44 protein-coding genes and 1 tRNA gene (2 of these 45 cut by a window edge) are annotated in these 57,671 nt (G+C 44.7%); 30 read left to right on the top strand and 15 right to left on the bottom strand.

Annotation, left to right across the window (positions count from 1 at the left end):
* Position 1: a 1-nt sliver of an OmpA family protein gene (locus L6475_RS08285; protein ID WP_237818944.1), read on the bottom strand. Its footprint begins 698 nt before the window's first position; only 1 of the gene's 699 nt is visible here; its start codon straddles the left edge of the window (only 1 of its three bases is visible, at position 1); its stop codon lies off the left edge, out of view.
* 139 nt (positions 2-140) lie between these two features.
* On the opposite strand from L6475_RS08285, the gene proS reads away from it, so the two are divergent.
* Complete coding sequence (gene proS / locus L6475_RS08290) at positions 141-1,622, top strand: proline--tRNA ligase (RefSeq protein ID WP_237818946.1); 1,482 nt, start codon at positions 141-143, stop codon at positions 1,620-1,622.
* 63 nt (positions 1,623-1,685) lie between these two features.
* Here proS and L6475_RS08295 read toward each other — a convergent pair whose 3' ends face one another.
* Positions 1,686-2,492, bottom strand: coding sequence for an MBL fold metallo-hydrolase (locus L6475_RS08295; RefSeq protein ID WP_237818948.1), 807 nt, complete (start codon positions 2,490-2,492; stop codon positions 1,686-1,688).
* A gap of 119 nt (positions 2,493-2,611) precedes the next feature.
* Entirely contained in the window at positions 2,612-4,840 is a 2,229-nt protein-coding gene (locus L6475_RS08300) for a BamA/TamA family outer membrane protein (RefSeq protein ID WP_237818950.1), read from the bottom strand.
* A gap of 101 nt (positions 4,841-4,941) precedes the next feature.
* Between L6475_RS08300 and L6475_RS08305 the strand changes: the two genes are divergently transcribed.
* Positions 4,942-5,697 carry an RNA methyltransferase gene (locus L6475_RS08305; RefSeq protein ID WP_237818951.1) on the top strand — a complete coding sequence of 252 codons (756 nt, stop codon included), beginning with the start codon at positions 4,942-4,944 and terminating at the stop codon, positions 5,695-5,697.
* Here the strand turns inward: L6475_RS08305 and L6475_RS08310 are convergent, their stop codons facing one another.
* A complete protein-coding gene (locus tag L6475_RS08310; protein WP_237818953.1) occupies positions 5,698-6,822 on the bottom strand; it encodes a transglycosylase SLT domain-containing protein in 1,125 nt (374 codons plus the stop codon).
* Between the two features lie 133 nt (positions 6,823-6,955).
* Here L6475_RS08310 and hisG point away from each other — a divergent pair, with 133 nt between their 5' ends.
* The 7 genes from hisG to L6475_RS08345 all read left to right on the top strand — a co-directional run bounded on the left by hisG (position 6,956) and on the right by L6475_RS08345 (position 13,637).
* The gene (hisG, locus tag L6475_RS08315; protein WP_237818955.1) at positions 6,956-7,807 is read left to right on the top strand and encodes an ATP phosphoribosyltransferase; all 852 of its coding nucleotides are present in this window, start codon (positions 6,956-6,958) and stop codon (positions 7,805-7,807) included.
* Positions 7,808-7,823: 16 nt separating this feature from the next.
* Positions 7,824-9,107 carry a histidinol dehydrogenase gene (hisD, locus tag L6475_RS08320; protein ID WP_237818956.1) on the top strand — a complete coding sequence of 428 codons (1,284 nt, stop codon included), beginning with the start codon at positions 7,824-7,826 and terminating at the stop codon, positions 9,105-9,107.
* Between the two features lie 36 nt (positions 9,108-9,143).
* A complete protein-coding gene (gene hisC, locus L6475_RS08325; protein ID WP_237818958.1) occupies positions 9,144-10,181 on the top strand; it encodes a histidinol-phosphate transaminase in 1,038 nt (345 codons plus the stop codon).
* A gap of 92 nt (positions 10,182-10,273) precedes the next feature.
* On the top strand, positions 10,274-11,029 hold the full coding sequence (locus tag L6475_RS08330; RefSeq protein WP_237818960.1) for a polyphosphate polymerase domain-containing protein: 756 nt from the start codon (positions 10,274-10,276) through the stop codon (positions 11,027-11,029).
* Positions 11,030-11,073: 44 nt separating this feature from the next.
* Positions 11,074-11,712: a DUF4956 domain-containing protein gene (locus tag L6475_RS08335; protein WP_237818961.1), complete on the top strand. Its 639-nt coding sequence runs from the start codon at positions 11,074-11,076 to the stop codon at positions 11,710-11,712.
* On the top strand, positions 11,697-12,443 hold the full coding sequence (locus L6475_RS08340; RefSeq protein ID WP_237818963.1) for a DUF2490 domain-containing protein: 747 nt from the start codon (positions 11,697-11,699) through the stop codon (positions 12,441-12,443). Before L6475_RS08335 ends, L6475_RS08340 begins: the two co-directional genes overlap by 16 nt.
* Before the next feature lie 33 nt (positions 12,444-12,476).
* On the top strand, positions 12,477-13,637 hold the full coding sequence (locus L6475_RS08345; protein ID WP_237818965.1) for a carbohydrate-binding domain-containing protein: 1,161 nt from the start codon (positions 12,477-12,479) through the stop codon (positions 13,635-13,637).
* Between the two features lie 19 nt (positions 13,638-13,656).
* Here L6475_RS08345 and L6475_RS08350 read toward each other — a convergent pair whose 3' ends face one another.
* Together L6475_RS08350 and L6475_RS08355 are read right to left on the bottom strand one after the other, a co-directional pair.
* Positions 13,657-14,541 carry a glycoside hydrolase family 25 protein gene (locus tag L6475_RS08350; RefSeq protein ID WP_237818968.1) on the bottom strand — a complete coding sequence of 295 codons (885 nt, stop codon included), beginning with the start codon at positions 14,539-14,541 and terminating at the stop codon, positions 13,657-13,659.
* A 59-nt stretch (positions 14,542-14,600) separates the two neighbouring features.
* On the bottom strand, positions 14,601-16,238 hold the full coding sequence (locus L6475_RS08355) for a diphosphate--fructose-6-phosphate 1-phosphotransferase (RefSeq protein ID WP_237818970.1): 1,638 nt from the start codon (positions 16,236-16,238) through the stop codon (positions 14,601-14,603).
* A 178-nt stretch (positions 16,239-16,416) separates the two neighbouring features.
* Here L6475_RS08355 and L6475_RS08360 point away from each other — a divergent pair, with 178 nt between their 5' ends.
* The 8 genes from L6475_RS08360 (at position 16,417) to L6475_RS08395 (ending at position 23,812) form a co-directional block, all read left to right on the top strand.
* Positions 16,417-16,686 carry a hypothetical protein gene (locus tag L6475_RS08360; protein WP_237818972.1) on the top strand — a complete coding sequence of 90 codons (270 nt, stop codon included), beginning with the start codon at positions 16,417-16,419 and terminating at the stop codon, positions 16,684-16,686.
* A 46-nt stretch (positions 16,687-16,732) separates the two neighbouring features.
* Positions 16,733-17,287 (top strand): 1-acyl-sn-glycerol-3-phosphate acyltransferase, encoded by a 555-nt coding sequence (locus L6475_RS08365; protein WP_237818974.1) that lies wholly within the window; start codon positions 16,733-16,735, stop codon positions 17,285-17,287.
* Between the two features lie 4 nt (positions 17,288-17,291).
* Positions 17,292-19,886, top strand: coding sequence for a xanthan lyase (locus L6475_RS08370; RefSeq protein ID WP_237818976.1), 2,595 nt, complete (start codon positions 17,292-17,294; stop codon positions 19,884-19,886).
* Between the two features lie 57 nt (positions 19,887-19,943).
* Positions 19,944-20,282, top strand: coding sequence for a hypothetical protein (locus L6475_RS08375; RefSeq protein WP_237818978.1), 339 nt, complete (start codon positions 19,944-19,946; stop codon positions 20,280-20,282).
* A gap of 6 nt (positions 20,283-20,288) precedes the next feature.
* Positions 20,289-22,301: a YgiQ family radical SAM protein gene (locus L6475_RS08380; RefSeq protein WP_237818980.1), complete on the top strand. Its 2,013-nt coding sequence runs from the start codon at positions 20,289-20,291 to the stop codon at positions 22,299-22,301.
* Positions 22,225-23,070 carry a hypothetical protein gene (locus L6475_RS08385; RefSeq protein ID WP_237818982.1) on the top strand — a complete coding sequence of 282 codons (846 nt, stop codon included), beginning with the start codon at positions 22,225-22,227 and terminating at the stop codon, positions 23,068-23,070. The genes L6475_RS08380 and L6475_RS08385 overlap by 77 nt, the downstream gene beginning before the upstream one ends.
* An 81-nt stretch (positions 23,071-23,151) precedes the next feature.
* Positions 23,152-23,225: transfer RNA gene (locus L6475_RS08390), tRNA-Arg, on the top strand.
* Positions 23,226-23,545: 320 nt separating this feature from the next.
* The gene (locus tag L6475_RS08395; RefSeq protein ID WP_237818984.1) at positions 23,546-23,812 is read left to right on the top strand and encodes a type II toxin-antitoxin system Phd/YefM family antitoxin; all 267 of its coding nucleotides are present in this window, start codon (positions 23,546-23,548) and stop codon (positions 23,810-23,812) included.
* Positions 23,813-24,511: 699 nt separating this feature from the next.
* Here L6475_RS08395 and L6475_RS08400 read toward each other — a convergent pair.
* The 3 genes from L6475_RS08400 to L6475_RS08410 all read right to left on the bottom strand — a co-directional run bounded on the left by L6475_RS08400 (position 24,512) and on the right by L6475_RS08410 (position 33,832).
* Positions 24,512-25,282 carry a hypothetical protein gene (locus L6475_RS08400; protein WP_237818985.1) on the bottom strand — a complete coding sequence of 257 codons (771 nt, stop codon included), beginning with the start codon at positions 25,280-25,282 and terminating at the stop codon, positions 24,512-24,514.
* A gap of 616 nt (positions 25,283-25,898) precedes the next feature.
* Positions 25,899-29,111, bottom strand: coding sequence for a DUF3427 domain-containing protein (locus L6475_RS08405; protein WP_237818987.1), 3,213 nt, complete (start codon positions 29,109-29,111; stop codon positions 25,899-25,901).
* 20 nt (positions 29,112-29,131) lie between these two features.
* Complete coding sequence (locus L6475_RS08410; protein ID WP_237818989.1) at positions 29,132-33,832, bottom strand: RecQ family ATP-dependent DNA helicase; 4,701 nt, start codon at positions 33,830-33,832, stop codon at positions 29,132-29,134.
* A gap of 326 nt (positions 33,833-34,158) precedes the next feature.
* On the opposite strand from L6475_RS08410, the gene L6475_RS08415 reads away from it, so the two are divergent.
* The 5 genes from L6475_RS08415 (at position 34,159) to L6475_RS08435 (ending at position 37,922) form a co-directional block, all read left to right on the top strand.
* Complete coding sequence (locus L6475_RS08415) at positions 34,159-34,380, top strand: hypothetical protein (protein WP_237818991.1); 222 nt, start codon at positions 34,159-34,161, stop codon at positions 34,378-34,380.
* 69 nt (positions 34,381-34,449) lie between these two features.
* Positions 34,450-34,713: a hypothetical protein gene (locus L6475_RS08420; protein ID WP_237818993.1), complete on the top strand. Its 264-nt coding sequence runs from the start codon at positions 34,450-34,452 to the stop codon at positions 34,711-34,713.
* 1,459 nt (positions 34,714-36,172) lie between these two features.
* A complete protein-coding gene (locus tag L6475_RS08425; RefSeq protein WP_237818995.1) occupies positions 36,173-36,505 on the top strand; it encodes a BRO family protein in 333 nt (110 codons plus the stop codon).
* Positions 36,506-36,603: 98 nt separating this feature from the next.
* Positions 36,604-37,398 (top strand): glycerophosphodiester phosphodiesterase family protein, encoded by a 795-nt coding sequence (locus tag L6475_RS08430; RefSeq protein ID WP_237818997.1) that lies wholly within the window; start codon positions 36,604-36,606, stop codon positions 37,396-37,398.
* Between the two features lie 371 nt (positions 37,399-37,769).
* Positions 37,770-37,922, top strand: coding sequence for a hypothetical protein (locus L6475_RS08435; protein ID WP_237818999.1), 153 nt, complete (start codon positions 37,770-37,772; stop codon positions 37,920-37,922).
* Positions 37,923-38,151: 229 nt separating this feature from the next.
* On the opposite strand, the gene L6475_RS14585 is transcribed toward L6475_RS08435, so the two are convergent.
* On the bottom strand, positions 38,152-38,889 hold the full coding sequence (locus L6475_RS14585) for an NUDIX domain-containing protein (RefSeq protein ID WP_370641588.1): 738 nt from the start codon (positions 38,887-38,889) through the stop codon (positions 38,152-38,154).
* 303 nt (positions 38,890-39,192) lie between these two features.
* A complete protein-coding gene (locus tag L6475_RS08450) occupies positions 39,193-40,740 on the bottom strand; it encodes a family 43 glycosylhydrolase (protein WP_237819001.1) in 1,548 nt (515 codons plus the stop codon).
* A gap of 256 nt (positions 40,741-40,996) precedes the next feature.
* Here L6475_RS08450 and L6475_RS08455 point away from each other — a divergent pair, with 256 nt between their 5' ends.
* Entirely contained in the window at positions 40,997-42,250 is a 1,254-nt protein-coding gene (locus tag L6475_RS08455) for an SO_0444 family Cu/Zn efflux transporter (RefSeq protein ID WP_237819003.1), read from the top strand.
* Here the strand turns inward: L6475_RS08455 and L6475_RS08460 are convergent.
* The gene (locus L6475_RS08460; RefSeq protein ID WP_370641589.1) at positions 42,231-44,420 is read right to left on the bottom strand and encodes a sodium-translocating pyrophosphatase; all 2,190 of its coding nucleotides are present in this window, start codon (positions 44,418-44,420) and stop codon (positions 42,231-42,233) included. The two genes, L6475_RS08455 and L6475_RS08460, sit on opposite strands and share 20 nt — an antisense overlap.
* A gap of 152 nt (positions 44,421-44,572) precedes the next feature.
* On the opposite strand from L6475_RS08460, the gene L6475_RS08465 reads away from it, so the two are divergent.
* The 5 genes from L6475_RS08465 to L6475_RS08485 all read left to right on the top strand — a co-directional run bounded on the left by L6475_RS08465 (position 44,573) and on the right by L6475_RS08485 (position 50,043).
* Positions 44,573-45,694 (top strand): hypothetical protein, encoded by a 1,122-nt coding sequence (locus L6475_RS08465; protein WP_237819005.1) that lies wholly within the window; start codon positions 44,573-44,575, stop codon positions 45,692-45,694.
* An 81-nt stretch (positions 45,695-45,775) separates the two neighbouring features.
* A complete protein-coding gene (locus L6475_RS08470) occupies positions 45,776-46,300 on the top strand; it encodes a Fur family transcriptional regulator (RefSeq protein ID WP_370641590.1) in 525 nt (174 codons plus the stop codon).
* Positions 46,297-47,568 (top strand): adenylosuccinate synthase, encoded by a 1,272-nt coding sequence (locus L6475_RS08475; RefSeq protein WP_237819007.1) that lies wholly within the window; start codon positions 46,297-46,299, stop codon positions 47,566-47,568. The genes L6475_RS08470 and L6475_RS08475 overlap by 4 nt, the downstream gene beginning before the upstream one ends.
* 165 nt (positions 47,569-47,733) lie before the next feature.
* Positions 47,734-49,101, top strand: coding sequence for a histidine--tRNA ligase (gene hisS, locus L6475_RS08480; protein WP_237819009.1), 1,368 nt, complete (start codon positions 47,734-47,736; stop codon positions 49,099-49,101).
* Between the two features lie 36 nt (positions 49,102-49,137).
* Complete coding sequence (locus tag L6475_RS08485) at positions 49,138-50,043, top strand: serine O-acetyltransferase (RefSeq protein ID WP_237819011.1); 906 nt, start codon at positions 49,138-49,140, stop codon at positions 50,041-50,043.
* A 179-nt stretch (positions 50,044-50,222) separates the two neighbouring features.
* Here L6475_RS08485 and L6475_RS08490 read toward each other — a convergent pair whose 3' ends face one another.
* The 3 genes from L6475_RS08490 to L6475_RS08500 all read right to left on the bottom strand — a co-directional run bounded on the left by L6475_RS08490 (position 50,223) and on the right by L6475_RS08500 (position 56,079).
* Positions 50,223-50,735 (bottom strand): hypothetical protein, encoded by a 513-nt coding sequence (locus L6475_RS08490; RefSeq protein ID WP_237819013.1) that lies wholly within the window; start codon positions 50,733-50,735, stop codon positions 50,223-50,225.
* A gap of 159 nt (positions 50,736-50,894) precedes the next feature.
* Positions 50,895-52,193, bottom strand: a complete 1,299-nt coding sequence (locus L6475_RS08495; protein WP_237819015.1) for an MFS transporter — start codon at positions 52,191-52,193, stop codon at positions 50,895-50,897.
* An 82-nt stretch (positions 52,194-52,275) separates the two neighbouring features.
* The gene (locus tag L6475_RS08500) at positions 52,276-56,079 is read right to left on the bottom strand and encodes a DUF4922 domain-containing protein (protein WP_237819017.1); all 3,804 of its coding nucleotides are present in this window, start codon (positions 56,077-56,079) and stop codon (positions 52,276-52,278) included.
* Positions 56,080-56,184: 105 nt separating this feature from the next.
* Here L6475_RS08500 and rlmN point away from each other — a divergent pair, with 105 nt between their 5' ends.
* Both rlmN and L6475_RS08510 read left to right on the top strand, forming a co-directional pair.
* The gene (rlmN, locus tag L6475_RS08505) at positions 56,185-57,246 is read left to right on the top strand and encodes a 23S rRNA (adenine(2503)-C(2))-methyltransferase RlmN (RefSeq protein WP_237819019.1); all 1,062 of its coding nucleotides are present in this window, start codon (positions 56,185-56,187) and stop codon (positions 57,244-57,246) included.
* Positions 57,247-57,258: 12 nt separating this feature from the next.
* Positions 57,259-57,671: the start of a PdxA family protein gene (locus tag L6475_RS08510; protein ID WP_237819021.1), read on the top strand. Its footprint extends 658 nt past the window's final position; the window shows 413 of its 1,071 coding nt (coding positions 1-413); it begins with the start codon at positions 57,259-57,261; its stop codon lies beyond the right edge, outside the window.

The raw sequence follows: 57,671 nt of genomic DNA on the forward strand, positions 1-57,671 counted from the left end.
TAATTGCAAAAATGTTTATTTTAAAATGTTAAACAATTAGTTTTCACGATGCAAAGATAATCTATTTCTTGAAATAAATATCTTTTTTCGAACTTTTTTTACTATTTTTGCACCCAAAATAAAAACATAACAACAAAATCATGGCAAAAGAATTAAAAGAATTGACAAAAAGAGCCGAAAACTACAGTCAATGGTACAATGATCTTGTGGTAAAGGCTGATTTGGCCGAGCAATCGGCAGTACGTGGATGTATGGTGATCAAGCCTTACGGATATGCCATCTGGGAAAAGATGCAACATGAACTTGACCGTATGTTTAAAGAGACTGGTGCCCAAAACGCCTACTTTCCTCTACTGATACCTAAATCATTCTTGAGTCGTGAGGCCGAGCACGTCGAAGGCTTTGCCAAAGAGTGTGCAGTAGTGACTCACTATCGTTTACGCGCCAAAGAAGACAAAAGTGGTGTTGAAGTTGATCCTGCAGCAAAACTTGAAGAAGAACTCATAGTACGTCCTACTTCGGAGACCATTATTTGGAATACATATAAAAACTGGATTCATTCTTGGCGTGATCTGCCCTTGATGTGCAACCAATGGTGTAACGTAATGCGCTGGGAAATGCGTACTCGTCCTTTCCTTCGTACTTCAGAGTTTCTTTGGCAGGAAGGCCATACTGCTCACGCAACACGTGAGGAGGCTGAAGAAGAAGCTAAGAAGATGCTGAAGGTATATGCTAAATTTGCTGAGGAATGGATGGCTGTACCTGTTGTTCAGGGTGTGAAGAGTGAAACAGAGCGTTTCGCCGGTGCTCTCGACACTTATACTATTGAGGCAATGATGCAGGACGGTAAGGCTCTTCAAAGCGGAACCTCACACTTCCTCGGTCAGAACTTTGCTAAAGCTTTTGAAGTTACATATCTTAATAAGGAAAACAAGCCCGAATATGTTTGGGCCACCTCATGGGGTGTGTCAACCCGTTTGATTGGAGCGCTCATCATGACTCATAGCGATGACAATGGTTTGGTACTTCCTCCGCGTTTGGCTCCTATCCAAGTAGTTATCATTCCTATTGCTACGAAACCTGAGCAAATGGAACTGGTAAACAAAGAGGTAACACCTATTATTGAGAAACTGCGCAAGAAGGGTATTACTGTTAAGTTTGACGATTCAGACAATAAGCGTCCTGGCTTCAAGTTTGCCGACTACGAATTAAAGGGTGTACCTGTACGTCTAGTATTGGGTGCCCGTGACTTGGAGAACGGAACTATCGAAGTGATGCGACGTGATACACTTGAGAAAGAGACCCGCTCTCTGGAAGGCATTGCTGAATACGTGGAGCAGTTGCTTGAGGATATTCAGAATAACATCTTCGAAAAAGCGCGCAAGTATCGTGACGATCGTATTTACGAATGCGACAATTACGAAGAGTTCAAAGAGCGTGTTAAAGATGGTGGTTTCTTCCTTTGCCACTGGGATGGTACTGCCGAAACTGAGGCAAAAATCAAAGAAGATACCCAGGCCACTATTCGTTGCGTACCTTTCGGTGTTGAACAAACACCTGGTGTTGACATGGTAAGTGGAAAACCAGCCAAGGCTCGTGTAATTATTGCAAGAAGCTATTAATTAAATTATATGCAAAATAAAAGGCCCGCCAAATGGTGGGCCTTTTATATTTGAGTCTATCTCTTATTCTGCCAAATCAAAAATTCCAGTAGGAACAGTGCGTTTTAACACTTCAAGCTGCAAATCCTTTCCTACGGCGATACCATACGAACGAAGTACAGACTCAATAGTCTTTCGCGCTAACTCTGGATGGTTGTTCTCTTCAGAAAGATGACAAAGCCACACATGTCGCAAATGTTCGTTCATATTTTGGGCAATTGCTTCAGCACATGCTTTGTTATTAAGGTGACCTGTTCCACTAACAATACGCACCTTCAGATGTTCAGGATAAGGACCTTGTTGAAGCATTTCAACATCATGATTAGCCTCAATAACTAAATAGTATGCCTTACTGATGTATTGAGCCATTTCTTCAGTAACAGTGCCTGCATCAGTAATCAGACAGAAATTTGTACCGGAAGCTTCAATAAAATAGCCTACGTTATCGCTACTGTCATGTGGAACTGTAAAAGGTGTAACTGTAAAATCGCCTAACTGAACAGTTTCTCCAGGGGTCAAAATATGACGATCTGCAATATTGACTTTACGTGTTACGCAATAGTTTCTGTCTATACCTTGATGTACAGTAGCCGTAGCATAGACTGGCAGATGAAAGTCATGATTAATACTACCTACCGACTTTATATGGTCAGCATGATCATGAGTTATGAGAACGCGATGAATTTGAGGTAATGTAAGACCGAAATCACGGAAGTGTTTTTTCAACGTACGAATACCGATTCCTACATCAATTAGCAAACCATCTTTTTCTGTATATAGAAAATAGCAGTTTCCACTACTACCACTGCCAAATGAAATGAATTTCAACATCTATTTTTCGTTTTAATTGCAAAGGTACAAAAGAGTTAGGAGTTAGATATGCAAATCAATGAAAATTAACCTTTTTACACAGCCTTAACAAGCATCTTTACACATCTATCAATATGATGTTAGAAAGGCAATCCTACTGCAAAATGAAAAGCCATATCACGTCCTAAACGTGGATGAAGGAAAGGATAGTGTTCATCACCATCTGTTTCATATGCAGGATTAATAGCTTTCATTCCAAGATCAAAACGTAAAACAAAATAATCGAAATTAAAACGGAAGCCTAAACCATATCCGACTGCAAGTTGAGAAATGAACTCATTAAGACGAAACTGGCCTCCCGGTTGTTCTTTATAATCACGAAGTGTCCATATATTTCCTGCATCTATAAAAAAAGCGCCTCCTAATTTCCAGAACAAATGAGTACGATACTCGGCGTTAAGATCAAGTTTCATATCACCTGTCTGATTTATAAAATTAATACGGCCATCATGTTCTTTGAACTTACCAGGTCCCAATGATCTTACACTCCATCCACGTACACTATTTGCGCCTCCTGAAAAATATCGTTTCTCAAATGGTAACACATCGCTATTTCCATACGGATATGCTATACCGAGGCCAAGGTGAAATACTAAATGGTTATGATTGTCCAATCTTAACGAATGGGTCAAATCCATATCACCCTTTATGTATTGAGCAAATGCTATGTTGAAAAGACGATATTGCCCACGATCATCTTTTTCTTTTCCCAATAATGCAGCCCCAACAGAAAGTACGTTTCCAGAAGTCTCTATATTCGTTTTTACTGCAAGATTATTGTGATTATAAGCATAACCGAACCCAATCTTTGTAATAAACAAATCCTCATAGTTGTAACGAAGAATCGCATTTCTTGAATTTTCACTTTCTAAGTACTCATGTCGGAAAGTATCTGAAATCCAAGGCATAAACACATAGTTCAAATCGAGCAAATCCAACTGATACCGATCATGCCTATGCATGAAATTCCATTTATATCGCCAACCAGCAGAGAGTACTCGGCGATGGAATTCAGGACGGTCCTGCATATCATACAAAAGAGATAATTCACTTGTGGCTAATGCTTTATGTCTTATACTATGATAAAACCAAGGCAGAACAAATCTTGGAAACGCTAAGCGAGTCTCAATAGAATACTCTGTAAAGTCTTGTTTGTTATATCCCTCTAACCCCTTAATTGCTTCATAAGCACCACGCAATTCAACACTAAACACTTCACTTCCTCTGAAGAGATTTCTATTTTGATAAGTGAGCGAGGCAGCTGCGCCGAAATCACCTGCAGTATTGGTTCCTTCCGGCTGAAAACTGATAGTTGATGGTTTGTTCGTCTGTAGCGTTATATTACAGTCCAGCAAATTTGTATCTGGATGTTGAACAATGGAGATATTGGTATATTTTACGGCCTGCAAACGCCCAAAATGATTATATGTATGCTGAAGGTTTGTACCAGAATATGTTTTTCCCTCTTCTAAATGCGTACATTCTTCCAGCACATGCCTACGCAAATGCAAGCGATTGTCATTTGGGTCTCCACTAACAAAGCTAATCTTATCTATAGTATATTTGGTATGCAAAGTATCGGCATAGTTGTTACGCTTATAAAGTCCAATATTCAGCGTAACATCTATCATTCGAGATCCTTCAACTGTATCGGCCTCATACGTGATATACTCTTTGTGGAAACGATAATAACCATTATCATTCATTAAAGAGGTAAGACGTTTTCGTTCGGCGTCCAAACGTGACACGTCAAATTTCATTCCTTCAGTCAGTAATCTACGTGTACTATCTGCAGTATGCTTTAACAATGTAGCCAATTCCGGATCATCCACCCGATATTTTACATTATTTATAAAATATGGCAATCCTGGTTTCAAATGATACATCACATCGGCCTTCTTTCGATGATAATCCACATCAAAAGAAACCTCAGCACGCATATAGCCTTCATTTCGCAATTCTTGTTTCAAATCCAAAGCCGTACGGACAGCGTGGATGCTATCGAAAACAACAGGAGGTTCACCAATAGAGCGTAACATTCTGTTAAGCCATTGAGTAGAATCCCGACCAGACAGAGAATAAGTAGCAAGTGGCATTTTAAAAAGCGAAAAGAATCTGGCATTAGGATTTTGCCTCACCAACCCTCGCAATTGACTGATACTCAGATTTACTTCTTCTTCTCCTTCAACATCGAGTCTCACATTATCGAGCAGATAGTTCCCCTCAGGCACATACCGCGTAATTGAGCATGACGAAAAAGAAATGGCCATGCTCAATAAAAACATTTGGACTAACTTATGTTTACGCATATATTTAATGCAAAGGTAAGGATAATTCACCTTTCATAATTCATTATTCATAATTATTTTCGTATCTTTGCGCCAAAATTAAAGTCTTTTTAGAAATTCATATGGTTAGCAAGAACGATATAAAACGTATAAAACAGTTAGAGCAGAAAAAGTACCGCCAGCGTGAGGGGCTCTTTGTAGCTGAGGGACCAAAAGTTGTTGGCGACCTTCTGAGGTGCGGATATCAACCTACAATTCTTTTTGCCACAAGCGAATGGAATGACAAAAGTGCTTTTTTTGATACCAAACATAGCGGAAACCAATTAAGAACAGAGATAATTACTAATGAGGAACTTCAGAAATTAAGTTTCTTGCAGCATCCGCAACAGGTACTTGCCGTTTTTCCTATACCCCAACAGTCGTTTCCAGAACCTAAAGGACTTTGCTTAGCTCTCGATGGAGTTCAGGACCCAGGAAATTTAGGTACCATTATACGCATTGCCGATTGGTTTGGAATCAAAAACATTTACTGTTCAACCGATAGCGCCGATGCATGGAACCCAAAGGTTATTCAAGCAACAATGGGCAGCATCGCTCGGGTTAATATATACTATTGCGATTTAAGCATCATACTTTGTCAAACCACCCTGCCCGTCTATGGTACATTACTTGATGGTAATGACCTTTACCAAGAGGAACTGTCAACAGAAGGTATTATCGTTATGGGCAACGAGGGCAACGGAATCTCACAACCTATTCGCAAGCTCATCAATAAAAAGTTGCTCATCCCTAGTTATAGCCATGACGACACAGCAGAGAGTCTAAACGTTGCTATAGCAACAGCAATCACTTGTGCAGAATTTAGAAGAAGAAAATAATCAGAGGCTATATTTACTACGATGTTTTGCATTTTGAGACTTTTGGGGTACTGAATTACCTGATGACACCGATCGTACGCCACAATAATGCTGATACCTCTGACGTATGCTTTGAACATAATCAACAGTTTCACTGCCTCGCATATAACCATATTTTACAATCGGATGCTGATAATAGCGAGGCTCACTTAGCTTAAGCACATATATAGAAACATCCTTCCATCTGTATGGATTGTGCCCTTCATTCTCTGCTAAAGCCATAGCATCACGCACATGATGAGCACCACCATTATACGCCGCTAAAACAAAATCCTGACGTTCACGTCGATTCTTGACATCAGAAAAAGATTGTTCCAATTCTTTCAAATAGCGAGCTGCTGCTGCGATATTTGGTTCTGGTTGATTGAGCTGTTCACGTGATAATCCCAAATGATCTGCCGTTGAAGGCATAATCTGCATGAGGCCTCTCGCACCTACCCATGACAAAGCATTTGGGTCGAAAGTTGACTCTTGGTAACATTGAGCTGCCATGAGTCGCCAATCCCATTTAATTGGTTGACAATGACGCTTAAACAAACCATCATATCGGGAAATTATGCCACCTTCGCTATTCAACATAGGTGCAAAGACTTTTCGCCTCACACCACCTCCAGACTTTAACAATCGCTGTTCCTCTTTTCTTGCTGCGACCATTCGTCCATTATTATACCATCCCTCCAACATCTCTTTTAACTGAGGTTTTCCGTCAGCCACCTTCCATCCTGGTGATGTTGAAGAAGATGGGAAAATTGGATAAACTATGATATCAGCATCTCCATTCCGCAGTTTAGACAACAATTCAACTGTGTCGCGGCACAGTTCTATACGCAGACGAACTCCCAATGAGTCGGCAAGTTGCTGACACAACATTGTATGAACCCCAAGATGAATGCCACGATAGTCATAATAAGTTTCAGGACCTGATATGGTTAAGGCAATCATTTCACCTGCTTGCTCAATATCATCGAGGTCAAAATCTTCATCCACAGTTTCTTCTCCCCACGGATTGACAACAGGTTCCTGTTGACGTTTCTTGCAGGCTGAAAGGAGCAGAAGAAAAAGAATAATTATTCCGTAATGTTTCAATCCTATGCATTTTTGACTGCAAAAGTACAGTTTTTATTGCACAATCAAGAATTTTTATTTAATTTTGCGACCTAAATCAATACAAAAAAGAATTGCGATCACAGGATTCGCAAAACAATTAATAATAAGAATCATGTTAAGAATTGCCGTACAATCAAAAGGGCGCCTGTTCGATGACACAATGAACTTGCTGAACGAAGCAGATATTAAGGTCGGTGCCTCAAAACGTACATTGCTAGTCAGTGCCCAAAATTTTCCATTAGAAGTTCTTTATTTGCGCGATGACGATATTCCTCAGAGTGTGGCTACTGGCGTGGCCGATTTAGGTGTCGTTGGTGAAAATGAATATGAGGAACGTGGTGCTGAGGCTGAAATTATTCAACGTCTTGGCTTCTCAAAATGCCGTTTATCTTTGGCCATTCCCAAAGAAATAGAATATCAAGGTCTTTCATGGTTTAACGGTAAAACTATTGCTACAAGCTATCCCGTCATTCTCCAGAAGTTTTTGAAAAAGAATGGCATTAACGCTGAGATTCATGTTATCACTGGTTCGGTTGAGATTAGCCCAGGTATTGGTTTGGCCGATGCCATTTTCGATATCGTGAGCAGTGGCTCAACACTTGTTAGCAATAACCTACGTGAGGTAGAAGTAGTAATGCAGAGCGAAGCTTTGCTCATTGGACACCCCGGCATGTCGCATGAAAAGCGTGAAGTATTGGAACAGATGTTATTCCGCTTTGAAGCTGTTCGCCAGGCAGAAGACAAGAAATATGTACGCATGAATGCCCCTAAGTCTCGTTTACAAGAAATCATCAGCGTTTTACCAGGCTTAAAGAGTCCTACAGTAATTCCTCTTGCCGATGATGAATGGTGCTCTGTTCACACAGTGCTCGACGAGAAACGTTTCTGGGAAATTATCGGAAAACTGAAAGAGATGGGTGCGCAAGGTATTTTGGTAACGCCTATTGAAAAAATGATTCTTTAAGAGCAGGAGTTTTTATATGAACATTATAAAAAACCCGTCAAGGAGTGATTGGGCAAAAATAATTGAACGCCCCCACTTGGATATATCTCAATTAAATTCGACTGTTTCTTCCGTATTGGCCGATGTCAAATCACGAGGCGACGAGGCTGTCAAAGAATACGAGGAGAAATTCGACCACGTAAATCTTTCTTCTATTGCCGTTACCGAGGAAGAGATGAAAGAAGCCGAGACACTTGTCAGCGAAGATTTGGAACAAGCCATTCGATTGGCTCACTTCAACATCAAGAAGTTTCATGAGTCTCAGCGTTTTAAAGGCGAGAAAGTTGAAACCGGACCAGGTATTACTTGCTGGCAGAAAAGTGTTGCCATCGAACGTGTAGGTCTTTATATTCCTGGTGGTACTGCCCCACTCTTTTCAACTGTTCTGATGTTAGCGACCCCTGCTAAAATTGCCGGTTGCAAGGAAATTGTACTATGCACCCCTCCCAATCGTGAAGGCAAAGTAAATCCTGCCATATTGGTAGCAGCCAAGACAGCAGGTGTTAGCAAAATATTCAAAGCAGGCGGTGTTCAAGCAATAGGTGCAATGGCCTATGGAACAGCTTCCGTGCCAAAAGTCTTTAAGATTTTTGGACCTGGCAACCAATATGTTATGGCAGCAAAGCAACAAGTTAGCCTACACGATGCTGCTATTGATATGCCTGCAGGCCCAAGCGAAGTATGTGTTATTGCTGACGAAACTGCTAATGCAGAGTTTGTTGCTGCCGATTTACTCTCACAAGCTGAGCACGGTATCGACTCACAAGTATTGCTTATCACCACTTCCGAGGACATGCTCTTTCAGGTAAAAGCCGAAGTAGAGCGTCAGCTTGAGCTTCTTCCACGCAAAGAAATTGCAGCCAGGACACTTGAGAACAGTCAATTGGTATTGGTAGAAAATGAAAATGAAGCAATCGAGCTGTCAAATTTCTATGCCCCTGAGCACCTAATTCTCCAAACGAAGAATTTTGAACAAATGGCTGAGCAAGTGGTCAATGCCGGTAGTGTATTCTTAGGCAAATATGCCTGTGAGAGTGCAGGTGATTACGCAAGCGGAACTAACCATACCTTACCCACTCATGGATATGCTACCGCCTATAGTGGTGTTAATTTGGATAGTTATTGCAGAAAAATCACCTTCCAACACCTCACAGAGGAAGGTGTTCACCATATTGGTCATGCTGTTGAATTGATGGCTGAAGCTGAACAACTTGACGCACATAAGAATGCGATGACTGTAAGAATCAAGTCATTGAAATAATTAGTTTCGTGTATATTCCTCTATAAACGCCAAATTATGAAGAGTTTACAAGATCTTACAAGGCCCAACATATGGTCTCTTGCCCCCTACAGTAGTGCACGAAATGAGTATGCAGGCAAGACCGCTCGAGTATTTCTTGATGCCAACGAGAATCCTTACAATGCTCCGCTCAACCGTTATCCAGATCCTTTACAAGAGGAACTGAAAGTAGCTTTAGCTGGCGTTAAGGGTGTTCCGGCTGAGAATATTTTCTTGGGCAATGGAAGCGATGAGGCCATCGACCTCCCCTATCGATGTTTCTGTGAGCCAGGCAAGGACAATGTCGTAGCCATCGAGCCTACATACGGCATGTATAAGGTATGCGCTGATATCAATAATGTTGAGTATCGTCCAGTCCTTCTCGATGAGCACTTTCAGTTTTCAGCACAACAATTATTAGACGCCTGCGATGAGCATACCAAACTTATTTGGCTTTGTTCTCCTAATAACCCCACAGGTAACAACCTGCAACGAGAAGAAATAGTTAAAGTCATCGAGCAGTTTGAAGGTATCGTCATTGTTGATGAAGCATATAGTGACTTCTCTCGTCAGAAATCTTTTCGTCATGAACTGGCTCAGCATCCCAACCTCATTGTACTGAACACAATGAGTAAAGCATGGGGATGTGCTGCTATTCGTTTAGGTATGGCCTTTGCATCAACTGAGATTATTGCACTTTTCAACAAAGTGAAATACCCTTACAACGTAAACCTTCTGACACAACAAAAAGCACTTGAAGTAGTGAAAGACAAATACGAAGTTGAAAAATGGGTAAGCACAATCCTTCAAGAGCGTAGCCGACTGATGGAAGCATTCCGAATGCTTCCTATTTGCAAAGAGGTCTATCCCAGCGATGCTAATTTCTTCTTGGCAAGAATGACGGATGCACAGGCTATTTATAATTACCTTGTTGACCTGGGAATCATCGTTCGTAACCGATCACGCATTCAACTATGCCAGAATTGTCTGCGCGTAACCATTGGCACTCGAACCGAGAACAATGAATTAGTTGGTGCTTTGCGCCAATACAAATAACTTTTTACAGAAAAGGAAGGGCTTTTCGCTGAAAAAAGTTTGAAGAGTCCTTCTTTCTTTTTACCTTTGCCTAAAACTATTAGCTGTAACGTATGCCAATTGATACTATCATACAAACTTTTGACCCTATCACTCTGGCTGAGATGAAGAGTGTGAAGTTAATGAACCGTACCGATACAAAGTTTGTCACTACTCTTCCAATGCTTGAGGAACTTCTGAAAATGGCACAAGGCGATTATTATGCCCAAGTCATTGATGGCGAGCGTAACATGCTTTACGACACCACATATTTTGACACTCACGATTATGGCATGTATCAAGAGCACCAAACAGGACATACCAACCGACAGAAAATACGTTTTCGCACCTACGTCAGCTCAAATCTTCAATTCATGGAAATCAAGACTAAAAACAACCACGGTCGAACCAAGAAAAAGCGAATTGAAGTAGCAGATATGGACCTTCATGATGAAACAAAACGACAGTTCATCGATGAACATCTCCATTTTAGTGCCGATGACCTGATTCCACACATGCACAATTATTTCCACCGTATCACATTAGTAAATCATGCCAAAACGGAACGTCTTACCATTGACACGGCATTGGAATTTAACAACATACAAACCAATACACATCGTGAAATGGGTAAATTGGTTATTATTGAGTTAAAACGTGATGGGCTCGTATTTTCACCTGTACTCGAAATGCTCCGAAAACTTAGGATTCATCCTCATGGATTTAGCAAATATTGCATGGGGGCGGCATTGACAAACAATCAGCTCCCCATCAATCGCTTTAAGCCGAAACTCCATGATGTAGAGAAATTATTAAATTTATACCTCTAAAAATAAAACATTCTGATAACAATAAAAAATAAAACTATACAATTATGGATACATTATTCTCAGCCGATTTCAGTAGCACATTAATCAGATTCCTTATCTGTATTGTTGTTAACTGGGGAATCATTCATTTTCTCTATTACCGTAAAAGTCACCGTAACGACTTCTATTTCACTTTCATGCTCATGACAGTAGCAATCTTCTTCCTTGTTTATTTCATGATGGGAATGGATAGAGGAAAAGCTACGATGGGCGTCGGCTTAGGCCTGTTTGGCATCTTCTCAATTATGCGTTATCGTACTGATGCAATGCCAGTACGTGAAATGACCTACCTGTTTCTCATTGTCTGTTTAGCCGTTGTTCATGCAATGGCTGAAGATTTTGGTGAGCTTGTCATTGTCGATATTCTTACTGTTGCTTCAATTATTGCTTGTGAAAGACGTTTCCATGTACATGCAACGAAACTTATTCAGTATGACCGTATCGAACTTATCAAACCAGAGAAAAGAGAGGAGCTTATCAATGATCTTGAGACACGTACAGGTTTGAAAATCATGAAAGTTGAAGTTGGTGGAATCGACTTTCTCAAAGATTCTGTAGTTCTGCGCGTCACCTACGATGCCGACATAAACAATACTGTTGATAACCAGTTTACTGTAAGAAAATCACAATGGAGAGAAGTCTGACACTTTTACTTTTCATTACACTCATAGGCATGCCCTATACCAAAGCTCAAACGAATGACTTTGGCGCATGGTATGAGCTTGGTGCAGAGAAAAAAATTTCTCGCAACTGGAATATTGGTGCCGAAACAGAATTGCGCACACGCAATAATTCTCGGACTTTAGACCGTTGGAGCATGGGTATTAATGCAGAATACAAGTTATTCAAAGGCTTAAAAGTTTCTGCAGGCTACAATTTCCTCTATGACAACAACGTAGAAGAATTTGATTTCAAGAAAGACGGTCTTCGTCCAAACAAGTGGACTCCCAGCTATTGGGGAGTTCGCCATCGTTTCAGTGTTGCATTGACTGGCAGTACAACTCTGGGGCGCCTCGGTATTTCCTTGCGTGAGCGTTGGCAGTACACCTATCGTCCAGAAGTCAATGGAAAGAAATACGACTTTGACAACGAGACCTGGACATCCATTAAAGGCAAAGGAAAAAATGTTCTTCGCAGCCGACTGAAGATAGGATACGATTTCCCTCACTGGAAGTTTGATCCAATTGCAGGATTTGAAATATTCAACGATAAGAATGGTATCCAGAAAACCCGTTATCAGATTGGTACAGAGTATAAATACCAAAAGCATCATGTTTTCTCTCTTGGCTACTATTTTCAAAATGTAAATGAAAACGATGATGACGGCGATTTGAACAGTCACATCATCAGTGTTGGCTACAAGTACAAATTCTGATTTCTCAATCACTGTTTTAAGATAATCAATGAAATGAAAAAAACATATCTATTCTTGACGATTGCATTTGGCATCATGTCATGCGTAAATGATGACAAATACGATTGGGATAATGATTTTGCCGATAAAACGACCACCGACACATTGAACATCGGCATCACATACAATGGCACCAGTGTCAGCGTATCTGGCGACGATGCTGGCTTCGTAAGTATCAACGGATCAGATGTTACGGTAAGATCCAACACAAACAAATTCTTGATGCTTACGTTGAGTGGCACCACGACGGATGGATCACTACTCATTTTCAGTTGGAAGAAAGTCGGAGTCCTTCTCAATGGTGTCAGCATTACAAATGCCGATGGTCCTGCCATTAACAACCAATGTGGAAAGTCATTTTATGTAATTACCAAAGAAGGAACCACCAACTCCCTTACTGACGGTATCAACTATGCTGATGCCCCTATTACGGACGAGGGAGATACTATAGACCAGAAAGCTACGCTATTTAGTGAAGGTCAGATTTATTTTGGTGGAGCAGGTACCCTGAACATTTATAGTAATTCAAGAAATGGTGTTGCCAGTGATGACTATATCATTTTTGAGAGTGGCACTGTCAATATTAATGTTTTATCAACCGGTTCGAATGGCATTAAAGTTAACGATGGCTTTACAATCACTGGTGGCACATTGAACATCGATGTAAAAGCCGATGGTGCCCGTGGTATCAAAAATGATTCTTTTACCACTATCAATGGAGGAATCACGACTATCAAAACTTCAGGAGACTGCAAGATAGAAAGCACTGATGGCATTACCGATACAACCTCATGTGCGGGAATCAAGTGTGACAGTCTTTTCACAATGACATCCGGTTCACTAAATCTTCTTAGTACTGGTGATGGAGGAAAAGGACTGAACTGTTCGCAAGATATTAAGATCAATGGTGGTATTTTTGTTGCTGAAACTACAGGCTCAAACAGAATCGGCAAGCCTAAAGCCGTAAAAAGCGATACAGGTATTATCCTTAGTGGAGGATCATTCGAGGCAAAAACTGATAAAAGCTGGGCCTGCGACAATGGTTATGAAAACGATGCTGAAAGTGAATCAGAAATAGCAAAAAAGCGAGTTACCATCATTGGTGAACCGACAACTAAAATACTTAATAAAAAAGAAGTAAAAGTAGTTTTTTAATCAACTTGTCCCCAAGACATCAATTTTTCTCTTTATACGCTTCTACGCCAATTGTCTCTCGGCTTCCGATGGTCAATTGGCGTAAGTCGTAATAGGAACCATTATAAATATTGAAATCAACATATCCCTTAATGCCTGGCAATTTACCTACATCTGTATGCTGCCAGAATTTCCAGTCACCTTGATATTCCACACTATCCACATAGTAATGTGCTATCCAATAAGGATATTGGTCAAATTCCCTATCCGAAAGATATTGCATCTTAAACTTATAATAGGTATAGATGATTGGTTTGACACCATAGTGCTTTTCAACAAGATTCAACCACTCCAGCACGCTATTTTTGAATTCGTCATCTGATTGTCCTTTCGGTTTATGCTCAACATCCAGTACCGGTGGCAAATCACCTTGTTGAAGATTCACGTTTTTAATAAAGAAATTAGCCTGATCTTTTGCTGGAGAGTGAACACTATAGAAATGGTATGCTCCTCTGGTAAAGCCATGTTCGAGCGACTGTTCAAAATTATTCTTAAACTTAGGATCAATACGACTAGCCCCTTCGGTAGCTTTTATCATGACGAATCTGATAGGACAACGGTCTATTTGCCCTTGACTACGCAACATCGCCCAATTAATATCTCCCTGATAATGTGATATATCTATGCCATGAATTTCATAGCCTTGAGGCAAAGATGTATCACCATAGAGAGCACGCCAACGAAAACCGAAAGGAGAAACGAAGAAATAATAAAACGCCCAAACATAGACAACCATTATGGCAACTACCCCCAGCCAAAAAGACCAACGAGGCATCCTATGAAATAGTCTCAATAATATCCCTGGTTGTTTATGCTTAGATGACTTAGCTCGTCTTCCTTTTGAAGTATTCCTATTTGCTGGCATAAAAAGAAAAAGACACGGACTTGACCAAATCCATCAAATCCGTGTCTGAAATATTCAATTTATTTTGCCTGCTCCAAAGCAAGGGTACGTGTGGGCTGATCGCACACTTCTGTGGGGCCCCAGTACTGGATTGGACCAGGATAAATATAAGCAGTCTCGCGAGCCCATTTCTCACGGTTGGCAGCAAAAGCCTTGAAGGGTTTACCATCAAGCTCTACGAGAGCCTTACGGATAACGGGCTTCATCTCACCGTTACGACGCTCCATGTTCATCATCATAGTGATGGGCACGCCACCGGCTTTCCACTCTGCAGCAGGAGCTGTAGTATTCTTCACGATAGCCATGTAACCAGTTTTGCCGGCTGCAATCAGCTGAGCAGCGCTGGCACCCAGAGCGTAGCAGTAGTCAGCATCGAAGTTAGAAGGAGCAGCGCAGCGTCCCTCATATCCGAAGAAGTGGTGCTGAGCAGAGAACTTGCCAACATATTTTCCTTCCTTCTTCATCTTCTCCAGCTTCTGAGCTACCATAGTAGACAACAGTTTTTCGGTTTCAATAAGTGACACCTGTACGTTTCCGTGAGGATCGCGGTCAAGAGCCAACTGACGGGCTACGCCAACAGGCAGGCTGTTGAACACTGCAAGATTCTCGTCAGAAAGATGACTCTTAGCGAAGTCAACCTGCTCGTCGCGGCTGATGTTCTTTGCCTCGGGTAAAGCCAGCACATCGTTGAGCTGAGCAATCAGTTTCTTGATAGCAGGGATGAACTCAATCAGACCTTCTGGGATAATAACAGTACCGAAGTTATTGCCATCCTTAGCGCGGGCAGCTACGGTCTCTGCGATATAGCTAACTACATCGTCCAGGCTCATCTGCTTGGCCTCTACCTCTTCAGAAACAAGGCAGATGTTTGGCTGAGTCTGCAGAGCGCACTCCAAAGCGATGTGAGAAGCAGAACGGCCCATCACCTTGATGAAGTGCCAGTATTTGCGTGCAGAGTTACAGTCACGCTCGATATTGCCAATCAACTCTGAATAAGTCTTACATGCGGTATCGAAGCCGAATGAAGTCTCAATCTGATCATTCTTCAAGTCGCCATCAATAGTCTTAGGACAACCAATCACCTGTACGCCATAGTTCTTGGCAGCATAGTATTCAGCCAAAACACAAGCGTTGGTATTTGAGTCGTCACCACCGATAATAACGATAGCCTTAATACCAAGTTCACGGATAATCTCAAGGCCTTTCTCAAACTGGTCAACTTTTTCCAATTTGGTACGACCAGAACCGATCATATCAAAACCGCCAGTATTACGATACTCGTCAATGATGTCGGCAGTGAGCTCCATATAGTTATGATCAACAAGACCGCCAGGACCCAGGATAAAACCGAACAGACGGTTTTCGGGGTTCAACTTCTTAACAGCATCAAAAAGGCCAGTGATTACGTTGTGACCGCCAGGAGCCTGACCACCACTGAGAATGATACCAACGTTCATCTTTTCGTGAGCAGTCTCTTGACCGGGAACGAATTCTACGAGTGGCATTCCGTAGGTGTTAGGGAAGAGAGCCTTGATTTCTTCCTGATTATCAACACTCTGTGTAGGAGCACCTTCCTGCACTTTCACTGCGCCCTGCAAGCCGAGAGGCAATTTGGGCTGATAGGCGGCTCTTGCCACCTGCAATGCACTTTTCTGCATATTTTTCGGATAAAATAATTATTATTAGAGAATAATCTTTTTGCGAGGCAAAGTTACTCATTATAATTGAAAAAAGCGTATAATTAAGTTTTTTTTTGAATAAAGCGCTTGCCATCTCAGAATTTTTACTTAACTTTGGCAAGCAAACAATTACACATATTAATTAATATTTTCACCTATGGCTAACAAAAGAACACTAAAGCGCGGCATCAATCTAATCTGCGAAGAACTGTTTTCTGAATGTATTGCCGCTTCACTCTACGGAGCTGATGGTCACAAGGATAACGCCGATGCTCTCTTATTTTCTATTGTTAAGATGCAGGCCGACTTTACTTGTCGCGTTTGCCATCCAGAGCCAGGCATGCTTCCCAAACAGTACTACAAGACATTGCGCCAAAAATTTACGGCCCAAGTAGGTGAGATTGTTGATCAGATCAACAATTTCTAATTCTATTTTCAATTATTTACTTTATTTGAACCGAGTTACTCTTATTATGTGGAAGAAATTCTGTAACTGGCTATTGTACAAGCGAATGGGATGGCGTGCCGAAGTTTCGGAGCCCCATCCCGATAAATATATTATCTGTCTGGCTCCTCACACTAGCAATTGGGATTTTCTTATTGGCCAACTTTATAATGGTGCGATGGGGTTGGGCTCCAATTTTTTAATGAAGAAAGAATGGTTTTTCTGGCCATTAGGTCCTATCTTCCGCAAGATGGGCGGTATTCCTGTATATCGTCAGAAACACATGCGTATGACCGATGCAATGGCTGAAACAGCACGAAAGGCAACCACTTTTCATCTATGTATTACACCAGAGGGAACTCGTTCTCGGGTAGAAGAATGGAAGAAAGGTTTTTATTTCATAGCCCAAGGTGCAGGCATTCCAATTCTTCTTTATGGTATTGACTACGAACGCAAACTGATCCAGTGCACCAAGACAATCATACCCACTGGTGATATTGAAGCCGACATGCGCGATATTAAACTCTATTTCAAGGACTTCAAAGGTAAAAACCCAGAGAATTTCACGATTGGAGAAATATAAGGAAATGAAGATCTTTACTAAACGATTCTTTTTTGTAGCAGGGGCATTATTTATGCCACTGCTTCCTTCTTTTCTATTGGATGCCCAACCAACAAGTTGGGAGAAAATTGAGCATATAGGAAAGCCATGGGTTAGCAATGTCTCACGTCCTTATGAAATCACTGAAGGAATGGAAGGGCGTCACTTGGCGCTATGGGCTTCACATGGTCGTTTTTACGATATAGGAAAAGAGCGTTGGCGATGGCAGCGTCCCCCACTCTACACTACTTGCGAGGACCTGTTTACCCAAACCATTGTGGTTCCCTACCTCATGCCCATGTTGGAAAATGCAGGAGCCATTGTTTTTTCCCCTCGCGAACGCGACTGGCAACGTCATGAAGTGATTGTTGACAATGACGGTTCCAATTCTTCCCTTTATTTTGAAACCCAAGAGCACAACCACTGGATGCGCTGCATGGACAAAGGGTTTGCCTTTCACAATGGCTATTATCATGATGGTGAGAATCCTTTCGAAGCAGGAACAGCACGTATGGTAGAAGCCACCAAGGATGCCAACAACCTGAGCACCGTGAACTACCAGCCTAATATTCCTGAAAGTGGGAAATATGCTGTGTACGTAAGCTACCAGACATTACCTTCAAGTGTTGACGATGCTCATTATATTGTTTGGCACCAAGGTCAGAAAACCGAATTCAGGGTAAACCAGCGAATGGGTGGTTCCACCTGGGTTTATTTAGGCACCTTCACTTTCGATAGCGGATGCAATGAGCAGAATCGTGTGGTACTAACCAATCAAAGCCAGCAAATAGGTATGGTCACGGCCGATGCGGTACGTTTTGGCGGTGGTATGGGCAACATTGAGCGCGGTGGTGATGTGAGTCATCTGCCCCGATGCCTTGAGGGTGCCCGATATTATGCCCAGTGGGCTGGTATGCCATATAATGTCTATTCATCCAAAAATGGTGAGAACGACTACGCCGATGACATTAATGCCCGTTCATTGATGCTCAACGAATTGTGCGGTGGTTCTGTCTATGCACCAGATTCCACAGGTCGCAAAGTACCCATTGAGCTATCGTTAGCCGTTCATAGTGATGCCGGTTATAATAAGCCCGATGGTGAAGGTATTTATGGTTCATTGACCATCTGTACTACAGGCTATGGCGATTCACTTTTGGCTGCAGGCTGTTCACGCCAGATGTCGAAAGAACTGGCTTCTGAGTTATTAGACAATACCACAGCCGACCTTCAGTATCGCTATCGCACATGGGAGCCTCGAGAAGTATATGATCGCAACTACTCTGAAACGCGTGTTCCCATAGTACCTTCTGCTATCCTTGAAACCCTGTCCCACCAGAGTTTCAATGATATGCGCTATGGCCTTGACCCCAACTTTCGTTTCACGTTGGCTCGTTCTATCTACAAGACACTGCTCAAATATACAGCACGCAAACACCACAAGGATTACGTTGTAACTCCTCTTACTCCTCATAATTTCAATATCGAATTTACTGAACAAGGCGATGGTCAGGTGATCATCAGTTGGACACCGACTCTCGATTCGCAGGAGCCGACATCCAAACCTACGGCTTACGTACTATATATCGCTGAAGGAGATGGAGATTTCGACAATGGTACTCTCATCAAGGGAACGGCTGTTACCACCCGACTTCGCCCGGGAGCCCTTGTTCATTTCCGAGTAGCAGCTGTCAACAATGGCGGCATCAGTTTCCCCTCACAAGTACTCACCGCTTCTTACCAGTCGGCAGAAAGCAAGAAGATCCTCATTATCGATGGCTTCCAGCGTCTTTCCTCTCCATCAGTGACAGCTCAGGGATTCGATTTAGACGATGATCCTGGCATAACCTTTGGCCGCACCTGTGGTATTCTTGGCCGTCAAAGAGGTTTCGATCCGGCCTTTATTGGCATTGAGGATTCTACCGGCTTGGGATACACCTCTTCAGAGATGGAAGGCCGCTTCATTGGTGGCCATGAATTCGATTATGTACGCTCCCACGCTAAGGCAATCTTTAATTCCGGCAAGTACAACATCATCAGTTGTTCTTCCGAAGCCATCGACCGTCAGCCATTGTACAAATACGATGCTGTCGATTTGCTACTGGGCCTGCAATGCGACGACGGGCATAGTCTTCTGACGTATAAGGCCTTCCCCGACAATCTTCGCAGTTCCATCAGCCAATATGCCGTTCAGGGAGGTCGTATCTTGACCAGCGGAGCCTATATTGGTCGTGACATGAAAAGTGACGATGACATTTTCTTCCTTTCCGAAGTCCTTAAATGTCAGCACTTCGGAACTTATCGCGACTCCATTGAGACCATCAAGGGACTGGGCACCACTTTCGATTTCTATCACCAGCTAAACGAGCAGCATTATGCCGCCACGTCGTGCGATGTTCTGATGCCTGTTTCTGAAGGAGCCTTCTGTGCCATGCTTTACGGCAATGGAACAAGTGCTGCCACAGCCTATCGCGGCCCTGGCTACAGAACCTTCACAATGGGCTTTCCCTTGGAATGCATCAAGGAAGACAGCAAGCGGACAGCCATCATGCGGGGAGTTCTGAATTTCCTTCTGCAATAATTGTCGGCCCTATCACCTCTTTATTAATAGAATATACAACTTAAATAATAAACTGTTATGAACAAAATACAAGCAAACGCTTCAGGAACACGAAGCATTGAAGTAAGTGAACAACATTTGGCCACTATCGACCAGTATCAACTGTTTCGTGATCTGATCGACTCCAATGGCATCGTTGACGAACAGGTACTCGACAAGCTGAAACTGAACGTCCGTTCACTGCTCGAGTCAGAAACCGGCAACGACAAGAACCTGCTCGACCTCTGTCTCGATGTCATCTATCATCAGAACATGAAAGCATTCGGTCTTCAGCAGTTAGTACTCCTCTATATTAATTGGAAGAACTCCCAAGAGACTAAAGCCCCCCAACAGGAAGCAAACGATCAGGAAGCCTAATAGCCAATGGAGTATAGACTGACCGACTTTCTTCCTACCACCAAAAAGGAACTTGAACTCAGGGGATGGGATGAGGTGGATATCATCCTCTTCTCTGCCGATGCCTATGTGGATCACCCCTCATTTGGCGCAGCCGTGATTGGCCGCACCCTTGAGGCAGCAGGCTATCGTGTGGCCATTATTCCCCAGCCCGACTGGCACGGCGACTACCGCGACTTCAAGAAGTTGGGGCGCCCACGCCTTTTCTTCGGCATTGCGCCGGGCTGCATGGATTCAATGGTCAACAAATACACCGCTGCCCGCCGACTGCGCTCGGAGGATGCCTATAGCCCTGACGGTCGTCACGACATGCGTCCGGAATATCCCACCATTGTCTATGCCAAGATTCTCAAGGAGCTCTATCCCGACGTCCCTGTGGTGCTGGGCGGCATCGAAGCCTCCTTGCGCCGCGTCACTCACTACGACTATTGGAGTGATGAGCTCAAGAAATGCCTGCTATGCTATTCACCTGCCGACATGATCACCTATGGCATGGGCGAGAAAGTGACCATACAGTTGGCCCATCGACTGGCTGCCGGCGAACATATCAAAGACATCAAGGACCTTCCCCAAACGGTATTCCTGGCCCGAAAGGAAGACATCCCCGGCGGTATCACCGATTGTGACATTGTGCTCCATTCTCATGAGGAGTGCTTGAAGAACAAGCGTGCACAGGCTGAAAACTTCCGTCAGGTTGAGGAACAGTCAAACATGATGCACGCCCAGCGATTGTTGCAAGGTGTTGACGGTCGATATGTAGTGGTGAATCCACCATTCCCGCCCATGACTACCGAAGAGCTCGATGCCTCGTTCGACCTGCCCTACACACGCCAGCCTCACCCCAAGTATAAGGGTAAGCGCATTCCAGCCTACGACATGATCAAGTTCTCGGTGAACATTCATCGTGGCTGCTTTGGCGGATGCGCCTTCTGCACCATCTCGGCCCATCAGGGCAAGTTCATCACCTGTCGGTCGAAGGAGAGCATTCTCCATGAGGTGAGACAGATTGTTGAGATGCCCGACTTCAAGGGCAACCTTTCCGACCTGGGTGGTCCATCGGCCAATATGTATGGCATGAGCGGCAAAAACAAGAATGCCTGCGAGAAATGTCGCCGGCCGTCGTGCATCCACCCTCAGATTTGCCCGAACCTGAATACCGACCATTCCAAGCTACTCGAAGTATATCGTGCTGTCGATGCCCTCCCTGGCATCAAGCATAGCTATATTGGTAGCGGTGTGCGTTATGACTTGCTCTTACATCGTAGTAAGGACGAAGCCAGCAACAAGGCAGCCATGGAATATACCCGTGAACTGATAACGCACCACGTTAGTGGACGCCTCAAGGTAGCCCCCGAGCACACCAGCGACCGGGTACTCTATTTGATGCGCAAGCCCTCTTTCCAGCAGTTCTACGAATTCAAGCGCATCTTCGACCGTATCAATCGCGAAGAAGGCTTACGCCAGCAAATCATCCCCTACTTCATCTCCAGTCACCCTGGTTGTCAGGAGGAAGATATGGCCGAGCTGGCTGTCATCACCAAGAACCTCGATTTCCATTTGGAACAGGTGCAGGACTTCACGCCCACGCCACTCACCAATGCCACCGAGACCTGGTACACAGGCTTCGACCCATACACCCTCGAACCCGTGTTCAGTGCCAAGACGCCGAAAGAGAAGCAGGCCCAGCGACAGTTCTTCTTCTGGTACAAACCTGAAGAGCGCCGTGGCATCGAACAGTCCCTACGCCGCATTGGCCGTCCCGACCTTATAGCAAAACTCTACAGCGGAATGCCTCCGCAAGGCGGTTATCGCCCGGCCTCCTATGGGCCTAAGCCTGCCGACAAGTCGTCGAACGGTAAACACACTGGCGGCAAGCCCAAATCATACAATCCGAATTTCACCAATGAAAATAATAGAGCAAAGCATCGTAGCGAAAAACCCCAGCAAGAAAAGCGAGGACGGAATCGTCACAACTTCTGATTTCATTGCTGTTATCGATGGCTCAACATCCAAGACCGACCGTCGCTACAGTTTCTTCAGTAGCAACGGTCGGTACACTATGAACATCATCAGCAAATTCCTGCGCCATGCCCCAAAAGACATGTCCTGCCATCAGTTCTGCCTGGGTGCATCCCGTGCCGTGGCCAAACACTATCGGCAGTCACAGCTACAGCACCTGAGTCTGCATCCCGAAGAACGCCTCACCGCCTCCTGCATCGTTTACAGCCGACTGAGGCGCGAAATCTGGATGATAGGCGACTGCCAGTGCCTGCTCATCCCTTCCGTTTCCTCCCCCAGTCAGGCACTACCGGCCTCTTCCGCCACTCCCCAGTATTTCGACAATCCCAAGCCCTACGAACAGGAGCTTGCCGAGCAGCGTGCCTCTATCATCCGCAACAGTCCGCTGCCCAAGGAGCATTTCCTTACCGACGATACTGCACGGGCAGCCATCATCCCTCACATGCTCGAGACGATGAAGAATCAGAACAAGACCTACGCCGTTATCGACGGCTTCCCTGTGGCCGAGCAGCATGTGCGCACCATCACCCTCGACTTCCAGCCGTGGGAGATTGTTCTTGCCTCCGACGGCTATCCTTTCCTCGAGCCCACCCTCCAGGCATCCGAAGCCAAGCTGGCCGAGCAGCGGCTCAACGACCCTTTAAACATCGGCACCTTCAAGGCCACCAAAGCCTTTGTTGAAGGCAATAACTCCTTTGACGATCGTGCCTACATCAGATTTAAGGTCTGAAATTTGGTAGATAGCAAAAAAAATCATACCTTTGCAGCCGCAAAATGGATTTTATCTAAAAGAAATCCTATTTATATGGTCGGTCTCGTAGCTCAGTTGGATAGAGCAACAGCCTTCTAAGCTGTGGGTCTTGGGTTCGAATCCCAACGGGATCACGAAAGATTAAAAGGTTCCAAAGAATAAAGCTTGCTTTAAATTCTTTGGAGCCTTTTAAGATTTTGTAGGATGGCTGGCGCCAGCCTACAGAGATCGACAAAGTCAATCCCAACAGAACCAGCCTACAGGGATAGACGCAGTCAATCCCAACGGGATCAGGGATCGACGCAATCTATTCCAACAGAACCACAAAGGATGGCTTCCTTTGCCGAAAATATCACGAAAAATATTGGAATCTCAAAAATCAGTGCACCAAAATGGTACACGATTCAAAATAAATATTTATCTTTGCACCAGGATTACTAATAAAGACATTATTATGGTAGTTGTAACAGGTAGAGATTTTAGGGCGAATACGGCAAAATATATTGACGTAGCTTTTCGAGGCGAGGACGTGGTAGTAAAATCACGTGCAGGCAGTTTTCGCGTTGTTCCCATTACAGAGGACGACATTGTAGTTAACAAGCGCGACTTGGCAGCAGAGCTTCGTGGAGCTTTGATTGAGGCCAAGGAATCTATTGACGGCAAACGTAAGCTGAATACCTTAGACCATTTAATCAATGAACTTCGAAATTCAAACGACTAGTTAGTGCAAAGTCAGGGCAGCCTGAAAGTACCAAAACACGATTCATAACAAGTCAATCCCAACGGAACCTTTTAAGATTTTGAAACAAGATTTTTCGGCAGATTTTAAGCGAAGCGACCTGGAATTAAGGGTCGTCGTTTCACTCCTCAAAATCAAACGGAAAATCTTATAAGAAAATCTTACAAATAATCTTTCTTTTCGACCACGGATTGAACGGATGGAACGGATTTTTAAACAAAAACCATAAAATACTCCCTTTCACAAAGGGGAAAACCTCGGACCTACGGTCCTGGAAAACCACCCTCACGGGCGCGCTGCATAGCGGTTTTTCAGGACCGTAGGTCCAGGTTTTTCATTTTGTGAAATAAAATGGGTTATTATGGTTTTCTTTTAAAAAACGCAGGACAATAAAAAATCCGTTCCATCCGTGCAATCCGTGTTCGTAAAAAAAGATTTTCCTTTTCAACCCTTTTTGTCTCCTGCTATAAGTAGGATGAGCCAAGTCAACAGAGGCGAAATGAAAAATGAAAGAAGTATCCATCCGAGCGGATCCCTGTGCCTTTTCCTGGCCATACTCCGCGTGATGCCAAAGTATAACCAATAGAAAAGAGCCAGAAGCCCTACAACATACAATATTCCCAGCGGTACCTGCCACACCGCAGGGTCAACCACTATTTTAGCAATAAGACTCATTCCACATTATTTTGTTTTATACGACTTCAACTCAAACTTCACCTTGTATTTGCGATCAGGTTCTAAGCTTTTAACGGTACTTTTATAATAAGCATAATCATCATTATGCCCATATCCTTTTAGTGAGAAGGTCTTCGCCATACCAGGCTCTATTACTATGGACTTCGTGAAATCCTGATAGTCCAGCATATTGCCACTCATATCATAATAAACCATCCGTCCTGTCACCTGAGTGATGGTACGCTCTGAATTGTTTTTCAGGGCCACAGCGGCATTCTCCTTCACCCAGTCGTGGTTGTAGTTGGCCAGCGTCACCGCGTTGGGGTCATGAGCCGCAGGGGCGCTCTCTGCTTTGGGCTGACGAGGGGCAGCCACACGTTCTGGAGCAGGCTGACGAGGGGCAGCCACAGGCTCAGGGGCTGACTGACGCGTTGCAGCCGGTTGGGTGCTTGCCGACGTGCGCTTTGCTGATTCCGCCTTCAACTGTTCCACCTCCTGTCGCAGCAGCCCTACCTCCTCTTTCAAGGCCGCCCATTCACTTGCCGACACCTTGAACTCCGCCTTCGGCGCTTCCTTCGCCTCCGCCTTTGGCTCATCCTTAGGCTCATCCTTCGGTGCCTCAACGGTGTTTTCAACTTTTATCTCTTGTTCTTCCGAAGAATCCTCCCAGCGAATCAATCCTGTGGCCCAAAGCACCACTATCACCAGTGCCGCAATCAGCAAAGTGAGAACCACTTTTTTTCTTCCACTATCACTATCGTCCATATATTCTCTCATAGCAGCTACTATTATTTTCTTAAAAAAATCTTTCACTCCAATGTCTTGGCCACAAAGTTAATAAAAAAAGGGATACCACACGAATTTTTTGCTTCTTTTTTCGACCACGGATGGAACGGATTGAACGGATATTTAAACAAAAACCATAAATTACCCCCTTTCACAAAGGGAAAAACCTCGGACCTACGGTCCTAGAAAACCACCCTCACGGGCGCGCTGCATAGCGGTTTTTCAGGACCGTAGGTCCGGGTTTTTCATTTTGTAGAAAAAATGGGTTATTATGGTTTTCTTTAAAAAAACGCAGGACAATAAAAAAATCCGTTCAATCCGTTGTCGAAAAAGAAAAGAGGTATTCTATGGTTTTTGTTTAAACATCCGTTCAATCCGTTCAATCCGTGGTCGAAAAAAAAAGATTATTTGTAAGATTTTTCGTTCGATTTTGAGGAGTGCAACGACGACCAAGAATGTGTGGGCGCTACGCTTAAAATCTGCCAGAAAATCTTGTTTCAAAATCTTTGCTGCTGCGCAGGGTGAAATCTCGCGGTTAAGGGATATACAGGGCGTTTCACAAAAAAAGCCCCTTTTTCAAGGGGCATACTTGTAACTTTAATTCATTCTATACTGCCATGGCATTTTCTAAGATGTTGCCTGGAATATTATATTTCATATTCCAGATAACATTCATGGGACATTCACCATGTGAAGATTCATATTCCATCTCACCAAGAAAATAATAGGCATTGGTAAAGCCGAACTCATCACGCTTGCGGTCTCTTACAAATAGTAGATATCTCCAGTCATTCTCATGCTGATGGATAATACGCTGGCCATCATTACTCTGTATTCGGACATCATGTTTAGACTGCCAATGGAATTGACGTTCACTGATGGCATAGTCTTGGTATAGAGTAGAGGGGGAGTAATCTTTGTCAGACTTGTTTGTCGACACAAATACGAGTGCAATCTTTTTGTCGTGTAGATACTGAGTGCCCAGGATGTTGCCACGACGTACATCGCCCTCGAACATTAAATGAATTTCATCGGCAGAATAACACCCATATAATTCCAACTCTACACCTCTAACTGATATCCATAGAGTTGTTTGATAAAGTTGGGAAAGGCGAATCTCTACGCAGGTTTGAAGTTCTTCTTTAAAATATGGAAAGTTATTTAATGCTTTAATAGCCTCATCTTCTGAACTGAAGTTTTTATCATACTTTTCATTGTATGCTTTTAGCTTGTCGAAGCAGATGGTATAATAGAACAAACGTTTAAACATCTCTTCTCGCTTATTGACAGCAGCAAGATTGAAGTTGTTATCGACTAGCCGTTGAACAAACATTAGGTAATCGGTAGAGTTGGTATGATATAATCGGGCAAGACCATTCTCCATATTAACGACCTCTTTAGTCCGTTCGTATCCTTTTACATTAATTCCTGCCTGATGCTTCAATTCTGTCCATGAACCAGGGGATTTATAAATTAGCCTCCAATCTAAGGAGAAGTTCTCAAGAAAATTCTTCAGCGTCAGTGCTTGACCTGTTTCATGCTCAAAATGCTCTACTTCACGGCGCAGACGGCGCAGGTTGAATATACATTCACTAATGTTGTTGAGGATATATTGCTGCGCCTGTAATTCCATGTTTATGCTGCAACCACGTGGAATTAGCGTAAAACCATTCGCAACTTGCTGCCTGACGGGAGTGTTTGACGGGCCTATCAGAGCACGGAAGCGACTCTCGTAATTATATTTCTTGCTTGCTTGTGCCACAAAGTCCAGAACAGTCAGTTCTGTTTTTCCATCAGCTAAACGGAGGCCACGTCCCAATTGCTGCAGAAAAATAGTGAGTGATTCTGTAGGACGCAGGAAAAGCACAGTATCAATTTCTGGAATATCAATACCTTCATTCAAGATATCTGCAACGCAGAGATAGTTTATCTTTCCTTGAGCCAATTGTTCTGAGTAGGCATCAAGTTCGCCACTGTTCTTTGATGTTACAGCTGCAGCCTTGTAGCCTGTGGAAATGAACATAGCTGCCATCCATTCGGCATGAGCTATTGAACAACAGAAGCATACAGCCTTACAATCTTGTGGGTCAGTGAGATAACGATTGATTGCATCCTGTATCTTTCCAAAGCGATCCATGTTACCAACATATTGCGCTTCGAGTTGTTTGACATCATATTTTCCATCGGCACTACAAACCAATCGACTCAGATCTACAGTATCATCAGTGACACAGAAGTAAGCGAAAGGCGAAAGTAATTGTTGATTAAGCGCTTCTTGCAATCTAATCTCTGCCGAGAACCTGTTGTTGAAGTCAGGAGTGATAGCCTTTCCGTCCATACGTTCTGGCGTTGCTGTCAGACCGATTAGTATCTTGGGGCGAAATACACTAAATAGTTTCCTGTAAGAATCTGCCTGACTATGATGTACCTCATCGAGCACAATATAGTCATAATAATCTGCGCCGAAAGAGCTCAACTCGTCTATATGGTTGTTTAATGTCTGAATGGTAATGAACAGGTGGTCAAGATTGCTGTTATATGAGGGTTTGATATTACCAGTCCATATTTCACCAAAGTTTCCGTCAACCATTACAGAACGATAAGTACTCCGGGCTTGTTTCAGGATTTTCTCTCGATGAACGATAAACAACAAACGAGCCTCACGTCCATTTTCTTTCTTGAATTGTTGGTTGAAATCTTTATAGTCGAAGGCGGATATTGCTGTCTTGCCAGTACCTGTTGCTGCTATAATTAGGTTCTTGAAGTTATTACGTTTTTTTCGCTCGTAATTTAATTTCTCCAACACCTTAACCTGATGAGTCTTGCGGACGAAACGAGTTACGATTTCTGTGCTTTCAATGTTCGATGTTTTATTTCGAGCTATATCAATAGCCTGAGCAAAACGTTTGAGGTGGTCGTCATTATCTATGGGTTCAAACGTAGCACTGTTCCAATAAGAGTCAAAAGTTGCCTGAGTAGAACGGATAATATGCGGATTCTCCACATTAGTGATACGCATATTCCACTCCAAGCCCTTTGTCAATGCTGTACGAGAGATGTTTGATGAACCAATGTAGGCAGTATCAAATCCGTTCTCACGTTTGAAAATATATGCTTTCGCATGTAAGCGTTCATCGTTCGTATTAAAAGATGCTCTTATTTCAACGTCACCCAGCTCCTTTAGTTTCATCAGCCATTCCACGGCCTTTACGTCTGTCGCGCCCATATAGGTCGTTGTAAGGATACGTAATTTTGCTCCCTTTTTCTTTAAAAAGCTCTTTAGTTCGTCGTAGATAACCCTCAGGCCAGAGAATTTGATAAACGAAACAACGAGGTCAATGCTATCGGCCGTCTGTATATCTTTCTTAATTTCCTCATCAATAGACAGACCGTTTGTTCCAGTAAAGAGATTGCTCACCCTGTAGCCAGATTCTGGGTGTAATTGAGCCTTGTGCTTTATTTGTTCCTCAGTATATCCGGTCTTGCTATAAATTGCTCTAAGGAAGTTTGTTTCATCCTCTTTGGTGAGCATATCGCCTTCAAGGGCATTCACCTGCCATTCGTTCTCAATGAAGTGAAGAATCTTGTTGATGCAATCCACCTGTTTACTGATGGTGATAGCCTCTTTTTTATCTCGAAAATATTCTTTGAGGACAACAGAAACGATATCTGCGAGATATTGGGCCAGCATCATGTGAGATTCTGCACTGTCTATCGCTTCCTTCTCTACATGAAAACTGCTTTCAGGAAAGTCATGCTGCAATTTCTCAGCAATGGCTGTGCTAATTAGTGATTCGTAAACACCTTCAACAAGTTTCATAATTATATTCCTGTTATTATTTATTCTGATGTTTTTTCTTGCTTAACTAAGTTCAGATTCGCCAAACAAACGGCGTATTCTATTTCAGAGTCTTGTGGTTTCCAAGCCAATGTGTAGCTCACTTTAGCGTTTGTTACTTCATAACCTCTATCTGTCCACACTTTCAATTTATCTTTACCTGATGCAGACAAAGCGGCAACATTGACTTCCTGCTCATTCTGCAAATATCCGTCTCTGTATAGTAAGCTGTCACCACTTCTTAAGCGAAGCACGATGTCCTTTCTTCCCTTGAAGAAATTAAGAATAACATCATGCATGTTCAATGCTATTGATATAGAAGAATACTCAGTGGGTGGATTGGTTATAAGATACAGGTTTCGCTTAGCCCGAGTGAGTCCCACGTAATAGGCATGCATATCATCTATACTTCTTCCATCTGGTATGACAGACATGAGATAGACATTATCGAATTCTCGTCCCTTTGCTTTGTGGATAGTGCTTACGAACACAGACTTATCATCAGCAGCAATGAAATCCTCAATATTTGACTCGAAGATGTATTCACGCAAGTCACTGCGATAATAGGATTGATGAGTTATCTCAAAGTCTGAAAAGAAATGCTTCATAACGTTGAGGCAAGTACTTGAGGCATACGTCTCAAGTGTACGCTTTTTGGCCACATCCCACTTTTCTTTCGGAATGGTAACTTCATCTATGTCTCCAAGTTGTTTTAGGAAATAGCGCACTTCTGCAAGATTACCGAAATGGAAGTCTCCCATCGACTGTGCCACGGTAGCATGTAAACCACGTTGTTCTAGCTCGTAGGCCACCTGCATAGTTTCCTCATTAGTACGTGTAAGTATTGCAGTACTTCCTTCTACTTTTATTTCAGTATCCAGAAATGACTTCAAAGTCATTACCTTGCCTTCTTCTCCTGTGGCAGACTGGATGGGAGTATGTTTCAGTCGACCAGGAATCCGCTGAACATAACGGTTAGCACAATCAACTATCGTTTTTGCTGAGCGGTAGTTGTCTGTCATCTCGTATAATTTTGCACCATTTTGTTCAACGAGTGACTGCATGTATTTTGATTCGGAACCACGGAAGCCGTAAATATTCTGGTCGTCATCACCCACAGCAATGACTCGCATTTCTTCATTCTGTCGCATCAGCGCTTGAACTAGCCTAAAGTCGTCCTGCCCCATATCCTGAGCCTCGTCAATAACAAGCACGCTCTTGGCTATCTTAGATGCTTCTACCTCGCCATTTTCTATCATCTCTGCAGCAATACGCACCACATCTTTAGCATCTTCCAGCCTTCCTTGTTTCCCTATAAGGTCAAAACTATATGAATGGAATGTCTTGATGTCTACATAATGAGCTGAATTTTCTACTAAGTCTATGAGTCGCTTCTTAAACTCTGTTGCTGCAGCTCTTGAGAACGTGAGCATCAACAATTGTTCATGCTTTACATCCTCAAGCAGAAGTAGTGAGGCCAGCTTGTGAACCAATACTCGAGTCTTTCCGCTTCCCGGTCCTGCTGCCACCACAATATACTTTGACTCCTTATCATCAATAATCTCACATTGACGGTTGGAAAGTTCACCAAAGAGTTTGTTGTATTTGGCAGGAGTGATATTCTGGTCAATCTGTGCCCTGCGTTCTTCTTTAAAATACTGATTGATGAACTTGCGGAAATCCATTGTAAAATAGTCATTGACGAAACGAAGTGCCGCATTGTAGTCACGAACCATCAGGTTGGCATATTCACCTACAATGTGAATCTGTCGGATTCGCTGCTTATAGAATTCGTCTAACAGACGATATTGTTCCTTACCATATCGTGTACGAGTAGCGACAAGGCGACCTATCTGCATGGTATTATATATAACAAGAAATCCGCCCTCTATTTTCATCAACTCAGTCTTGGTAAGATATAGCAATGATTCCTCAATATCAGCGATTGTGGGCTTTTCTTTGTCGGAAAACATCGCTTCTTTACGGCTGTCAATATATTGCTGAAGGAGTTCTACAACGGAAAAGTTAACAAGTGTCGTCTCTTTAGTATCATCCTTCTGAACGCTCAAACTTTCAACAATAAATCTGCTGATATCCATCCGACGTTCGAATCGGTTCTTTGTAGAATCCTTAGATGATTGTAGTCGTAAATTGACATAACCAGTTATACCATGTTCCTGTTTGTAGACATATCCTTTCAGAGTCATGAAGTGAAGCAGCATTCTTAGACGCTTGACATTCGAGTAATTTATTCCAGCCTTCTGAGCATCTTCATTCAATTCTTTATAGCTGAACCGACATGATTCTTCTGTAAAATGCTGTAACATAAACTGTTCAAGTCGCAGCATGGCATCGAGATTTTTCACAGTGGTACTCTTGGAAATCCATGCTTGCATGTCACGACTATCAGCCAGCAAGCCATCTTGACGCATCAGATTAATATTCCTGATGACGGTTGCCTTGTCCATTCCAAGAATATCAGCAAGATAGTCCACTCGACTCTCAGCTTCCGCTCCTCGGCCTTCAGCTGTGGCTCGAGCACTGATAAGCGATTTGACAATTCGCGCTGCTTCCTCACGAGATTGCTCATCAAACAAAGAAGAGACCATCAGTTTTCGACGAGCTTCATCCATGTTCTTCACAGCAATACCTGTGGCAAATACATGTGGCGCGTTACTGCCACGTTGAATGTATCCAGCATCCTCAAGTGCCGCTATTGCAGCCTTCACACGAGTCTCAATACCGTCTATCTCATCTCCCCATCCAGCTTGACGTGCTATATCCAATGGCGAACAACTCACCTTGACTCGTTTAGATGTAAGATCCTTAATGGCTTTCCATACTTGTTGAATCTCACTGATGCTAAGCTTTGTCTGATTAAGGAGAATGAAATGCTTGTCAAGATCGGTGTCAGCATACAACACAAAGCATTCAGCCTGCATCTCTGGGTCTCTACCTGCACGACCGGCTTCCTGTACATAGTTCTCTAACGAGTCACTAATATTGTAATGGACTACCAATCCAACATCTTTCTTGTCAACACCCATGCCAAAAGCAGAAGTAGCCACAATGACCTGGACTTCACCACTCATGAAAGCATTCTGGTTCTTCACTTTCTCGGCAGCTTCCATCTTTCCATTAAATGGTAAAGCTCGTATGCCATCATTGACTAAGTGTTTTACCAATTCGCATGTCCGTTTGGTACGCGACACATATACTATCGAGGGACAATTGTGCCCAAGTATCAGTGAGCGCAACAAATTGTATTTCTCATCTGCAGTATCGGCATGAAGTACAGAGTAACGCAGGTTCTTGCGCTCTGCATTAGCAGCAAAAACTTTCAGTTCCAAGCCCAACTTTACTCTGAAATAGTCACAGATATCGCTAACAACTTTTTGTTTGGCTGTCGCTGTAAAACAAGATACCGCTATTGGTTGTTTCAATTGTTTTTTCTCCTGTAGCTGTCGAATGAAATCTCCAATATATAGGTAGTCTACACGAAAGTCGTGTCCCCAAGCAGAGAAGCAGTGTGCTTCATCTATCACAAAACGAACAACATGGCGTCCCATCAACAATCGCTCTATAGTCTTACTACGCAGCATTTCTGGAGCGATATATAGCAAATTGGCTGTGCCGTCAGCCACCTGTTCTATGGCAGTAGCACGTTCGATAGGATCTAACATTCCATTGATAGTCACAGCGTCACTAATACCACGGGCTGCAAGGTTATCTACTTGGTCTTTCATCAACGACTGTAAAGGCGAAATGACTACAGTTAGTCCATGCGTATTCCGTCCAGCCATTAAAGCAGGTAGTTGGAAGGTGAGACTCTTACCGCCACCAGTTGGAAATATCGTCAGCAGGGATTCACCCCGAATTGCAGATTCCACAGATTGTTGCTGCATAGGAATGCCATCAAAGATGCGGAATTCATCATAACCGAAAAACTCTTTCAATCCATAATGAGCATCCAGTCGCTGATAACAATACTCACAATCTCCACAAGATGTGTTGCACAACACGTTCATCACATTAACCACCTGTGGAAAGTTTCGTATTACCCATGCTGGTGTAATCGAAAAAACATCATCGGCACCGATTACAGCCAAGCAATATGCTAATTCTATAGGATACAGTTTGACCAAAGTCTCAAAGTCGGCATTATCGCATAATTTACTTTCATATTCTTTTAATATCAGTTGCTTCCAATTTCGCTTAGCTGCAAATATGGATGATATCCAACTGAAATTTGGCGAATATCCGACATACTTGAAAAAACCGCCAAACTCTTTTGTGTCATTCAGCAGATAATAGTAGATTTCCTTTCTGTTATCCGTCAACTGTTCCCAGGCTGCCACTTCATCATTCAATAAGTCACGGGCCTTCATAGAATCATTCAGCGGATTGTTCAGTTCGTCCACTTGCAACTTATCATCCTTCACTAGATGATGATAAGGTCGTTTGGGGAAAAGTAAAGGTGATAGAAACAGTGTATCAACAATTGTAGGATTGCCTCTCAATGAAACAAATTTCAGATCGAAATTGATGATATTGTGTCCACACACCGTATCGCATTTTGACACAAAGGCATCGAAGTCAGCCTTGGAACTAGAGTGCAACACTGCACCATCCTCCCTGACAGCTCCGTAATCCGCCACCTTCTTCGTCTGCGGATTTACCTCAGTATCAATAAATGCAATCATATCTTCATTCTACTGTCAAATATGTTTTTGAGTATATTAGCTCCTATGAAATTTTACTTATCTACACGCGTACATCGCAAATATGGCTACAAATTTACAAAAAAACAGTGAATAACAGTGTTTTATAACGAAGTTTTTTGGTCAAACCCATGTTATCATGGACATAAAAATCTGGTTTTCATTTTCTTAAAGACAAGAGTAAGGTTTTGCAAAATACGAAATGTTCTTGCTATTTCTACCATAGTGGTTAAAGCTTCCTGGAAAAGCCTGGTAATTATTAATTATTTTGTAAAACATTCAACTACAAATTAACTTTGCCCGAAAAAATGAAAAAAGAACAGATACAGTCATTACTCAATAATGTAAACGAAGAGTTTCTTGAAAGATTCTTTGAAACAATACTTAATGAAATCAATGCTGACGATGAAGCATATCACAAGAAGGCATATCAACTTCTTCTTGCCTCATTAAATAACGAAAATGCAGACGACTTTTTTATAGCCATCTGCGGTTGGAGTTTGGAGTCATTGATAGAAAAGAGCTACTAGTTCTTTTTTAATCCAAAGGAATTTTGAAATAGTTGTATATGTAATATAGAATCCAGCGACGGAACTCAAATGGTCGATAAACAGGAAATGAAGCAGAAAATGGTCGATAAATGGTCAGTAAAGTCATCTTTGGCTGAGAAAATGGTCGATATTTTGGATTTCGTGGCCGATAAAGATGAGAATACTACAGAAATTATTGTCTCTTACTTTGGCTTCACTCCCACCACCACTCTACCCCATTCCTACGATGATTGTATGATGAAAATTCTCCCTTTTTTCCACCTTTTTCTTTCTCGTTTTTCCCTTATTTTTTTCGAAAATCAAGACAAATAAAATTCGCAATCTAGAACGGGGAGCCCTTGTTTTACCCCCTCATTATGTGTTCACGCCTCATTGCTTGAAGCAAAAAAACACCTGTTTTTCTACTATTTTCCTACTTTTTCATAGAAAAATGCATATTTTGGCGCTATTGTTCTTGATAGGATGGAAATTGCTTAACTGCTATGGTGAAATAGCACTTATACTATACTGTAACTGAACGTCCACTATACTGCAATGGAACGGTGGTTGCATTGCAACTGAATGGTGGTTACATTGCAACTGAATGATAATTGTATTGGAATAGAATGGTGGTTTGGGTATAGCTGAAGTACTATTGCAACAGAATAGGAATACTACAACAGGAGAATACCAAAGGAAATACAATTGATTGATATTCAGATAGTTCTAAAAATTACCCAAACTCGTCAAAACTCGCGTATTTCCGACCTACTTTACGTTTGGTGAATTTGACGCGAGTTTTGAGCCCTATTAGCATGTGAAAATTGGTCGATTTTTTCACCTTTTCGAGGTTCATAGCGTGTACAAAAAATAGGAAGAAAAAAGAAATTATAACCGCGAGATTTCACCCCTGCATAGCACCAAAGATTTTGACACCAGATTATGGGTCACTTGCAGAAACCTCTGTACTACTAACCAAAATCTGCAAAACCGAGAAGCCATAACAGCATTTTAGAAGTAAGATTTTATTATTAGATTTTCTGACAGATTTTAAGCGTAGCGCCCACACATTCTTGGTCATCGTTGCACTCCTTAAAATCGAACGAAAAATCTAAAAAGAAAATCTTTGCTGCTACGCAGCTGGTCGGAAAGAAATTGGAATAATTAGAATAATTAATCCAAGAAGATATTATCGAACACGGATTTCACAGATCTGACGGATTTTTTTTCGAACACAAATTATCCCTAATTGACACAAATATTTATTGGTCGTAAACGACCACGAATGGTATGCACTAGTTTTCAATTCGTTTCATCCTCGCATCTTTAGATGCAAAAAAATCCGTTTAATCCGTTCTATCGTGGTCGAAAAAAAAATAACAGTATTCTTCTGTGTTTTTTAAAGAAAACCATAATAACCCATTTTATTTCACAAAATGAAAAACCCGGACCTACGGTCCTAAAAACCGCTATGCAGCGGCCAGAGATTTTTACGAACACGGATTGGACGGATGGAACGGATTTTTATTCTTCTGTGTGAATTAAAAAAAAACGAGATAACCTCATTTTATTTCACAAAGGGGGTATTTTATGGCTTTTGTTTAAAAATCCGTTCAATCCGTTCAATCCGTTGTCGAAAAAGAAAAGAGGTATTCTATGTTTTTTTTGTTTAATAATGGTTCTTTTTTTGATAAAAATGTGCACTATATCATGTTAAAGTCTGTCATATCAAAGCCTACTTGAAGAATATTTCGTAACTTTACAACCAAATTATCCATAGGATTGTATCATCATGAACGAGAATTTCGCTATAAAGCTCTTTGAGGGCAAGAAAGTGCGCATCGTATGGGATGCGGAGCAAGAAAAGTACTATTTCTCTGTAACAGATATAGTGCAGGTCTTGACAGATTCCGTGAATCCACGCGATTACATTAAGAAAATGCTTCGTCGTGACCCTGAGCTGAAATCCAAGTGGGGGACAATTTGTCCCCCTGTTGAAATGTTGGCTCCAGATGGTAAGCGACGTAAGACCCAGGCTGCTGACCTCGAAGGTGTTTTCCGAATCATCCAAGCCATACCCTCCAAGAAAGCCGAACCTGATAACACTATCAAGCAAGTAGCTTGATCATGGGGACTCTAGTGATCTGTTGATCAATAGAACCATCCCCGTGATCTCTCATTTGGAAATAATAATATAACCATTTAACATTAAAGACCAACAAAATGAAAACCCTGAAAATCTTCGCAATCCTCACCCTATCGATGCTGACGGCAACCCTTCAAGCACAAGAAAAAGAAAAGCCCCTGTCGCCCAAAGGCACACAAGTCATCGCCCACCGCGGCCACTGGGATGTCGACGGGTCTGCACAGAACTCACGCCGCTCGCTGCAGCTCGCCCTCGACATGGACATCTACGGCAGCGAGATAGACGTCTGGCTGACACGCGACGGCCACCTCTTCGTCAACCACGATGCCAGCTACGACGGTGTCACCCTGCAGGATGCCACGGCCGACGAGTGCCGCGCCCTCATTCTGAAGAATGGCGAACACATGCCCGAGCTGAAAGATATGCTTGCCCTGCTGAAGAAGAGCACCACCTCGACGAAGCTCATCATCGAAATCAAGGAATGCCGCACGCTACAGCAGAACCTCGAGTCGGCGCGACAGACCGTGAAGGCCGTGCGCAAGGCCGGCATGCAAAAGAAGGTGGAGTATATCTCTTTCTCCCTGGCCGCCTGCGTAGAGATAGCACGCCTCGACCCGACGGCCCGTGTAGCCTTCCTCAGCGGATGGATAACGCCGAAAGAACTCCACAAGCTGGGCATCACCGGTCTGGACTACCACCTCGCCGTCTTCCAAGAGCATCCGGAATGGGTGAAGGAGGCTCATGAGCTGGGTATGTACACAAACGTATGGACGATTGACAGTGACGAGCATTTCCGTAAGTTTCGCGACATGGGCATCGACTACATCACCACCAACAACCCCGAGGGTGCCGTGAACGTCGTCAGCCAATAGCCAACAGCTAGTTTGATCATGGGGACGGTTCTGGTGATCTGTTAATCAATAGAACCATCCCCGTGATCTCTCATGCTTATTCTTCGGTTAGATCCTCTATCTGGTCAATGATGTCCTGGTACTGGCGCTGGGTCTTGAAGTGAATCTTAAAGCCGCAGATGCATCCGATGATGCCACCAATGCATCTTTAGATGCAAAAAAAATCCGTTTAATCCGTGGTCGAAAAAAAAATAGCAATATTCTTCTGTGTTATTTAAAGAAAACCGAGCAGAGATTTTTACGAACACGGATTGGACGGATGGAACGGATTTTTTATTCTTCTGTGTGAATTTTTAAAAAAAACGAGTTCACCCTGCATAGCAGCAAAGATTTTGAAACAAGATTTTCCGGCAGATTTTAAGCGTAGCGCCCACACATTCTTGGTCGTCGTTGCACTCATCAAAATCGAACGAAAAATCGAAAAGGAAAATCTTATAAATATCCGTTCTATCCTCGCATCTTTAGATGCAAAAAAATCCGTTTAATCCGTTTAATCCGTGGTCGAAAAGAAATAACAGTATTCTTCTGCGTTTTTTAAAGAAAACCGAAATAACCCATTTTATTTCACAAAGGGGGTATTTTATGGCTTTTGTTTAAAAATCCGTTCAATCCGTTCAATCCGTTGTCGAAAAAGAAAAGAGGTATTTTATGGTTTTTGTTTAAAAATCCGTTTAATCCGTGGTCGAAAAGAAATTTACGTGGTCGAAAAGAGTATTATCGTGTTCTAAGTCTCTCCACCACTTCCAGGTCGGCAGGCAGCCACTTCACGCTGCCCAACTCATCCTTGGTGAGCCACTGCGCCGCTTCATGCTCATTCAGATGCAGGGCCTCCGTCTGCAAAGAGCAGAGATAACAATGCATCTTCAAATGAAACTGAGGGTAGTCATACTCCACGGTGCACAGAAACTCATCCACGCTGATGTCCGCAGACAGTTCCTCACGAATCTCCCTCATTAGTGCCTCCTCTGGAGCCTCCCCTACTTCCATCTTTCCGCCGGGGAACTCCCACCAGTCTTTCCATTCGCCATATCCACGCTGAGTAGTGAATATCTTATCCTCCTTGCGGATGATTGCTGCTACCACTTTTATTTGTTTCCAGGGTGTTAGGCGAGGAATGTATCGAGGCACGTATTGGCAATACGTGTCATACTCCTTTCCGAAGCGTGCGCGCAGTCCCGGCTCCTCCGACAAAGGGAAGTAAACCATATTGATAACAAGAAATATGACAGCCCAGATGCCGATAGCATAAGATGCGAACAACCACGCTTCGCCAGTTAAAATCAGGGCGACTCCTGTAATCATCGGATTTCTCACATAGGCATAAGGGCCGGAAGTGATCAGACGGGTCGTGGCGTCCCATGGAGCCAATGTTCCTTTACCCTGTATCTGAAATAGTCTGATGGTCGAAATGGCCAGTATCAAACCAGCAAGGAAACAGATTACCCCTAACATGAATCTCCACAGACAGAAATCACCCCAATGCCAATCAGTTATATACAATATGATTGCGGGGATAATAACACAAACAGTGACAGGCAATGCCATAATCGCCTTAACCACTCTAAAGTTCAAAGATCCAAATAAAGTGCGAAAAAAATATAGCATGGAATATTCGAAGTTTTGCCACAAAGTTAGGAATAATTTTTTAGAGAAAAGACTAAACGCCCCAAAAATCTCGCAAATATACTGGACGAGTTGAATTTAAATACGCAAAAGTAACTTGAAGATAGACAACACCTTAAAAAAAGTGGTAGTTTATTTTTTCCATATTTTGAATTCAGAGAATTCTGCCGGTTTTTCTTTGCTGTTTGCCAATACAGCGGATATGACACCAGGACGGGCTACTCTGTCCCATGGTGTGGTGTGACTTGCATCAGCACTGAAAGGTTCAAGTTCTTTCATGCCACTGCCATCATCATACATAAATGAAAGTTTTCGGCAGTCTTTCACTTCTGCCTGTAAACGGACGTTACGTTTCTTCATTGAAGTTTCGCTTGTAATGGTTTCCTTGCCGTTGCATTTTGAGACGACTTGCAGTTTTTTGTTCCGCAAAACCAATGCAACATAGTTTTCCGCATCACCATATAGCACTATTCCTCGCATTGACCGACCATCATTTAATACGTTCACGGAAAAACAGTAATCAGAGGCTGGTGCACGCTGGCATAAGGCTGCGACACTGGGTTCTTTAATACCATTTCCACTCAGGAGCAACTTACCATTGCCATTTATTTCAGCTTTAACATCGCAGTATGTATAATTCCAAGTCCATGACACATCAAGTTTGTCACCTGCAAAATTATCGGCAAACTGATTCCATTCGTCTTGCTTTATGCCTTCGAATGGCATCGGCTGCCTACTGGTGGCGAGTCTGCCGGTCTTAAAGTGCGGCCATTGATCACTCCCAAACACGAGTTCTTGTATAATTGGTTGTCTGCCCATATAAAACTTAGCATCACGCTGATAGGCATGACACAGGTAATAGAATCTTCCGTCGGGGGTGGTAGTGACGGAGCCTTGCCCACATGAGAGGAAATCATCCGAGCGCATAAGAATAGGATTGTCGCTGTATTTTTGGAATGGCTCTGTCATCTTTTTAGATCGAGCCACACGTACCTCATAATCACTACCCGCTCCGCAGCATCCTCTTGCAGAATAGAGCAGGTAGTACCAATCGTCTTTATGGATAATGCACTGTCCCTCCATACCTATGGATTCCTCATCGGTAAGCAGAGTGAATGGTTCGCCCTCAAGACGAAGTCCATCGGGTGAAAGCTTGCAACATAGAATTTCTATCGGGCGTGGATCAAGTCCGTATGCCTTCCATGTGATATAGAGCTGCCCGTTGTCATTAAACACGAATGCATCAATGCATTCCGAGCCAATGGCTATCAGTGGACCTTTATCTTCAAAGGCATTCTCTGGCGAATTGGCTACTGCCACTCCTATGCAGGATATATGGTCGCTTTTTCTCCGTGCGGTGTAATAGCAGTACACCTTATTATCATATACATACAACTCCGGAGCCCAGAATGAGCTTTCGGTCCATTCTGGCTTTTGTTCGAAAACGTGTCCCACCTGTACCCAATTCACCAAGTCCGTTGACTTGTAAACAGGATAAAACGGTGCCCACTCTGATGAAGTGCCAGAGGCATAGTAAACTCCGTCAAAACGAATAACAGAAGGGTCTGCCAAATCTGCTTTTATAACTGGATTTTGATAGAACTCAGGCTCTTGGGCATTGACATCACAAAAGGGAAATGCTACAAGAAGCAAATTGATAAGGTGTCTTATTTTGTTCATTTGCATGTTGAAAATAGAATTAACGCTGGGCAAAAATACGAAAGTCCTTGATTACATGTTATAAAGTCTGTACATTATGATATAAAAATTGAACCAACCGCATTTTTTTTACATCAAATTATTAACAAGGCCGGGCAAGCGAGGCGTTGAATTTATCGTTCCTGGTACAATCATGTATAAAAATAGTTTCTCGATGATGATTTTCTCAAAGCTTTTGCTTAACTTTGCAGCGGAGTCCAAAATGGCCTCCTTGCATATGCCGGTATTTTATTCGTCACTGTTGAACGTGGTCTGCGAGATGGCTCCCTATCTGCTATTGGGATTCTTTATCGCAGGTGTGCTGCACGTATTCGTGCCGCAGAGGTTCTATGCCAATTATCTTTCACGGAAAAATAAGTTTTCCGTTGTTTGGGCAGCGTTGTTGGGTGTACCGCTACCGCTGTGTTCGTGCGGAGTAATCCCAACGGCTATCGGACTCAGAAACGAGAAGGCTTCGAAGGGAGCCATTGCCTCATTTCTGATTGCTACGCCACAGACGGGCATTGACTCCATTCTGGCCACATTCTCGCTGATGGGACTTGGGTTTGCCATTATCCGTCCTACGGCAGCGCTTATCACAGGCATCTGCGGCGGATTGCTGGTAAACAGACTGGTGAAGGAGGATTCATGCTGCTCTTTATCGGAAAACTCTCAACTTTCAGCTCTCCGCTCTCAACCCAAAATTTGGCGTGTTCTGAAGTATGCCTACTATGACATGCTTCGCGACATCGGTCTGCGACTGCTTATCGGTCTTATCGTGGCAGCATTGATTCAGGTGGCGGTGCCCGACGAGTTCTTCCTGAGTTTCGGCAGTCAACCGCTATTGCAGATGCTGGTGATACTGGTCATCGCCATACCTATGTATATCTGCTCTACGGGTAGTATCCCTGTGGCGGCGGCATTGATGATGAAAGGACTGTCGCCAGGTGCAGCATTAGTGATGCTGATGGCTGGACCTGCGGTCAACCTTGCCTCTATCCTCGTGGTTCATAAGTCGATGGGCAGGCGCTTTACCGCTATCTATCTGATGACCATCGTAGGGTTTTCCATTCTATTCGGACTACTGCTCAATGCCACGGGAATCAATTTTACCACAGGCGCTGAGGATATTTGCTGCATGAGTAAATCTGCTCTGCCGAGCCCGTTTAAAATTGTTTGCGCTACAGTATTAACAATATTAATTATATTTGCTCTTATAATGAAGTTTTTCAGTAAGTTTATTTCCAAAAAGCCATTAGATCCTGACGTGACCGTATATCGTGTTGAGGACATGCATTGCAGTCATTGCGAGGCAGCCGTAGTGCGTGCCGTTGAGGAAGTGCCTGGCGTAGAAAAGGCCAAGGCCAGTGCCTCTGCCAATACCCTCACCATCAAAGGCCACGCTACGGAAGAGACCATTCGCGCAGCCGTTGAGGGCATAGGATATACGTTCAAAGGGAAGACATGTTTATCTATGCGAAGGCCACAGTAAGACCTGCCATCACAATGCTGACCATCGACATCAGTTTGATGAGGATGTTCAGCGAAGGACCACTGGTATCCTTAAAGGGATCGCCCACGGTATCGCCCACAATGCAGGCTTTATGAGCAAACGAGCCCTTACCGCCAAAGTTGCCCTCTTCAATATTCTTCTTGGCATTGTCCCACGCACCGCCGGCATTGGCCATGAACACAGCAAGAGTGAATCCGCCTGCCAGTCCGCCTACAAGCAATCCAAGAACACCGGCTACGCCAAGCACGATGCCTACTACAATAGGAATGATGATGGCCAGAACCGAAGGGATAATCATCTCGTGCTGGGCGGCACGGGTAGAGATTTCCACACAACGGCCATAGTCGGGCGTGCCTGTTCCTTCCAGAATGCCAGCAATCTCACGGAACTGACGGCGCACCTCCTGCACCATTTTCTCGGCTGCGCGGCCCACGGCTTCCATCGTCATTCCACAGAACAGGAATGCTGCCATAGCACCAATAAAGGCTCCTACCAGCACCTTGGGGTTCATGAGGTTCACCTGGAAATAGTTCATGAAGTCGGGAATGGTGGCATCGGTAGCCTCGATCACATTGCCAGCCAGGTCGGTAAGCGTTATTTCAGCACGGCTCATAGCTATCTTTACTTCTTCAATATAGGAGGCCAAAAGAGCCAATGCGGTGAGAGCGGCCGAACCAATGGCAAAGCCTTTGCCTGTAGCAGCGGTGGTGTTGCCCAGCGCATCGAGGGCATCGGTGCGATGGCGAACCTCTTCGCCCAACTGTGCCATCTCGGCATTACCGCCGGCATTGTCGGCAATGGGCCCGTAGGCATCGGTGGCCAGTGTGATGCCCAATGTGGAGAGCATGCCCACGGCAGCAATGCCAATACCATAAAGACCATGAGAAAGACTAACTGACGACATGGAAAGGTCGAAACCATTGGCACAGAGATAACTGAGCATGATGGCCACACCAATGGTGATGACAGGAATACAGGTGGAAATCATACCTGTTCCTATACCTTTTATTATTACCGTGGCAGCACCTGTCTGACCAGCCTCTGAGATTTTCTGTGTGGGTTTGTAACTGTGGGAGGTGTAGTATTCAGTGGCCTGACCGATGATGACACCGGCAGTAAGACCGGAAATGACAGAGAACGACAGGCCCAACCAGTTTTCAATGCCCAGCAGATAGAGGATGGCAAAGGTGGCTATGGCAATGAGAACGGCACTGACATTGGTGCCCAACGAGAGTGAACGCAGCAGATCGCGCATGGTGGCACCCTCTTTAGTGCGCACAAGGAATATGCCTAAGAGAGAGAGGAACACGCCCACGGCAGCAATAATCATTGGGGCAATGACGGCCTTCAACTGCATGCCCTCTGAAGCACTGGCCGCAAAGGCTGAAGCACCGAGGGCGGCAGTGGAAAGCACCGAACCGCAATAGCTCTCGTAGAGATCGGCACCCATACCAGCCACATCGCCTACGTTATCGCCTACGTTATCGGCAATGGTAGCGGGATTGCGAGGATCGTCCTCAGGAATATCGGCCTCAACCTTGCCCACTATATCGGCACCCACATCGGCTGCCTTTGTATAGATGCCACCGCCCACACGGGCAAACAAAGCTTGTGTAGAGGCTCCCATACCGAAGGTAAGCATGGTAGTGGTGATAGAAATGAGGCCGTCGGAATCGAAATGATTCAGTACAACAAACCAGATGGCAATGTCGAGCAAGCCAAGACCCACCACCGTGAGTCCCATCACTGCACCCGAACGGAAGGCAATCTTCAATCCGGCATTCAGACTCTGACGGGCAGCATTGGCCGTTCGCGCTGAAGCATAGGTGGCGGTCTTCATGCCGAAGAAGCCTGCCAACCCTGAGAAAAAACCACCTGTGAGGAAAGCAAAAGGCACCCACGGATTCTGTACGTTCAGGCCATAGGCCATAAAGGCAAAGAGCGCACACAGCACCACAAAGACGATGCACACCACCTTGTACTGCTGCTTGAGATAGGCCATTGCGCCATTGCGCACATAGAGCGCGATTTCTTTCATACGCGGCGTACCCTCATCTTCCTTCATCATCTGACGGAAAAAGAACCACGCCATGCTCAGTGCCACGACTGATGCCACTGGCACGAGCCAAAAAGCTTGGGGAATGTTCATGATTAGAATTTTATAGGTTAGTAATATGATATTAATTCGCAGCAAATATAAATAATATATTTGAAACCGACAACAATTTCACCTCAGTTTTTCACGCGCCCCTTGGCTATCTCGGTAAATAATAGTAACTTTGCGCCAAAATTGAAAAGAAAATGACTCTACACATATTCAATCCCGAACACGATATTGCACTGGCCTCTGGGCTGGAAAATTTTACGGCACCCCATGCCGGCCGACAACTGCGACACGACCTGGGATGGCTGCCTGCACTATGGGCCAACGAGGGCGATGTGGTGTGGACAGAAGAGGGACAGCGAATGCCTACTTTTGTTCAGAAACTATTTGCCAACGGACTTAAACGTCCTGCGTTTGCACAGAAACTTGGCGGCATTGCCCAACAGATAACTGCCATCAGCCCATGGGGATGGAACGCATCTCTCAGAGCCCAACTGATCAGACAAGGAGTAGCTGAAGAACTGCTGCCCTCAAAAGCTCAGATTGAAGTCATCAGAATGTTGTCGCACCGACGCACATCAGCCGTATTGCTGAGTCAATTACGCCAGCTTTCACCCAATGCGCCACTTACCGGTGAAGCCATTGAGTGCCAGACGGTTGAAGAAGTAAAGGAACTGCAATCGAAATGGCACAGAATGGTGATGAAAGCTCCATGGTCGTCGAGCGGTAGAGGCATACGCTTTGTGGAGGGAGAACTGTCGGAATCGGCTGCAGGATGGCTGCGCAACACACTGAAGAATCAAGGCAGTGTGATGGTTGAGCCCTACTACAATAAAGTGAAGGACTTTGGGATGGAATTCTATGCCGACGGAAAAGGAGGTGTCAGCTATTTAGGACTGTCGCTGTTTCACACCCAGAACGGTGCCTACACAGGCAATATTCTGGCCACTGAGACATACAAACTGGAGAAACTGGGAAGGTATCTACCGACGGAGTTGTTAGAATCCACACAAAAGACTGTATGCCAACTGCTTGCATCCACTATCGGAAAACAGTATGAAGGGCCTTTCGGTATCGACATGATGGTGGTAGCGAGAGAAGAGCCGACATCATCAAAAAGGGCACTGTTGCTGCATCCCTGCGTAGAAATCAACCTGCGCCGCACCATGGGACATGTGGCCTTGGCGCTGACCCAGTTGGTCAATCCGCAAAACGATGACGAACTGATAAAAGTGATGCGCATTGTCTATGAAGACAATAAATACAAAATGAGATGTACCAAACATCCATCCTGCCCGGGAAAGAATGATGCGAGGTAATGAATAAACATACAGAAAAGTAAGCGATAAACTCTGTTTTTAGACTTTTTATCATTCATACGCGCATGAATCTACGAAAAAATGAGTACTTTTGTGCGGTTTATGAAGACAACAGAGAAAAAACAGAGTGTGTGCGAAGCCGTAGAGCACATACTTGACAGCTATTTGGAGATAAACAATCATCGTAAAACGCCCGAGCGCTATACGATATTGAAGGCCGTTTACGGCATGGAAGGCCACTTCACGCTTGACGAGTTAGGAGCCAAGTTGAGCGAGGAATACAAGTTTCCCGTGTCCAGAGCTACACTCTACAACACGCTAAAACTGTTTATGGAACTGCGCTTGGTGATACGCCACCGCTTCCAAGGCTCAACAAAATACGAAGCCTGCTATGAGGGTGAAAGTCACTGTCACCAGATTTGCACCGTGTGTGGAAGAGTGACAGAGGTGAAGACTCCCGAGATAACAGATGTCATCAACAAACTGCACCTGAAGCGTTTCCGCAAAGATGGCTACACACTCTATATTTATGGCATCTGCTCTACCTGTCAGGCAGCGATAACAAGACAGATAAGAAACCGAATTAAACAAGATAAAACAGAATGAACAATGGCAAGGTTGACGTCCTGCTCGGATTGCAGTGGGGCGATGAAGGAAAAGGCAAGGTGGTTGACGTGCTAACCCCGGGCTATGATGTAGTGGCACGATTCCAGGGTGGTCCAAATGCCGGTCATACCCTTGAGTTTGAAGGTGAGAAATACGTGCTGCGCTCTATTCCTTCAGGTATTTTTCAGGGAAACAAAGTAAACATTATCGGTAACGGTGTGGTACTGGCTCCCGATCTCTTTATGGAAGAGGCTAAAGCACTGGAGCAGAGCGGACACGAACTGAAATCGCGCCTGCACATCTCAAAGAAAGCTCACCTCATCATGCCTACCCACCGTGTGCTCGATGCAGCCTATGAGGCTCAGAAAGGTAAGAACAAAGTGGGCACCACCGGCAAGGGCATCGGTCCTACCTATACCGACAAAGTGAGCCGCACCGGTCTGCGTGTAGGCGATATTCTTGATAATTTCGAAGAGAAATACGCTGCAGCCAAAGCCCGTCACGAGGCTATTCTGAAATCAATGAATTTTGACTACGACATTACTGAGGTAGAGAAGAAATGGCTGGAGGGTGTTGAATACCTGCGCCAGTTCCCCATCGTTGACTCGGAACATGAAATAAACAACCTGCTGAAGAGCGGCAAGAGCGTTCTGTGTGAGGGTGCTCAGGGCACTATGCTCGACGTTGACTTCGGCAGCTATCCTTTCGTTACTTCTTCAAACACCATCTGCGCCGGTGCCTGCACAGGTCTGGGTATTGGTCCCAACAAGATTGGCGACGTGTTTGGCATAATGAAGGCTTACTGCACCCGCGTAGGAGCAGGCCCCTTCCCCACCGAACTGTTCGACGAGACTGGCAAGAAGATTCGTGACCTCGGTCATGAGTATGGTGCAGTGACGGGTCGTGAGCGCCGTTGTGGCTGGATCGACCTGGTGGCCTTGAAGTACAGCATCATGGTGAACGGTGTGACCAAGCTGATTATGATGAAGAGCGATGTGCTGGATGGTTTCGACACCATTAAGGCTTGCGTAGCCTACAAGCAGAATGGTCAGGAGATTGACTACTTCCCCTACAACATCGAGGATGGCATTGAGCCTATCTACAAAGAGTTGCCGGGATGGAAGACCGACATGACCCGTTTCACCAGCGAGGATCAGTTCCCACAGGCTTTCAAAGACTACGTGAAATTCCTGGAAGAGCAGCTCGAGACTCCTATCGCCATCATCTCTATCGGCCCGGACCGCGACCAGACAATCGTAAGAGGTTGAACTGTATAAATTAAACATTAAAAGTTAAATTTCAGATTATTAGGCATTAGGATTAAATGTTATGAAGGCTGACAACGATGATATTGGAAAGATAATTGGAACACTCGTTAATATTGTCAACTCAACGAAGCATCATAATGTTTAATGTTTAATGTTTAATGTTTAATGTATATGAAACCAAGTATTCCTAAAGGAACACGCGACTTCGGCCCCATCGAGATGGCCAAGCGCAATTATATTTTCAATACCATCCGCTCGGTATATGAGCTCTATGGATTTCAGCAGATAGAAACTCCTGCACAGGAAACCCTGCAGACACTCATGGGCAAATATGGCGAGGAAGGCGACAAACTGCTGTTCAAGATACTGAACAGCGGCGACTATCTTTCCAAGATTACCGATGAGGAACTGACAGAGCGTAACACGCTCCGACTGGCCTCGAAAATCTGTGAGAAAGGATTGCGCTACGACCTTACTGTACCTTTCGCCCGCTATGTGGTGATGCACCGCGAGGAACTGCAGCTGCCTTTCAAGCGTTATCAGGTGCAGCCCGTGTGGCGCGCTGACCGTCCACAGAAAGGACGCTACCGCGAGTTCTACCAGTTTGACGGCGATGTGGTGGGCAGTGACTCACTCATCAACGAGGTGGAACTGATGCAGATTGTTGACACGGTATTCACACGTTTCGGCGTGCGCGTACAGATAAAGATTAACAACCGTAAGATTCTTACAGGTATAGCCGAGGTGATTGGCGCTGCCGACAAGATTGTAGATATCACGGTGGCCATCGACAAACTGGACAAGATAGGCATTGACAATGTGAATGCCGAACTGCGCGAAGACGGACTTACCGACGAGCAGATTGAGAAACTGCAGCCCATCATCAGCCTCAGCGGCACGAACGAAGAGAAACTGCAGACCATTGCCGAAGTGCTGAAAGACAGTGAGACTGGCTTGAAGGGCGTAGAAGAAACAAAATTCATACTGAATACTTTAAACAGTATCGGTACACTGAAAAATGAACTACAGCTTGACCTGACACTGGCTCGCGGATTGAGCTACTACACAGGCGCTATCTTTGAAGTGAAAGCGCTTGACACCCCGATGGGCAGCATCTCAGGCGGCGGACGTTACGACAACCTCACAGGTATTTTCGGAATGCCTGGCTTGTCGGGTGTAGGCATCTCGTTCGGTGTAGATCGCATCTACGATGTGCTGAATGCCCTCGACCTCTATCCAAAAGACTCGCTGCAGACTTCACAGATTCTGTTCATCAACTTTGGCGATAAGGAAACAGCCTACTGTATGCCTATCGTGGCTAAGGTGCGCGCTGCCGGCATTCGTGCCGAACTGTATCCCGATGCCGCAAAGATGAAGAAACAGATGTCGTATGCCAATGCCAAACAGATTCCTTTTGTAGCACTGGCCGGCGATAATGAAATGGCTGAAGGCAAGGTGACCTTGAAGAACATGGCTACCGGCGAACAGAATATGGTATCGGCCGAAGAGCTGATTCAGACACTGCAGCTGTAATACCCTGATTCCATACTGATTCCATAATAAACGCTTATGTCACAAAACGTAAATGAAGTATTGTTGCGCAACGTCGCACTACTCTCTCAGCAAGACGAGAAGGAAGAGGCTATGATGCCTGCCGGCTCGGCCCCATTGCCTTCAGTTGAGGAGGTCCGCCACATTGTGAGTTTGGTGAAGAGCATTATCTTCACCGACTATTTCTACAAGCGACAGCCGGAAGAACAGATACGTTCCTACTACATTGGCGTGAACATGGAGGAACTGTACCGACTGCTGAATCGCCAGATAGCCCGCGGATTGCAGTTCTGCGAAGAGTGCAGCGAACACGATGTGATGGAGGCTGCCGAGAAGATGGCCCTTCAGTTTATTGATGAATTGCCGGAGGTGAAACGCCTGCTCTATACCGATGTGGAAGCGATGTTCCATAACGACCCTGCAGCAGTGAACTACGGTGAGGTGATTTACTGTTACCCAGTGGTGAACACGATGACTCACTATCGTATTGCTCACGTACTGCACAAGATGAGGGTGCCCGTGATTCCACGCATCATCACCGAGCAGGCTCATTCAAAGACGGGTATTGACATTCATCCAGGAGCAACCATCGGTGAATATTTCTCTATAGATCACGGAACGGGTGTGGTGATTGGCGAAACAACTATCATCGGCAACCACGTGACTCTCTATCAGGGTGTTACCCTTGGTGCAAAGAGTTTTAAGTATGACGCTGAAGGCAATATGCTGAACGTGCCCCGTCACCCAATTATTGAGGATAATGTAACTATCTATTCCAACGCCTCAATACTTGGACGCATCACCATCGGTCACGATTCTGTGATAGGTGGTAACATCTGGGTGACAAACAGTGTGCCCCCCTACTCTCGCATACAGCAGAGTAAAGCCGTAGGGCTGACATTCCAAGGAGGACTGGGAATTTAGAAGAATTCATTCAACATAAAAAAAACGACTACAAATGAATGTAGTCGTTTTTTTATTTATGCCCAACAGGCTTTCAACTCAAAGCTCGTACCTATTCCTTAGACTGGAGGCACCTTTCCTATAGATTGGGAGCACCTATCCCATAGATTGGAAGCACCTATCTCATAGGAACGCAGTACCTATTCTTTAGCATCGCTTCCGGGCTTAGTGCTCCGTGAATATCTGGTTCCGTAGTCGTAATCATAGGTAGGTTCAGCAATCTTGTAGAGACGGAAGGCAGCCAGTTGTTCGCCTGTATCCCAATCTTCGAAATAGCCGGTGAACACCAGGCGGTCGCGCATACGCACCTTATAGTCGGTAATGATTACATTGTAACCATCGTCATACTCCAGGTAGATATTTCCGTTCTTTACAGTCCAGTCGAACCCGATAGGCGAACCGCTGCTGTAGCGACTTCTGTAGTCAACCTCATAGCCGTAGCCACCATAGGCATCCACACGTACAAACTCTATCTCGGTAGTATAGTCATTATAGTTGGAACTGTATCGACGAGCATAGTAATCGCCATTGATAGCGCCTTCCCACACACCTTCGATATCGTAGGCAAGATCACGATCGGGATCTGGTTCGCAACTGGTAAATGCTACTGCTGCCAGAAGCAACATCAGGGTATAGGTAAACATCTTTTTCATAATCGTAACGGTTTAGAAGTTAAATACTCTGCTGCAAAGATAGAGATAATCAGGAACCAAACTAAGAGAATTTTCCTATTCTTCCATAGGGAATCCCCTACTATTCATTTTTGTTTAAAACCGGCAGAACCGGTTTTCACTCTAATGATTCTTCACTCTTCATTCTTCACTTACTTCACTCTTCACTTTCTTTCCGAACTCAGGGTCAACTTTGATCAAAGCCGTCACTATAAATGTGATAGCACACAGGGCCATCACCATAATGAAGAAAGCCTGATAGCCCATGGCATCTTTCAAATAGCCAGAGAGCATGCCTGGCAACATAAGTCCCAGATAACTGATGGCCGTACAGAAAGCATAATGAGAAGTCTGGAAATTGCCTTTGCTGAAATAGAGCATATAGAGGGTGAGCGCTGTAAAGCCAAGACCATAGCCAAACTGCTCGATGAACAGACAGGAACTGATCAGTATCAGATTGGAAGGCATCGCATAGCTCATATATACATATACGATATCGGGCAGTGTAATGGCCAGCACCATAGGCCACAACCACTTTTTAAAACCGTCGCGTCCTGCCAAGAGACCGCCAAGAATACCGCCAAGGGTCAGTCCTATCATGCCTACTGTACCACTGGCAAGTCCGAATTCCTGTGGTGAGAGTCCCAAGCCTCCTGCAGAATTAGGACGCATCAGGAAGGTGACGCTCATCTTGCCCAGCAAGGCTTCCGGGAAACGGTAGAAGAGCATGAACAGGATGGCAAACAGCAGTTCCTTCGGCGGCAGTTTCTTAAAGAAAGTGTGGAAAGCCGTCACCACTCCCATAGCCACCTCGCGAGCGTTGGTTTTATGAGGCTGGTCACGATCGGCACGCGGCATAATATAAGTATGGTAGAGCCAGATGCCGATGAAGAGTCCTGCCAATCCATAGAAAAGGATGCTCCAAGTGAAAGCCGTACGGTTGCGGAACATCAGCTGAAGCATTCCCGCCAACGGAATGAGCACACCATTGCCAAAGATGACAGCCAGTCTGTAGAACGTGTTTCGGATGCCTACAAACCACACTTGGTCGTGATCGTCAAGTTCCAGCATATAGTAGCCGTCGGCAGCAATATCGTGGGTAGCACTGGAGAAGGCCATCAAAAAGAAGAAAGCCATAGTGCCCTGGAACCAGAATGGTGCATTCAGCGTAAAGGCCACACCAGCCAGCGACGAGCCCAACAGCAGTTGCATGGTCAGTACCCACCAGCGCTTGGTCTTGTATAGGTCAACAAACGGACTCCACAATGGTTTTATCACCCAAGGAAGTCCCAACCATCCTGTATATAGAGCGATATCGGTATCGCTCATTCCAAGTTGCATATACATCACTACTGCAACCGTCATCACCACCACATTGGGCAGTCCCTCAGCAATATAGAGAGTGGGAATCCATGCCCAAGGATTTCTTTTTTGCTTCATCAGATTATTGTTTTTAAGAAATATGATTACTTATTAGATTGATTTCTGGATTATTGAATATAATCAGTTTGTGCATTCAAAACTACTTATAGAGTTTCTTGATCTCGGCTCCACGATAGTAATAAAGAAGAATTTCCTCATAGTTGTAGCCTTGTTCGCCCATCACGGCAGCACCAATCTGACAGAGGCCTACACCATGTCCCCATCCTTTTCCGTGAAGAATGAATTTGTCGCCTTGTTTCTCCACTTCGAAGTCAGAACTGTACAGATGGCTTTCCGACAATGCCCTGCGTATTTCAAGTTCCTTACCGATGGTGAATGTGCGGTTGGTGCCTACAATCTGTAGTTTCCAGATGCGCCCACTCTTTCCACGCTCCAAAGGAATGAGATCAACGATATCGCCAAGATCCAGTTTCAGTTTTCTATTTACCAGTTCACTAAGTTCTGCCTGGGTGTATTCCACTGTCCAGCGATAGAAATCGGGAGTCTCCAGATCGTAGTCGTTCAGCACTTGGCGCAACACATTCTTGTCCTTCGTATTACAGAACGGATCGTTGATAGAAACCAGATAGGGCTTTGGAGAATTCTCCCAGCAGTACTGGAATTCTTCGGTCTTTCCGCCACAGCACTTTGAGAATCGGGCATCGCACAGCTCGTCGCCATACATCAAGACTTGTCCGCGAGTTCCTTTTACGGCATCTGTCACCTGATAGTTCGTTGCACGCGTAATACCCTGATAGCGCTGACAATGGTCGTCGGCGCATACATCAAACAGGGTGTGGTCTTCACGGTCGTACCAACGAATCAGTTCATCGTCCTTACGAATGAAGGTGAAGAAATTGTTCTCATGACCCTCGCCGTTCGTTTCGTGTTTCTCCTTCTGAGAGAGCAGCCACGAGCGGGAAATCACCGCATGAGCCTTCAGCAATTCAATAGAAGAGGTGGCACTCATTTCGCTCGAGATAACACTCTCCAGATACTGCTCTACAGGCAGTTCGTTGATAGCCACAATCTTATCGGCATCAACCACCAATCGGAGTGAGCCGCGGAAGGTTTGTGTTTCCTGTCGCTCCCAATGGAAATTCACGCCAATGGTCACATCGTGAAGTGAGAACGAGGCTTCCTGAATATCGCCCTGCGGAGTGAACAGCAGTTCACGGTACTGCTGACCATGCCAGCGAAGTCCGCCTTCTGATAGTTCAACCATCTGTTCACCCATTATCGTCTCACCTTTTGCGGTATAGGGGCTGTTCATGGCAAATTTAATCTGCTGACCGCTCAACACACCAACAGAAACGATAGGCTCTTTCTGCTTCTGGTGAGAATCGAACGACACTTTCTTCAACTGCTCTTTCAGTTGGTTGAAAGCCTCGGCAGAAAGGGCACATTCCTTCAATATATCGATAGCTCGTTCAGTGGTCAACTTCTGGAAGTCGTTGCGGCGGGGAGTAATAATCAGACCTGCCATATCCAAAGCTCCAGGGCTGACAATGAGTTGTTCGTCGATATTCTCGGCATAATAGCAGTCGGGACGATGCTTCTCGCGTGGGAATACGACTGAAAGCAGTTCAACATGGGCCTTCGAATCAGAATCCTCAACCTCATTATGGCGCCAGCTCACAATGTTCATCATGGGTTCTTCACCATTCAAAGAGGCATTTGATTCCAACCTGCTCATCTTATCATACAGGGCAGTGAACAGACGCTCAGAAGCCTGTGCTGTCTTACTGCGAATAACCAATGCGCTGCAAGGATAATCATCAATTGATGCTATCTCGGCATCATCACCCAGACGAACCAGAGTGGTAAGATTGCGGCTCAAGCGGTGCCATTCTTTCTGAAGAGGCAACACCTGCGAGCCTTCATGTCCGAAGGTATATCCGCCTTGCAGATGAGCGTGATCGGGAGCAGAAGCGCCACACTTAGGCCCGTTATAGAACACCATCAGTTCGGGATATCTGACCAGCAGTTTCATCATCTCGGCATACATGGGGCGGATGGCCTGTGGACGATGCTGCTGAACAGGGATGGTGAAGTGCATGGGGAGTATAGGATATGGATTGACTAGCAACTCGTAGCGGCCATCCAGTAGGCGTTTCATTTGCTGCTTCGGCCTATTGGCTGCACAAAGGAAACAAGGACGCTCGGCAATGGCCTTCTCAGAAATGCTGGCACCTGTAGAAGTGATTCGCGCCGGATTGTACTGTACATGAAGTGGAAGTGCATCGGTAAACAGTTCGCGTGTTTCCACTCTCGACAAGTTTTGATAACGGTCACGCACCTCATCCCACACACGCAGCTGACGGTCGAAGAAACGGTTTAACGATCCCATCTCGCCACTGTCCTCGCGCCACTCCTGAGGAGCATCGGGCGCAATAGTCCTACGGTTCACCCTTTTAGCATTGCGCTTCTGGCGAGCCTTTATCTCTATTGTGCGCAAACGGTCTTTATACAGGTTGTTGGCATTGATGCGATCTATGCTCAAAGCGGCATCACTATTGCCACCCCAACGCCTACAGAGATAGAGTTCATCATAGATACGTCCTATGCGATAACGGCGTGAGAAGAAAAGTCCCAAGGCATAGTCTTCGCCATACGATGTATTGGGCAGTTGTACTTGTCTGAGCAGCGGAGTAAAGAAAGCTCGGGGAGCGCCAAGGCCGTTGATGCGCAGGGCGTTGTTGGGTCCGTTCTCGTCGGTCCATTCCTTGTGGGCAATAAGTCCTGGGGGAAGGGTGTTCAGTTCGAAATCGCACATTCTGTAAGAGCCAATCACCATTGCTGCTCCCTGTTTGCGGAATGTATCGACAATGGTCTGTAGCGTTTGTGGTGAAGAATACAGATCGTCGGAATCCAACTGAACGGCAAAGCGTCCGCAGCGCTGATCGTTGACAGCCATATTCCAGCATCCGCCTATTCCCAAGTCAGTACGTTCAGGATTCAGTACTATAAGGCGTTCAGCGTTGTTCTTATTGGCCTGCTGAAGAATTTCGGAGAGTATTGCTGATGTATTATCGGTAGAATGGTTATCTACTACAATCACGTTGAAAGGAAAGGATGTTTTCTGCGAGAGAGCGCTTTCAACGGCATCACGGATAGTCTTTGCACGGTTAAATACAGGAATGATGACAGAAGCCTCGATATCAAACTCCTGCTCGTCAAAATCCACAGCACGGAAGGTAGATGTTTCCACCTGTGCCCCAATCTCTTTCAGATGGGCTGTTGCCACACGTTCCATCTCTATCTGTACCTCACGGTTGGCAGGGTTCACGTAGTCGAACTGCTTTTCGCCACTAGCCCTGTTGTCCTGTTCAACCTCAGTATAGAGCAGTTCGTTCAGGTGCACCAGTTCGCCCTTTCTGCTCAAAAACAACCGAAGGTCGTAGAGGCCTGCATATATATAATTGGTATCGCGCACCTGGGAGGCCCATTCCTTCAGCAATACAGTGCGCACCAGCAGCAGCGAGCCGAAATCGAAATCGTCACGGATAGAGCCTATCTGATAGTCGATAGTGGGGTGTTTCTCCACCTTCACCTGTCCATCGATGGTTTTCTGGTCGAAATGATCAGCATAGACCATCGGAGCGCTGGCATCGGAAGCCACACGCACCATTCGCTCAAGGGCGCCTGCTCCAAGTGTGAGAGGAGTTGACTTGGTAATCAGCAACACATAGTCACCCTTGGCATATTCGGCCAGTCGGCACATCGTAGCGCTCGAGGTGAGCGAGCCTTCCATCACAATGGTTGGCCACTTGGCATCTTCCACTTCCGTAGGTGTCAGCAGACAAACGCTACGCAGAAGAGTACTTTTAGCAAACTGAGAGGCAATCGGCTCAACCTGAACAAGGTCGTCGCAGGGAATAAAGATATCTACTGTTTTTCTCATTTCTTACATTATTTTATGTGCAAAGATAATGTAAAACAAACAAAAACACGCAACAAATAGACTAAAATCTTTGTGCTCTCAAAAAAAAGTAGCTACCTTTGCAGCATGATTAATGGTAAGAAAGTGCTGTTAGGGCTGACCACCGCCGAACTGAAGGAAGTGGTTCGCAGTCTTGGCATGCCCGCTTTCACAGGTGGGCAGATAGCTCAATGGCTGTATGCGAAGCATGTGCGCAGTATTGACGAGATGACGAATCTGTCAAAAGCCAACCGTGAGCTGCTTTCCAAAGAATACTGTGTGGGAGCGATGGAACCCATCGACTGTCAGCGCAGTGTTGACGGAACAATCAAATATCTTTTTCCCGTAAGTTGTGGTAAGTTCGTTGAAACGGTTTTTATTCCCGATGACGACCGCGCCACGCTCTGTGTTTCCAGTCAGGTGGGGTGCAAGATGAACTGCCTGTTCTGCCAGACAGGAAAGCAGGGATTTGAAGGCCAACTGACAGCTGCCGACATTCTGAACCAGATTTATGCCCTACCCGAGCGTGAGCGACTCACCAACGTGGTGTTTATGGGACAGGGTGAGCCGATGGACAATCTGGACAGTGTGCTTCGGGCCACTCAGATTCTCACAGCCGCCGACGGCTACGCATGGAGTCCGAAACGCATCACTGTGAGCTCGGTAGGCATACGCAGCAAGCTGAAGCGCTTCCTTGACGAAAGCCAGTGCCACGTGGCCATCTCGATGCACTCACCTCTGCACGAACAGCGAGCCACGCTTATGCCTGCAGAGAAAGCCATGACGATTGAAGAGGTGGTAGCCCTGCTGAAACAGTACGACTTCACTCACCAGCGCCGCTGCTCGTTCGAATACATCTGCTTTGCCGGATTAAACGACACGCTGGAGCACGCTCGTGCCATCGTCAAACTGGTAGAAGGACTGGAATGTCGCGTCAATCTGATACGCTTTCACCCTATCCCCAATGTTGACCTTCCTGGTGCCGACGAGCACCGCATGGAACAACTGCGCGACTACTTGACTCAGCATGGCGTATTCACAACCATCCGTGCCAGTCGCGGACAAGACATCTTCGCTGCCTGCGGACTCCTGTCAACAGCCAAGAAAGCTGAAGAAAACCAAAACGCACAATCAACAACACAACGATAATAACAAAAACCTATGGAACAGACAATACGCATAGCCATTACTCATGGCGACATTAACGGCTCCGGATATGAAATGATACTGAAAGCCTTCAACGACCCTACGATGTTCGAGCTCTGCACCCCCATCGTCTATGGTTCGGCACAAGCAGTTGCTTTCTATGCCAGTCGCTTGCAGCAGGAAGGCATCCCCCAGTTCTATCATATCAAATCGGCCGCTGAAGCTAAACAAAATCGATTGAACCTGATTGACTGCTTTGAAAAAGCTGAAATAGAAATACATCCGGGCGAATCGACTCCCGAATCAGGAAAAGCGGCAATGGTTGCTCTGCAGGCTGCCGTCGAAGATTATAAGAAAGGGGCCTTCGATGTTTTGGTAACATGTCCCGTAACTCGCAGTTCGATAGATGGCTTTCATGGTCATGCCGA

The organism is Prevotella sp. E9-3, assembly GCF_022024015.1.
Lineage (GTDB): Bacteria > Bacteroidota > Bacteroidia > Bacteroidales > Bacteroidaceae > Prevotella.

Bases quoted from the DNA above. Each gene is read 5' to 3' on its own strand.
- proS (WP_237818946.1), top strand. From the start codon at position 141: ATGGCAAAAGAATTAAAAGAATTGACAAAAAGAGCCGAAAACTACAGT.
- L6475_RS08295 (WP_237818948.1), bottom strand. From the start codon at position 2,492: ATGTTGAAATTCATTTCATTTGGCAGTGGTAGTAGTGGAAACTGCTAT.
- L6475_RS08300 (WP_237818950.1), bottom strand. From the start codon at position 4,840: ATGCGTAAACATAAGTTAGTCCAAATGTTTTTATTGAGCATGGCCATT.
- L6475_RS08305 (WP_237818951.1), top strand. From the start codon at position 4,942: ATGGTTAGCAAGAACGATATAAAACGTATAAAACAGTTAGAGCAGAAA.
- hisG (WP_237818955.1), top strand. From the start codon at position 6,956: ATGTTAAGAATTGCCGTACAATCAAAAGGGCGCCTGTTCGATGACACA.
- hisD (WP_237818956.1), top strand. From the start codon at position 7,824: ATGAACATTATAAAAAACCCGTCAAGGAGTGATTGGGCAAAAATAATT.
- hisC (WP_237818958.1), top strand. From the start codon at position 9,144: ATGAAGAGTTTACAAGATCTTACAAGGCCCAACATATGGTCTCTTGCC.
- L6475_RS08330 (WP_237818960.1), top strand. From the start codon at position 10,274: ATGCCAATTGATACTATCATACAAACTTTTGACCCTATCACTCTGGCT.
- L6475_RS08335 (WP_237818961.1), top strand. From the start codon at position 11,074: ATGGATACATTATTCTCAGCCGATTTCAGTAGCACATTAATCAGATTC.
- L6475_RS08340 (WP_237818963.1), top strand. From the start codon at position 11,697: ATGGAGAGAAGTCTGACACTTTTACTTTTCATTACACTCATAGGCATG.
- L6475_RS08345 (WP_237818965.1), top strand. From the start codon at position 12,477: ATGAAAAAAACATATCTATTCTTGACGATTGCATTTGGCATCATGTCA.
- L6475_RS08350 (WP_237818968.1), bottom strand. From the start codon at position 14,541: ATGCCAGCAAATAGGAATACTTCAAAAGGAAGACGAGCTAAGTCATCT.
- L6475_RS08355 (WP_237818970.1), bottom strand. From the start codon at position 16,238: ATGCAGAAAAGTGCATTGCAGGTGGCAAGAGCCGCCTATCAGCCCAAA.
- L6475_RS08360 (WP_237818972.1), top strand. From the start codon at position 16,417: ATGGCTAACAAAAGAACACTAAAGCGCGGCATCAATCTAATCTGCGAA.
- L6475_RS08365 (WP_237818974.1), top strand. From the start codon at position 16,733: ATGTGGAAGAAATTCTGTAACTGGCTATTGTACAAGCGAATGGGATGG.
- L6475_RS08370 (WP_237818976.1), top strand. From the start codon at position 17,292: ATGAAGATCTTTACTAAACGATTCTTTTTTGTAGCAGGGGCATTATTT.
- L6475_RS08375 (WP_237818978.1), top strand. From the start codon at position 19,944: ATGAACAAAATACAAGCAAACGCTTCAGGAACACGAAGCATTGAAGTA.
- L6475_RS08380 (WP_237818980.1), top strand. From the start codon at position 20,289: ATGGAGTATAGACTGACCGACTTTCTTCCTACCACCAAAAAGGAACTT.
- L6475_RS08385 (WP_237818982.1), top strand. From the start codon at position 22,225: ATGAAAATAATAGAGCAAAGCATCGTAGCGAAAAACCCCAGCAAGAAA.
- L6475_RS08395 (WP_237818984.1), top strand. From the start codon at position 23,546: ATGGTAGTTGTAACAGGTAGAGATTTTAGGGCGAATACGGCAAAATAT.
- L6475_RS08400 (WP_237818985.1), bottom strand. From the start codon at position 25,282: ATGAGAGAATATATGGACGATAGTGATAGTGGAAGAAAAAAAGTGGTT.
- L6475_RS08405 (WP_237818987.1), bottom strand. From the start codon at position 29,111: ATGAAACTTGTTGAAGGTGTTTACGAATCACTAATTAGCACAGCCATT.
- L6475_RS08410 (WP_237818989.1), bottom strand. From the start codon at position 33,832: ATGATTGCATTTATTGATACTGAGGTAAATCCGCAGACGAAGAAGGTG.
- L6475_RS08415 (WP_237818991.1), top strand. From the start codon at position 34,159: ATGAAAAAAGAACAGATACAGTCATTACTCAATAATGTAAACGAAGAG.
- L6475_RS08420 (WP_237818993.1), top strand. From the start codon at position 34,450: ATGGTCGATAAACAGGAAATGAAGCAGAAAATGGTCGATAAATGGTCA.
- L6475_RS08425 (WP_237818995.1), top strand. From the start codon at position 36,173: ATGAACGAGAATTTCGCTATAAAGCTCTTTGAGGGCAAGAAAGTGCGC.
- L6475_RS08430 (WP_237818997.1), top strand. From the start codon at position 36,604: ATGAAAACCCTGAAAATCTTCGCAATCCTCACCCTATCGATGCTGACG.
- L6475_RS14585 (WP_370641588.1), bottom strand. From the start codon at position 38,889: ATGTTAGGGGTAATCTGTTTCCTTGCTGGTTTGATACTGGCCATTTCG.
- L6475_RS08450 (WP_237819001.1), bottom strand. From the start codon at position 40,740: ATGAACAAAATAAGACACCTTATCAATTTGCTTCTTGTAGCATTTCCC.
- L6475_RS08455 (WP_237819003.1), top strand. From the start codon at position 40,997: ATGCCGGTATTTTATTCGTCACTGTTGAACGTGGTCTGCGAGATGGCT.
- L6475_RS08460 (WP_370641589.1), bottom strand. From the start codon at position 44,420: ATGAACATTCCCCAAGCTTTTTGGCTCGTGCCAGTGGCATCAGTCGTG.
- L6475_RS08465 (WP_237819005.1), top strand. From the start codon at position 44,573: ATGACTCTACACATATTCAATCCCGAACACGATATTGCACTGGCCTCT.
- L6475_RS08470 (WP_370641590.1), top strand. From the start codon at position 45,776: ATGAGTACTTTTGTGCGGTTTATGAAGACAACAGAGAAAAAACAGAGT.
- L6475_RS08475 (WP_237819007.1), top strand. From the start codon at position 46,297: ATGAACAATGGCAAGGTTGACGTCCTGCTCGGATTGCAGTGGGGCGAT.
- hisS (WP_237819009.1), top strand. From the start codon at position 47,734: ATGTATATGAAACCAAGTATTCCTAAAGGAACACGCGACTTCGGCCCC.
- L6475_RS08485 (WP_237819011.1), top strand. From the start codon at position 49,138: ATGTCACAAAACGTAAATGAAGTATTGTTGCGCAACGTCGCACTACTC.
- L6475_RS08490 (WP_237819013.1), bottom strand. From the start codon at position 50,735: ATGAAAAAGATGTTTACCTATACCCTGATGTTGCTTCTGGCAGCAGTA.
- L6475_RS08495 (WP_237819015.1), bottom strand. From the start codon at position 52,193: ATGAAGCAAAAAAGAAATCCTTGGGCATGGATTCCCACTCTCTATATT.
- L6475_RS08500 (WP_237819017.1), bottom strand. From the start codon at position 56,079: ATGAGAAAAACAGTAGATATCTTTATTCCCTGCGACGACCTTGTTCAG.
- rlmN (WP_237819019.1), top strand. From the start codon at position 56,185: ATGATTAATGGTAAGAAAGTGCTGTTAGGGCTGACCACCGCCGAACTG.